Source organism: Haliea sp. E17, assembly GCF_048323675.1.
GTDB lineage: Bacteria > Pseudomonadota > Gammaproteobacteria > Pseudomonadales > Halieaceae > Mangrovimicrobium.
Window position 1 is genome coordinate 1 of the sequence record NZ_JBLWFK010000006.1, and the last position, 57,671, is coordinate 57,671.

Consider the following 57,671-nt stretch of genomic DNA (forward strand, 5'->3'; position numbering starts at 1 on the left):
GCGCGCAGCTTGATCGCGCTGTCGCCGACATAGTAGGCACCCTGGGCACTGGCTTCGGCCAGCGCCTTGAGCGCCGCCGGGCTCGGGCCGTAGGGGTTCTCGTTGGAGTTCAGGCGGGCGATGCCGGGGGCCGGCCCGTAGATGACGTCGGGGCGTACCAGGGTGGAGGCGCCCGCGGCGTGCGCCAGGCGGCCGCTGCTGGCCGCCAGGCCGGCGGCGCCGGCGACGGCGCCGAGGAACAATCTGCGATTCATCGAAAGTGACATGGAATTTTTCCCCTGTAATGGTGTCTTTTTTCGGGCCCCGGTTCACTGCACACTCGATACCAGTGCCAGGTCAACCCGGAAAAGGAACGCCGCTTGCACCAGTCTCCGCAACGCCCCCAGTAGCGAGACCAGATATAGGTCCTCGACACGCCCGAAGTCCTTCCCAAAGGGTGATTTCTTCATTCTTTTTCCTCCCAAAGACCTCCCGGAGGTTCCGCCGACATTCTTTTTGCTTACTGCTTGATCAACTGCGGAGGAATTTTTCTCTCAGGCGGCGGGACAACATGGCCGTGGGGATTGGCCAGCTAGAATAAAGAAGGAAGACAGCATCCAGACCCGGCACCTGCGGACACCACACGGATCACCCAAACGGGTCACGCTCCCTGCCCGGCATCCTCTCGCTACAGAAAAACGCACAAAAATTTCAGAAGCAGTCCCTATCCAAATTACCCGCAATTTATGCGAATACATATGCAAGCCAATAAGGAAGGGTAGAAGCCAGGACGCCAATTACCCTTACTTTCAAGGTGGAAAAGGCGTTTTACAAGACGTCTCGTTTATTTCGACTATCGCCTTCCCCACCTTGAAAAACAACGACTGCAGCGCTCACCGGACGCCGGAATTTTTTTGATTTTCGTCAAAATTTTTTGCGTGATTCAATGGCAGAAACCAGCTGTCACACCCAGCGGCACGCACTGAAAACTTCGCGCAACTTTGGTGCAACAACCTGCACAATGCACGCGTCGCGGACGTTGGACGACTCCTGTCGACCTGCACATTGGCGCAAGACCCCATCCAGTTCCGAAAAAAAAATCACAAATTCGCTGCTCAAATAATAGCATTCAACACGCCGCACATTACTACATTTACCGCGAATAAAGGCCTTTATTTATAGTGTTTTTTCAGAATCCGAAATTGCGAAGACCGGCGACTGGATTATCCGGATTTTCGTACCTCACAGGGCGCAAGGATAAAAAAACAGGATGATTGGCATGATTTCTGTATAAGCAGGCACGGGTCATCTCCCTCCGCATCAGGTTTAGACCAAAGATGACCCATCCGTACCGCTTGCGCTCCAAGCCAAGCACAGCAAACAGACAGTGCAGTCAGCGTTAGCGGCAACGGACCACGGCAATCCTGCTCGAATGTTGGAGGGACATACCTTGATGTTGTGTAAACCTGTATTTGATTTCCGTTCCGCACCCCGCGGTGCATTTTCCTTGTCAATCCTGCCCGCGGCCATACTCCTTGCCAATGCAAGCATCGCCCAGTCGCAAAATTCCGGGGCAGCGCTCGAAGAAGTCGTCGTCGTGGGATCGCAGATCCAGGGCGCCCGCATAACCGGCGCGCTGCCTGTCTCGGTGGTGTCACAGGAAGAAATCCAGGCGGTCAACGCGGTCTCGGGTGACGACCTGTTTCGCTCGCTCCCGGCAGCCGGCGATGTGACGTTCAATGGCACCTACCTCGGCGGCGGCAACTCCAACGCCGCGCGCGGCGACGTCTCTACCGTCAGCCTGCGCGGCCTCGCCCAGGGCAACACCCTGGTGCTCATCAACGGGCGCCGCTCGGTCGTGCACCCCACTTCGCAAACCGACAACCAGACCCCGGTATTCGGCTACAACATCAACGCCATACCGGTGGCGGGCCTGAAACGCGTTGAAATCCTGAAAGATGGCGCCGCCGCCCTTTACGGCACCGATGCGGTTGCCGGCGTGGTAAACAACGTATTGCAGGACGATTTCGTCGGCCTGGAAACCAACTTCCAGTACGGCACTTCCGAAAACGATGAATGGAGTTTCAACACCCTGTTCGGCACCGAACTCGGTGGGGGGCGCGGCAATGCGTCCTTTTACTTCGGCACGGTGCAGCAGGACGAACTGCTGAAGAAGGATCAATCCTACCTCGCCACGGCTGACCTGCGCCCGGAGGTAGCGGGTACCTCCTTCGCCGATGTGTCGGCGTTCAACGGACTCAGCGGCTACAGCGGCTGGGGGCAGTTCAAGGCGCTCAACCCCGACGGCTCCGTCATCAGTGACCCCATCACCTCCAATGGCGTCCCGGTAACCCGCTCCGACGGCAACTTCCAGATCCACCCCGCCAGCGGCAACTGTGCTGCCACTTTGGTCAGTAGCGATACCCTGTGCGTAGACGATTCAATTACCAGCCAGAACCAGGACCTGTATATCGACGACAACAAGGAGCCCGGGTATTCGCAGCTTCCGTCGGTCGAGCGCTACAACTTTTTCTCCTTCGTGAATTATGACCTCACCGACAAGCTGAGTTTCTTTGGCGAACTGGGCTATTACTGGGCCAAGACAGAGGCCATCAGTTCCTCTGGCGCCTCGCTCGGGCACACCCCGATCTTCATTCCCGCGGACAATTACTACAACCCCTTCGGACCGGTGGGTTCTCCCAACCGCCTGGCGGGACTGGAAGGCGTGCCGGACGAGGGCCTGCCCCTGGAGATCGAGGCCTACCGCTACCTCGACACCCCGCCCAGGAAGGTGGAAGTGGAGAACAGCCAATACCGGATCCTGGGTGGTTTGAGGGGCGATATCGGCGCCTGGAACTGGGAGTCCGCCGTGCTCTACAACGAGGCCAACGTCAAGGACTCGCAGGACCACATCAGCAGCCAGCTGATCCAGCAGGCCCTGGCCCTGACCACACCTGACGCCTACAACCCCTTCGCCGGGGGCGACGTCAACAATGTCTCCAACCCGGTCATCGGTACACCCAACCCACAGTCCACTATCGACAGCTTCCTGATTACCGCCGTACGCGAGAACACCACCAGCCTGGCGCTGTGGGACTTCAAGATATCCCGTCCCGACCTGTTCAGCCTCTGGGCCGGCGACGTAGGCGTCTCGACCGGTGTGGAATACCGCAAGGAAACCTACGAGGACGACCGCGACAGCCGCCAGGACACTTCCAGCCCCTACGTCGACATCGTCTTCGGTGGTGTCTACCCCAGCGACCTGATGGGCCACAGCCCCTCCCCCGATGTCGACGGGGACCGCGACGTCATGTCCGCCTACCTGGAATTCTCGGTGCCGGTCATTTCGCCGGAGATGGGCATCCCCCTGGTGCAGGCGATCGACCTGCAGCTCGCCGGCCGCTACGAGGACTACAGCGACGTCGGCACCGTCACCACGCCGAAGATCGCCGGTTCCTGGGATATTGTGGACGGCCTGCGCCTGCGCGGTTCCTGGTCCGAGGGTTTCAAGGCGCCGAACCTCGAGGTGCTGAACATCCCTGTGCTGGCGCGCAGCTATACCCGCACCGACAACGTCAAGTGTGAGGCCGACCTGCAACAGGGCGTGATCAGCGACTTCTCCGAGTGTAACCGCAGCCTCGGCGTGCTCAGCGAACGCGCCGGTAACCCCGATCTCGAGCCCGAGGACTCAACCAGCTACTCCTTCGGTGTCGTGTTCGAACCGACCTTCCTGCCCGAACGGTTCGGCAGCCTGATCTTCACTGTCGACAAGTGGGAAATCGAACAGACCGGTATCGTCGGCGTCCTGAGTGACCAGACTGCGGTCGACCTGGACTACTACTACCGCATGCTGGGCTCCAGCAACCCGAACATCAACCGCCAGCCTGCCAACTCCGTTGAAGTCGACGAGTTTGCCGGGGTGGTCGACGCGTCGGGCAATCCGCTGGCGGCGGCCGGCACCATCGAGTCCGTCAACGCGCTGTTCTTCAACCTGCTGCCGTTGAAAGTCGGCGGGATCGACTTCGGCGTCGTCTGGGACACCAGCCTCGGCAAACTCGGCGACGTGCGCTTCAATTTCAACGGCACCAAGCTGACCGACTACTACAGTGATCCCACCGAACAGGATGCCCTGCTGGCCAGCGCCCAGGCGTCCGGTGTGATCAATGGCGGCGTCAACCTGGAAGGCACTTCGGGTGACCTGATCGGCCAGAACGGTAACCCGGAATTGAAATGGACGCTGACGACGACCTGGGACAAGGGGCCGTTCCAGGTCGGGTTGATGACCAAGTTCACCGATGCGGTCGAGCAGCCCGCAGTCAGGAACTCCGAGGGTAAGGCGTGGAAGGTCGATTCCCAGACCACCTACAACCTCTACGGCCAGTACACCATGGACAACGGCATGAGCTTCAAGATCGGGGCTCGCAACCTGACCGACGAGGATCCGCCCCTGGCGGCTGGCGGCTACATGGGCAATCTTTACCAGCCCTATGGACGCTACGTGTACGCCAGCATCCACAAATCGTTCTTCTGATGGAACAGCACCAGCCCGGCCGCTAGCGGCCGGGCTGGTGCTGGCTGAACCATCCGTACTCCTTCTTTGTTACCTGGCGCGCAACACCCGGTTGCGCGCAATTTCTTGTCTTTGTCGACAGACGCCACAGGAGAATTTTCCATGCGTTCCAGTTTCCACCCGGCCCGGTTGACCGGCAGCTTGCGATCGCACCGCGTGCATCATTTGCTGACCGCGACCACGATGCTGGCTCTCTGCCTGACGCCCTTCAGTACCGCTCGTTCCGCCCCCGAACAACGCACCTTGATCGATGTGGAAATGACCGAGGGCACCAACATGTCTGCCGCCCTGTCACCGGACGGCAAGACCTTTGTCATCGCCCTGCAGGGCGTGCTCTGGTCCCTGCCGGTAACTGGCGGCAAGGCCACCGCCCTGACCCCGGCTTCCATGGACGCCCAGGAACCGGCGTGGTCGCCCGATGGCAGCACCATCGCTTTCTACGCCTTCGCCGATAACGGTTTCAGTGTCTGGACCATGGCGCCCGACGGCAGCGGACTCAAACAGGCCAGCGAGACCACCGAAGATGCCCGCTACCCCAGCTTCAGCCCGGACGGCGACAACCTGCTGTATGCCAGCGATGGCGCCGGGGGCTACAACATACGCTCACTGGCACTGGACAGCGGCGAATACCGGCAACTGACCTTCGCCAGTGAAACCGGCTACGAAATGCCGCCTGCGCCCTACTTCCGGGGTGCCGGCAACGCGGTTTATCCCGCGCTCTCGCCCGACGGCGACAGCATGGCCTTCGTCATCGACGGCAGCGAGGATACGCTGGTCGTCAGGGACAAATCCGCTACAGACACGCACCGGGCGGTGTTCAGCAGCGCCACCCTGGGCGCGCCGCTCTGGACACCCGGAGGCGACGTGCTCTACATCGCCGGTCTTGAGGAGAATGCCGCCTTCCTGGCCCGTGTGCCGCTCGATGGCAGCGCGGCCACAAAGCTGGTGGAGGGTATGGACGTATTCCCCTTCCGACCCAGCCTGGCCGCCGACGGGACGCTTTACTACACCGCGGACGGCGGTATTCACAGCATCACCCCCGAGGGGAAAGCCGGCCGCAACGTACCGTTTTCGGCGACGGTCACCCTCGACCGCACCCCTTACCAGCGCCGCGCTTATGACTTCGACAACCAGGCGCCGCAAAAGGCCCTGGGCATCATCGACCCGGTGCTGTCACCGGACGGTTCATCGCTGGCTTTTGCCGCCCTCGGCGATCTCTGGCTGGCGGAACTCGCCACCGGCACCACCCGCCAGCTGACCGACGACAAATTTGTGGACCTGTCGCCGAGCTGGTCACCCGATGGCAAGCGCATCGCCTTTATATCGGACCGCGGCGGCAAAACGGCAATCTGGGCCCTGGACGTCGCCTCCGGCGAAACCGCGCAACTGGCCGATACCGAGGCGGTGCCCAACAGCCCGGTGTGGTCGCCCGATGGCAAGGAGATCGCCTACCTCGCCGATTCCATGATCGCCATCTTCCTCGGCGGCACCGTCAACGTGCTCGACGTTGCCAGCGGGGCATCCCGGGTGATTTCCGAACCCATCTTCGGTCCCAGCGCCCCCGCCTGGTCGCCGGACGGCAGCACCGTCGCCGTTTATCACCGCCGCCCCATCAGCAGCCGCTTCCGCGAGGGGCACAACGTGATCTACCTGCTCCCCGCTTCCGGTGAAGGCGACAAGCTCATGGTCAGCCCGGTGCCCGGCAAGTCGCTCGGGCGCCGCCAGTTCAACCGGCCCGCGTGGTCGAGCAAGGGCGACATGGTCTATCGCATCGACGGCCAGCTGTGGTCGGTGCACCTGTCTACCGACGGGACCACCGGGACGCCAGTCGAGATCGCCGGCGCTGGCGAGAACCCGAGCTGGTCCGCCGACGCCTCTCACCTCGTCTACCTCGACGGCGCATCGATCAAGCTGTATGACGCCGCCAAAGGCTCCACCCGCAGCCTGGATGTCCAGCCCGAGTGGCAGCGCGCGCTGCCCGCCGGCGCCCTCACCATCCGCGCCGGCAAGCTTTACGACGGCACCGGTGACAGTTACCGGGAAAACGTCGACATCCACGTGAAAAACGGCGTCATCAGCGCTGTGGTGGCAGCCGGCAGCGCGCCGGTCGAAGGTGAACTGATCGACGCCTCGCAGCAGGCGGTGCTCCCCGGCCTGATCGAGGGCCACACCCACCTGACCACCGCCCAGGGGATTGGCCTCGGGGAAACCTACCTGAGCTTCGGTATCACCAGTGTGCGCGAAACCGGGACCGACCCCTACTTCGCCGTGGAACGCCGCGAGGCCGAGGCCTCCGGTCGACGCAACATGCCGCGCATCTTTACCGCGGGCCCGCTCAACGAGGGCGCCAGGGTGTCCTACGGTGTCTCCGACACCGTGGGCAGCGTGGAACGGGCGGAGGACAGCATGCGCCTTTCCGATGAACTCCAGCTGGACATGTACAAGAGCTACGTGCGCCAGGGCTATACGGTGCAGAAACGCGTCATCGAACTGGCCCACGCCAGCGGCATCCCGCTGTCGTCACACGAGCTCTACCCCGCTGTCGCCAACGGGATCGACCAGATGGAACACTTCGGCGCGACCAGCCGCCGCGGTTACTCGCTGAAGACCTCCCGCCTGCACCACGCCTACCAGGACGTGATCGCCCTGATCAGCCAGTCCGGGATGGTGCTGACGCCCACCCTCGCGCTCGAGGCCAGGGGTGACAGCGTGGAAGCCCAACTCGCCACCCTGCGCAAGCTGGCGGCGGCGGGCGCGAAGATCCAGGCGGGCACCGACTCGCCCTTCGTGCCGCACGGCGAAGCCCTGCACCGCGAGCTGGAAATCTACGTGCAGGCCGGCCAGTCACCGGCCTGGGCAATCCGCACCGCCACCAGCGACTCCGCGCGCTACATCGGCGCGGGCGACCAGATCGGCACCATCGCCCCCGGCTACATGGCGGACATCCTCATCGTGGACGGCGATCCCCTCAAGGACATCCTGGCGCTGCGGGAAGTCGATACGGTAATCAAGAGCGGCGCCGTCGCCTGGCGGAAATCGCAATGAAAACGCGCTACGAGGTATAGGCACAATGAAACACCTGAAACTTCACCTGGCCGTCCTGGCCCTGTTCCAGGCGGGCCAGCTGGCTGCAGCCGAGCTGGCCATCACCCGGGCCACGATCTTTCCCGCCACGGGAGAGATGCCCTACTCGGGGACCGTGGTCATCGACGAGGGGCTGATCAGCGCCATCAACCGGGATGGCAGCTACCCGGCGAATACCCCGGTACTGGACGCTGAAAACCTGTCCCTGTTGCCGGGCTTTTTCGACCTGCACACCCACTTCACCCCCCGCGGCTACCCGGCCACCCTGCCGCAGATCGCCCAGGCTTATGTCGCATCCGGCGTCACTACGGTGCTGGATTTTCACCAGGCACCGGAGGCCTTCGCACCGCGCCGCGAGTGGCAGGAAAGCGTCCCCGCGCCGCACATCCGCATGGTGGCGCGCACCAGCACCACCGGCGGCCACGGCGCGGACTGGAGCGACACGACCACCACGAAATGGGTGGATACGCCCTACGCGGCCACCAAAGCCATCGACGAACTGGTGCCCTACCAGCCCGACGCCATCAAGGCGTTCACCGACGGCTGGCGCTACGGCTCCGGTGTCGACAATACCAGCATGAACGAACCGACCCTCGCAGCCCTGGTGGCGGAGGCCCACGCCAATGGCATGCCGGTGCTGTCGCACACCGTTACCGTCGAGCGCGCGGGCATCGCCGCGCGCGCGGGCGTGGATGTGATCGCCCACAGTCTTCTCGACCGGCCGCTGGACGAGGCGACTATCGCGGACATGGCCGCGGCGAAAACCTCCTACGCGCCGACGCTGGCGGTCTATGAGCCGGAAAAGCCGGGGCGCGACGTACCGCCGGAAGTCATGGAAAAGCTCCGGGAACGCTTCCAGGTAGGGTTGGACAACGTCAAGACCCTGTCTGACGCCGGCGTCAATGTGGCCCTCGGTACCGACGCGGGCATGATCGGGACGCCGCACGGCGCCTCGACCCTGCGGGAGATGGAATTGCTGGTGCGCGCCGGCCTGAGCCCCGCGCAGGCGCTGCAGGCCGGCACCCGCAACAGCGCCCTGGCGCTTGGCGTGCTGGACCAGCGCGGCACCATCGAAGTCGGCAAGGCCGCCGACCTGGTGCTGGTCGACGGGGAGCCCTGGAAGGAAATCGGCGCGGTGCGCAATACGGTCTATACCTTTGTCGATGGCCGCAAGGTATTCGGTCCCGGCGCTCCGGCGGCGGTGACCGCCACCGTCATGGAACCGGCACCGGCCGCGACGCTGATCGATGATTTCGAGCGCGCCGACGGACGCACCAGCCTCGACACCCTGCGTACCGGCGCGCCGGACGGCGGCCTGGAGCGCAGCTGGCAGATCATCCAGACCCTGCCAAAAGTGGACGGCGGCAAGGTACTGTTGTTGACCGGGGAGCTGGCCTCCCGGGAACAGGCGCAGATCGGCGTGGTGCTGCCCCTGAGCCAGGGCAGTGTCCAGCCAGTCGATGCCAGTGCCTTTGAGGGCCTGTCGTTCGAACTGCGTGGCGACGGCGGTCCCTACCTGCTGTCGGTCACCACCACCGCGGGCAACTGGACCAGCCCGCTGCAGGCGGACAGTGAGTGGCGCAGCGTCAAGGTGCCGTTCAGCGCGTTGCAGCCCCTCGATCCCGCCCAGTCCCCCTGGTCCAGTGCCGCGTTGATTGACGTCGGCTTCCTGATCCAGCGGCCGGGTTCCAACCAGGAAACCTGGCTCGGACTGGACAACGTCGCCTTCTACTGAAGGACTCTGCTGCGCAACAAAAAAGCCCCCGCATAGCGGTGGCTTTTTTTGCGCCGAACCGTCGCGGACAGCCCGGCGCCCATGCAGCGCAGCTCAATAGGCCAGTGCGGTTGCCTCCCGGCGCATGTCCGCACCGGTGCGCAAAACACCGTTGGACAAGCGCTGGATAATCTGCAGGCTGCCGAAATTGGCCACCCAGCTTTCACTGAGCGTCACCTGCTGCCCCTTGCTGGCAAGTGTTTCCACCACCGGTCCCGGCAGGCGCTGGTCCAGGACGACTTCCGTGCCGGAACCTATGCGGAAGCGCGGCGCCTCGATAGCCTGTTGCGGCGACATGCCGAACACCAGGCTGTTGAGCAGGGCCTGCCCAATAAACTGCGGCTGGCCGGAACCGCCCGGCGTACCGATGGCCATTGCAAACTTGCCTTCGTCATCCGTGACCATGGTCGACATCAGGGTGTGGAAAGGCCGCTTGCCCGGCGCGACCTGGTTAGGGTGCCCCTCCTCCAGTGAAAAGCTCGCGCCGCGGTTGTGCAGCACGATACCGGTACCGGGTACCATCAGGTTGGAGCCGAAACTGCCGAACAGGCTCTGCACCCAGCTCACCGCGTTGCCGTCCTCGTCCACCACCATGAGGTAAACGGTGTCGCCGTCCTCGTTCATCAGCGCACCGCTGTCATCCGGAATGCTGAGGCCGGAGATGTAGTCTCCGCTGGCGCGCTCGCCAATCAGCGCTGCGCGCTGGTTCAGGTAGTCCCGGTCGAGCATGGCTGTAACCGGCACGTCGGCGTAGGCGGGATCGGCCACCCAGCGGTCGCGATCGGCAAAGGCGATACGGGTGATTTCAATCATCTGGTGCAGCAATTCCGCGGAATTCTGTCCCATCGCCGCGACCGGCCGGGTCTCGGCCATGGCCAGCATCTGCAGCAGGACAATCCCCTGGGAATTCGGCCTTACCGTGTAAACCTGTTTGCCGTGAAACGGTATGCTGGCCGGCGTGGTCCACTCCGGTTTGAAGCCGGCGAAATCCGACCGGCGCAGCGGGCTGCCCTCCGCTTCGAGGAAATCGGCGATCTTCGCGCCGAGCTTGCCGCCGTACATGACCCCGGCGCCTTCCTTCGCAATACTGCGCAGGCTCTGCCCCAGGTCGGGATTTTTCACCACGTCACCGGCCTGCAGGGGGCGCTCATTCGGGTAATAGACAGCTTTGCCGGCGGCATTCAGGCGCGGGCCTGCCTGCTCGAGGTCCGCCGCCAGGGTCGTGCTGACCATGAAACCCTCCTCGGCAACGCGGATGGCGGGTTGCAGGGCCTCGCTCAGGCTGATGGTCCCATAGCGGGCCAGGGCCGCCTCCCAGGCGGCGACGGTGCCGGGCACCGTCACCGTGAGCGGACCGGTAAACGGCATGCGCGTGAGGCCCTGTGTCGTGTAGAAGCCGGGCTCCGCCAGCCCCGCCGCGGTACCCGAAGAATTCAGCGCGGTGATGTCGCCGCTCTGGGCCTCGTAAAACAGGGCGAAGGTATCGCCGCCCACGCTGTTCATGTGCGGCCTGACCACCGCCAGCATCGCCGCCATGGAAACCGCGGCATCGACCGCGTTGCCGCCGGCTTTCAGGACCTCGTATCCCACCTGGGACGCCAGTGGGTGTTCAGACACCACGGCTGCGTGCAATCCGCCCACTTCGGGCCGTATTTCCTGCACCAGGACATCCTCGGAGGTACGGACTTCAGCACCAGCGGGAATCGCCGCCAGGGGCAGCCCGGTGGAAACAATGGCCAGCATGGCGGCTAGCCGCGCGACACGGCCGGGGGGCTGGAATTTCATCGTGGTCTTTCTCCTCTTCAGGGTTTGAAACAGTGCGCCGGGAAGGCCTGGCGGCCAATCCCGGCGGCGGTGAGAGTGGCCTGCCTACCAGCCCACGGCGTAGGCCGCGCGCCGGGGATCTGCGCCCGCGGTGACGGTGCCGAGGCTGGCGTTGCGCAAGATCGCCTGTATGCTGCCCAGTGAGTAGGAAGGCGCGAGTTCTATCGCATGCCCCCTCTCCACCAGGCCCTCGAATAGCGCCACCGGGACCCGGTCCTCGATACGCAGGGTGATCTGCGCGCCCGCCTTGTAGAAATTGGGTGCGGCAAAAATACTGAAACGCGGCGCCTCGATCGCTTCCTGCACGCCCATGCCAAAATCCAGCACGTTCACCAGGACCTGGAACTGCGTCTGGCCAATGGTTTCACCCCCGGGCGTTCCGAGGGCCATGACGAACTCGCCGTCCTTCATCACGATGATCGGGGAGTTGTTCAGGATCGGTACCTGGCCGCCGCGGGCGTAGTTGATATCCTCGGGATAGGGCGAGGTGGAACCGATGCGCGTGCCGTTATTGAACGTCAGGCCGGTATTGCCCACCACTACGCCCGTGCCGAAGGCACCGCCGTGGGTGGGCGTCATCGCAACCACGTTGCCGGCCCTGTCGAGGATGGAAAAGCTGGTGGTGCTGCCGGCGAAAGATGGCTCGCGGTTTGCCGCGACCAGGGGATACTCGCCGAGGGACGCGAGGTAGGCCGAGGAACTCTTGTAGCCGGGAGGCTGGCCCGGTTCCGGGAAGGCCATCGTTGTAGCATCCGCCATGAGGGCGCGACGGCTCGCGATGTACTGGTCCGAGAGCAGGCCCTCGATGGGCATCCGGTAGCGTGCCGGGTCGGCCACGTAATGGTAGATATCCGCCTTGGCCAGCTTGATGGCTTCCGCCAGGAGGTGGGTCACCGCCGGGTGATCGTGCCCCAGCGCTGCAAGGTCCGCGTGTTCCACCAGTTTCAGCTGCATGGCCACTTCCAGGCCGCCCCGGGAGCTTGGCGGCGAGGTATAGATGTCATAACCGCGATAGGTGACGTGCACCGGCCGGGTCCACGAAGGCTGGTAGGCTGCGAAATCCTCCAGGCTGAACTCGCCCCCGTTTTCCGCGTAGAAGTCCGCCATCTCCCCGGCGATATCCCCGGTGTAGAAACGGTCGTAGGCTGCCTGCAGGGCGAGTTCCCGCGAAGCGCCATTTTTCAGCGCCGCGGCTTCCGCCGCCACCAGCTTGCGAAAAGTCTCGGCGAGGTCGTTCATGTAGAACTGCTCACCGGGATAGGGAACCCGGCCCGCCGGCAGGAGCATGGCCGCGCTTGTCGGCAATTGCTGGTAGAACTTTTCATCGTAAGCGATCGCCTTGGCGACGGAGGCTTCGAGAGGATGCCCCCCTGCGCCGTAGGCAATGGCCGGGGCCAGCACCTCGGCGAGGCTGAAGGTACCGTACTTCTGCAACATGCTGACCCACCCCCCGAACAGGCCGGGGACCACACCAGCGTGAATGCCCTTGTTGAGCTCTTCAGGCGTGAGGGCCGCCGCGTCCAGCGCCATCGGTGCAGCGCCAGTGGCGTTGAGCGACCAGACCTCGCCGCTCGCCGCGTCGTAGTAGGTGGCAAAACCGTTGCCGCCGGCGCCGGACATCTGCGGGCGAACCACGTTGAGCGTCGCCAGTACCGCCACCGAGGCGTCGATGGCATTTCCCCCATGCATCAGTATTTTCAGGCCCGCCGTGGCGGCCAGTGGATGACCGGCGGTCACCAGCCCGTTGGGCCCCGGGACTTCCGGTCGGTGAATGCTGCGGGAACTGCTCATTTGCAGGGGGTAGGCATTTTCCTGGGCGGCAACCCTGCCGGACAGGCCCAGGCAGGTCGCGGCAATCAGGAATGTGGCAGTAAGAAACGTGGAATAACGCGCGTGGAATAAACTCATCTGCTCCGTCTTGATCTACAGCGGTCGGGGAATACTTGCAACACGCGATATCAGCAAGAACTGAGCCACTTGACTGGAAAATATTCAATTACTGGCAACGGATTACCTGTTTGGGTGAATACTGCTCGCGGGGATGATCGACGATTCTCCCGGTGACGTCGCAATCGCGCCTCAGGGCACCAGCCAGCCACTGCGGAAAAGGGCGAAATGCCGGTAAAAATAGCAGCAAACGGCGTCAGCGAAGATGAATCGCGCCAGCGCAGGTACAGCGGCAAAGTGGATGATTAAACCAGTCGCGCCAACGGCGTGACGGACCGGCTGGTTGTCGCACAAGAACCGCCAGTACAAGTTTGGTGCAAGGCAAAGGCAGGGGGAACGAAAAGCGTGCGAAAGAGCGAGTATCCGCCGCGGGAATTGCCGACCATTTACCGCCCGGTGACCGTGCATGGCGCGAGAGTCCGCCTCGCGCCATGCACGCGGAACACTACGCTCAGAACATGACGCTGAAATCGATGCCGTAAACCCGCTCTTCCATGTAGTTGGCGGTGACTGCGGCAGTCAGGTTGAGCGAGTAGATGGGGTCATCGTTGTCGGTAAGGTTGCGCCCCCACAGCGCGACTTCGCCCTCGAAGTTGCCCAGGCGGATCTGCCTGAGCGCCAGCCGTGAATTGACCATCCAGCCGGCCTCGCTGGATTCGAGGAAACCGTACTCCGGCACCGCCGCCGAACGCGCGGGGTTCGGGTCGAAGCGCATATCGTCGCGCCAGATACCGGTGACGTTGAAGTACAGGTAAGTGTCGTCAAACAGCGGCGCACTCTCGTAGGTTGCGGACAGGTTGCCGTTCCACTCGGGGCTGCGCGCGGGCAGGTAGGTACCGCCGTAGATCGGGACGCCAACCGAGTAGGCGTTTACATCGCTGAAGTCGGTGTATTCGTCGTCCACGTAACCGATTACCAGTCCGAGGGTAAGGCCGTCCAGGGGCAGCGCAGTCAATTCGAGCTCGACGCCCTGGGAATCCTGGTCGCCTCCCAGGGGCACGATCAGCGTACCGTAGCTGGCAAACTCTGCAGCCAGTTCCGGGTCGATGTCCCGGATGGCACTGGCGACGATGGTACCGGAGGACGGGTTCTGCGGATCCTTGTAGGTGACATCGAACAGCGCGATATTGCTGCGCAGGCGGCCGTTGAAGAAGTCCGCCTTCAGGCCCAGTTCGAAGGACAGGGCCTCTTCCTTGTCGAACTCCTGCGGGCCGATCTTGCCGCCGGGCACATAACCCGTCGAGTATTTTCCGTACACCAGGAAATCCTCGGAGAACGCGTAATTGAGGCCTACCAGGTAGGTGCTGTCGGTGCTCTTGTAGTCGAAGGTGCTGTCATTGAAATCCGGTGCTGTGCCATTCCTGACCAGGGTTTCCCGCTCGTCCCGGGTCACGCGGTAGCCGAGGATGACATCGATGTCTTCCGTCACGTGGAATTCGCCCTGCACGTAGGCCGCGTAGGACTTGGTATCCACGAAGTAGCGCGACTCGTTGCCGGGGTCGACGATGTAGCCATTGGGTCCGGGGAAGAACACCTTGTTGCTGACAGTTCCCGCGGTATTGGGCGGGCCCACTTTGTCATTCTGCTCGTAGTAGAGCAGACCGCCGGTCACCGTGACGAAATCCGACTCGAAGTTGAGCTGGGTCTCGTTGCTGAACTGGTCCCCCGCCGACCAGGCATTGGAGCACACCAGGCAGAAGCCGAGGCCACCGCCCAGTTGTACGCCGCTGAGGCCGCTGATATCCGAGGGCTGCCATACCTCTGCCTCCCGGTAGGCGGTGATGTTCTTGAAGGCGAGATCGTCGTTGATCTCCCACAGCGCAACGAGACTGTGTCCGGTGACCTCCTGGTCGCGCTCCACCGAATAGGCGTCCAGCACCTTGTCCGGCCGCTTGGTGGACGGGTAGATCGCGTAGGACAGGACGTCATCGCCGTTCTGCGCCGCCGCAAACAGGGGATCGAGCTGCGAAGTCACGGAACCCAGCACCTGGGCATCCGGGGTACCGGTGTCGGTGCTGTGGTCGTACTTGTAGGTCATCTTGAAGCTGTCGTTGGGCTCGAACGCCAGCGCGATAAACAGGGATTCCGTATCCGTGTCGCGCAGGCGCTCGGGCGAGGTGTCCACCCCGAAGCCGAAGGCGGTGCGATCCCACTTGACCCCCGGCGCCATGTTTTTCACGTCGCCGTCGCGCTCCTCCATGACATAGCTGATGTAGCCGCTGAAGGGACCCCAGGCCGGGGTATCCAGCGTCGTGCGGCTGCGGAAGTGATCGTTCTTGCCGAAACCGAGATCCTGGCGGAAACCGAGCTCGCCATCCGGGTCGCGGGTGGTGATGCTGACGGCGCCGGCGGTGGCGCTGCGCCCGAACAGGGTTCCCTGCGGCCCGCGCAGCACCTCGATACGGGTGATGTCCGGCAACTGGAACATGGTCCCCCGGGCGGAGCCGATATAGACATCGTCGAGGTAGATCGACACCTGCTTGTCGGCCCCGGCCACCAGGCCGGTACTGGTTCGCCCGCGCACCGTGAATTCCGGGATATTGGTGCCACCGGCGGTGGGGCGCACCAGGGCATTGGGCGCCAGGCCGCTGATATCCTCGATGCTGAACACCCGGTTGGCCTCGAGGGTGTCCTCGCTGAGCGCTGTTACCGCGACCGGCACATCCTGGATGCTCTGTGCCCGTTTCTGGGCGGTGACGATGACTTCCTCGAGCGCGGTAGCCTGGCTGTGGGCGTCAACAGCCGCCCAGGGGCCATAGGCGGTCAACAGGACAGAGCCGACAAGCAATGGGGTGGATTTCAGGGCGAAAGGGCGTTTCGCAGTCATTATTATCTCCTGCTTTGTTATCCGGGATGGAATTCTTATAGGGTGCAGTAGCTAAGACAAACAGGGCGCGCGCGGATGCCGGACGCGCAAGGGGCATTGGTGGTTGATGATTTCGCGGGTGTCCGCGGCGGGCACAACCCGGCCGCAGTGCTTCGGGCGTTACAGAAGCAGTTCCCCTGTAGCCTGGTTCCGGTGAGATACGGAAGCACACCGACATAACTGAACTCTTATTATTTTTTTACAGCCTAAACCACCCTCACGGGCGACGCAAGCACCGACCCGGCAGGCGCGGCATGCAGCAAGGAGTGCGCGCCCGGACCGGAGCCCGGGCGGCTAAAGCGGGCGGCCTCAGGCCTCTTCGGTCAGGTCTACTTCAACCAGCGCCTTGCCCTTGGTCTTGCCCGACATCAGCTCACAGAAGGCCTGTGGGGCCTTGGCGATGCCCCGGGTGATATGCTCGGCGACCCTGATATCGCCGGCGGCAATCCATTCTGCCAGCTGCGCCTGGGCCGCGGGCACCTTGTCGTGGTAGGTGAACAGCAGGAAACCCTGCAGGGTGAGTTGCCGCGCCACCACCTCCCAGAGGTTAGTGATCGGGTTGGGGTTCTCGGTGCGGTTGTAGTCGGAGATCATGCCGCAGCAGACGATGCGGCCCTGCACCTTCATCGCCAGCAGCATGGCGTTGAGGATCGGCCCGCCGACGTTGTCGAAATAGATGTCGACGCCCTCCGGCGCCAGTGCCATCACCGCCGCGGTGATATCTCCGGCGGTGTTGTAGTTGACCGCGCCGTCGAAGCCGAACTCATCGACGATCATGTTCGCTTTTTCATCGCTGCCGACAATGCCGATCACCCGGCAGCCGCGCATCCGGGCGATCTGCCCGACCATGCTCCCGGTGGCGCCGGCCGCCGCGCTGACGACGACGGTCTGCCCGGCCTTGATATGGCCGATCTCGTGCAGGCCTACATAGGCGGTGGTACCGGAGCCGCCGAGCGGGCCGACGTAGTAGGACAGGGGTACGCCCTCCTTCGGGTTCAGCTTCTCGAACAGGATGGATTCCACCGAGCAGACGGAGTAATCCTCCCACTGGTTCATGCAGAAGATGACGTCGCCTTCCCGGTAGGCGGGGTCGTTGGACTTGATCACCCGGCCCACGGTAGGGCCGCGCACCACCCCGTTCAGGGGAATCGGCTCGAAGTAATTGGCCTTGCCCTCCAACCAGCCGCGAATAGCGGGTTCGAGGGAGAAATACAGGTTGCGGATCAGGATCTCGCCCTCGCCCGGCTCCGGGATCGGACTTTCGACGTAACCGAAATGCTCCGGCGTGGGATTACCCTGGACATGGCGAAGCAAGGTGATCTGGCGGTTCTGGTTCATGGGAAAATCCTGTTGTTATCAGTTTTTGGCCGGGAAAAACCTGCGTGGAATTGTCGGCGCCTTGATTCGCCCGGCAGGTGCTGTAACAGTCGTCGCTGCCGCGCCGCTCGCCTGCTGTCTCCGCTCGCCGTTATTTGAGGCGAAAGTGCGGACTTACCGGTTTCCCGGGTAAGCAGGAGCAAATTATAGGACGCAAACATAAAAGTCAAACGTGTTTGCTTTTTATTTTATGGTCGGATAACCTGCGCAGCATACAGACACCACTCCAATAAAAAGGTATTGCGATGAAGAAACTCCAGGACAGGGTGGCGCTGGTCACCGGCGGCGCAGACGGCATCGGCGCCGCTGCCTGCGCAGCAATGGCCGGGGCAGGCGCCTCGGTGGTCGTCACCGATATCGACCTGGGTCGCGCCCAGGCCCTCGCCGACAGCCTCGGCAACAACGCCAGTGCGGCGGTCATGGACGTGCGCGAGGAGGACGCCTGGCGCACGGTACTGGGCCAGGTGATGGAGAAGTATGGCCGCCTGGACATCCTGGTCAACAATGCGGGTGGCGCCGGCGCCGGCAATATCGAGGAAATCAGCTTCGACGATTTCCGCCAGTCGATCCGCCTCAACCTCGAAAGCGTGTTTATCGGCTCGAAGCTGGCCATCGAGCTGATGAAGGGCCGCGGTGGCAACATCATCAACGTCTCCTCCATCCACGGTATCCGTGCCGCCGCCCACGCGGCATCCTATACCGCCGCCAAGAGCGGCGTGCGCTACCTGAGCAAGTCGATCGCCCTGCACTGCGCCCAGAACGGCTACGGGATTCGCTGTAACTCGATCCACCCCGGCTACATCCTCACCACCCAGATGCAGGCCTGGGTCGACCGCCAGGACGACCCGGAGGCGATGATGGCGGGACTGGTCGCCCAGCACCCCATCGGCTTCCTCGGCCTGCCCGAGGACATCGGCGCCGGCATCCTGTTCCTGGCCAGCGACGATTCGCGCTTCATGACCGGGACCGAACTGGTGATGGACGGCGGCTTCACCCTGATTTGATCCGGCTTGAAGCGGTGCCGCGGCCGGCGCCCGGGATCGGGTACAGGCCGCGTCAGCCCTGGCCGGAGGGGCATTTCCGCTCAGCGCGCTACTGTGGAACCGCCCACCCGGTGGTAGTTGAATTCGAGTTCAGTGGCCTTGCCACCGCTGCTGCCAGTCAGAACGATGACCGTCATCCGGTCCCTGCCATGGCGCCGAATGGTCAGGCCGTCGAAGAAATAACTGTCTTCCTCCACCCGCACCAGCGGGAATTCAGCGCTTTCAGCACGCTCTTCCCAGCCGACCAGGTCGGGACCGAAATGTTTCAGCCGCAGGACCAGGCTACCCGCTTCTTCCACCAGGGTAATGAACTCGTAAAAGCGCACCCGCTCCCCGGCGGTCAGCCGGAACATGCCCATCATCGCCCCGCCTGCCGGCGCACTGTAGACCTCCTCCGCATCGCCCATTATCGACTCGCCCCGCCAGCTGCCCTGCAACCAGGCGAGGTCGGCGAGCTGGGCAGGCGGGGATGCTGCGCCGGGCGCCAGGTCCAGGGTCTGGCGCTCCTGCGCCCACAGGCAGGCGCTGGCCAGGGCAGCGACCAGCACCAGCGTGTGCGGGGGGAATACGCGTAGATTGATCGACGATTTCATGGTGCATTGACCTCCGCAAGGTCGTGACCTGCCCCCCTGGACGGGAGAAGCCTTGAAACCGGGGAGATGTGTCGAACCGGGTTTGCTAAGCGTAGCAGCCCGCTCCGCAAGTGAAAGGCACGTCGCCAAAGAATTCGAGCCCGGCGGAGGGCTTTGCCTGCCGCCTATTCCATTTACCCGGCCCAGCAAGTACAATTGCCGCCCCTCGAGTACATCGAATTGTCAGGATTTTGCTTATCCGACAGGTACTTGGGAGCACACCACCCGCCCGTAGCTCAGCTGGATAGAGCGCTGCCCTCCGGAGGCAGAGGTCAGAGGTTCGAATCCTCTCGGGCGGGCCATTCAAGACCGGTCTGTTCCGGGTCCATTCTTGGCGCACAGGTGACAGTTCATTCCTGGAGCATAGGTAACACTTTCGGAGCGAAGGGATTCCTCCCCACCGGCTCCACCTTGTTCAACTCCTGATCACCGCGCCGGAGCATCGGCGCGCGCAATACGGCAGCGCAGGCCTCGCAACGGCTGGTCGCCCACGAAGCTGGACAGTTTCGGGTCGTAGGGTGTGATAGCGTTGCCATTGGCTTCCCACACGCCGGACAGGTCGGGACCGGCCCCTCGGTTCGGCTCCCACCAGTACCCCGCCAGATTGATGGTTTCGGGCCGAATCGCGTCCGTCACGGACGCACGCTGCCTGATGGCTCCCTCCGGCCGCGAAATCTCGACCCAGTCGCCATCGGCGATACCGTACGCGGCTGCGGTATCGGGATGAATCTCCACCAGGGGCTCGGGATGGCGCGCCAGCATTTTCCTGGACTGGCGCATCGTGGAACCCATGAATTCGAGCACGCGGCTACCCGTGAGCATCTGCAGGGGGTAGTACGATTCGTCGTCCACGTCGGGCATTGCGTAAGGTGGCCCGGTATATACCGGGCGCGGATCGATGCCGAACCGCCGCAGGAAATCGGGTATCAGTTCCACCTTGCCTGATGCGGTGGCGAAGCCGTGCTCCCGATATTTCCGGAATGTCCGGTTCTGTGGAATATAGTAATTGGATTCGCCTTCCGCCCACTCCCGGTGCGAGCGCCCGCTGGGAGCAAGGAAGCGATCCAGCATCTCTTCCACCTTCTCCGGCCACTCCTGTGGGTCGAGCAGGCGCCGCCCCAGGCCGGCCCAGAGGTCGTAGTCGTCGTGACGCTCGTACCGCGGCTCCACGCACTGCTGCCCGACACTGAAAAAACGCGTGAATCCCCAGCGCATGGACAACTCCGGCCGCTCCAGGAAATCTGCGGCCGGCAGGATATAATCGGCCAGTTGCGCCGTCGGCGTCTGCCAGTGATCCATGACCACCAGCAGTTCGAGTTCGTCGCTGGTAAACGCGTCGTAGGCGAGCCGGGAACCGCCATAGTTCACCATCGGTTCGCCGTTTTGCACGATGAGCGCACGCACGGGGTAGGGATCGCCGTCCAGGATCGCCCGGTAGAGGTGGGGCTGGCTGGTAAACAACATGTACTGCGCGGCGTAGTGCCCGTCCGGCTTCAGCCCGCCCATCGCCTGGCGAAATGCCGCGTAGCCCTGCACCGATGCGATACCGATATCGTCCGCATTCACGTTGTCACGCGTACGCGCAGGATTGTCGATGAGCTGCGTGAAATCGAGCAGGTTCCAGTAGGCCAGGTTTTCGTAGGGCTGGTCGTCGAACGGCTCGCCGCCGGGCACATCCAGGTTGCCGGTAATGGCGCGCAGGATCGCCTGGCAGAGCAACGCGGAACGCGCCGCGCCCTCCCCTATCTGGCTGGTGGAGACACCAAAGGAGAGTCGCGCCGGCGAACTCGTGGCGTACATCCTGGCCGCCGCCACGATCAGTTCGGGCGGGATTCCAGTGATTTCACTGGTGCGTTGCGGGGTCCACTGGGCGGCGATCTGCCGGACCTCGTCGAAGCCCGTGCACCAGTTCTCGACGAACTCCCGGTCGTATAGTTGTTCCTCGATAATCACCCGGATCATGCCCAGGCCGAGAGCGCCATCGGTGCGCGGCTTGACCGCGAGATGCAAGTCGGCGATCTCCGCCGATTTGGTGCGGCGGGGGTCGATGACGATCAGCTTCATCTCGCCGGCTTCCACCGCCTTGCACAGTGGCCGCCAGCCCATCGGGTTGCCTTCTGCGAAGTTGGCTCCCCACATGACGAGGCATTGGGTCACCCCGGGGACGAACGACGAGGTCACCGTGTCCCAGCCGTACATGGCGCACTCGGTGATCATGGAACCGGTGCCGCAATTGCGCCCGCAGTTGATGAAGTTGGGGGTTCCCCACTGGGAAATGAAACGCCAGCCAGCCCAGTCCCTCGCGTGCTGCGTACCGCCCAGCGTGGCCAGCGCTTCCGGGCCTTCACGCTCGCGGATATCGGCGAGTTTGGCGGCGATTTCATCCATCGCCTGTTCCCAGCCGATCTCCTGCCACTTCCCCTCACCGCGCTTGCCGACGCGTTTCAGCACATGGTTGACGCGGTCGGGATGCTGGTGGAGTTCGATCGTCGCGCTGGCCTTGGGGCAGAGCCGCCCGGCGTTCACCGGGTTATCCGGGTCGCCGCCGAAGCGCACTGCCCGCCCGTCCGCGACCTCGACAAGCAATCCGCAATGCGCCGGGCAAAGCCCGCACAGGGTGCGCTTCACGTTACCGCTGAATTTCAACCTGCCGGTATGCTTTTCCTTACTCACTGCAATACTTCATGCGCCGCTTGTGTTATTTGGTTATCGCTTGCGATTGCCTGTCACTATAGACGTTCTCTACGCCTGAAGTCACTGTTCAAGGGAAAAAGGGGTCAGAGCCCTTTTTGCCCTGTATCAGGGCTGAGGCCCAAAAAGCATCCACTTTTCTTGTTGCGGCCGACAGACCAACCCTGCTGCAGCAAGGAATTGCAGCTTTCCACCCCGAGACACAAACAGGCGGTTTCCCTGTGGGCAAGATGGCTTGTGCAGAGTGCCTGGCCAGTATCGTTATGATCAGCTAACTCTGGGAACAGGACCTTCACCCTGTGGCAATTCTGCCGCTGTTGCATGCTCCTGCCGGTTTTCCTCCGGAAACCGTACACACAGCAAGACGAGAACTGTCGTACCCCAGGCAATTGCCGAACACCAGTAAAGCCATTCGGGATACCCCTGTCCCGCGGTAACTGCTGCCAGGCTGGCACCGATTGGGCGGCCAAAGTTGGCAATCGCCATATAGATGGTGAACTGGGTAGCCGCGACTGCGGGCGAACACATGCGCATGCACATGGGTATGGCGGCGATAAAATAGAATACCGCACAGAAATCCATAGCAGCGACGAACACCGCGGCAAACCATGGATCGGCCCAGTGTTCCTTGTTTGAGGCCATGACAACCAGCAGGCAGCAACCCATTGTCGCGCCGAAAATCATGGCCCGCTGTGCGCCCATTCTGCCGACGAGCCATCCGCCCGCGAAGAGGCCAAATATTCCCATGGCCAGCGTCACTTGCGAATAATATGCGGTCCATTCCTCTAAGGCCCAGCCTACGGTCTGGGTAAACAGCACCGGGTGAAAGGCCTCAAACCCGCCGTGTGGGAGCGCGCGTGCAATCATCACCGGGACCAGCAGGAGACTCAGCGGCGCGAAGAGTGCCTTGAACGCATTTTTCAACAGCGGCAGCCATGCCTCGGCATGGATTGCGCGGCTATCAGGGTGTGCCTCGCCACGGCTCCAGGGCAATCGCCTTTCCCCTTCGCGTTCTCTTATCGCTATGCCATAGAGCAGCACTGCTGCTGGTACCGCCGCTGCGGCTAGCATGCCGCCCTGAAACCCGAAGCTGGCAAACAGTTTACCGCCCACAGCGGTGGCACCGGCAATGCCAAGTACTTGCGCACCGTACATGAAGCCCGAGGCGTGCGATCTCTCCTCCTCTGTCATGATGTCAACGACGAGGCTGTCGATACCCACATCCTGGAACGTGACGGCGGCATTGGCGGCAAAGGCGATTGCAGAGAGCAGGACAATGTCGGTGGGAAGCGGAGCGATTGCCGCGCCCAGCAGAAAAGTTCCAACCAGGAGCGACTGTGCGCCAATGATCCATGCGCGCCTGCGCCCCATGGCAAGGAAGGTATACCTGTCGATGAGGAAGCCGTTTACTAACTTGAGCGACCACGGCAGCGTTGCAGAGGCAACGACCCCCGCGATCTGGCCGGTGGTTGCCCCATGCGCAGCCATCCATGCGGGTACGGCATAAAAAAAGATCCCGATGGGGAATCCCTGCGTGAAATAGAAAAGCAGGACTGTAAGCTGGCGCAGATTTTTACTCTGCGTCAGAATCAAGCTCGGCCATACAGCCGTTCCATTTCCCACGATTCCCCCCAGTCCCCAAGTTCAAAACACGTTGCTTTCTTTTTGAGACGAGTCCGGCTCGGTGAGCCTGCTAACAGATACTGTTGATCCCTGGAGCTTCCAGCCCGACCACCCAAATACCCTGCTCGCCACGCTCACCATGCCAGAGACAGTCTTCAACCCTATCACAAGAGCCTATAACAGCGCGTGAAATCAGCTTGGTAATATAGGGGTCAGAGCCCTTTTTGGCACTGGCGGTTCCGGCCGCAGACTGGAGCACGCCAAAGGCCAGTATCCAGGGAACACCATCCGTACCGCGGACGCATGCTTGTCTTCGATCAGTTGTCCCCTGCGCATCAGTATTCTCCCGAGGGGGACTGCCCCTGCTCTCCGGTGGCGCTCTTCCCGTACACCGGCCATTTCGTTATCGATACACCCCGTAGCCTGTGCGTCGGAGCGCGCTAGGACAACAGGGTCGACGCCGGCAGGGGTATTTCCTCCGGCAGGATCGCTGAGAAATAGGCCTCGCTCACTGTGTTTGGAGCGTCCGGCTCGCCGATATAACGGGCGAATTTCTGTCCCTCGTAGGCAGCGGTGGCCCAGGGCCTCGCGCCCAGGGCGTCACCGATGGCGAACAGCTGGGCGACCCGGCCTTCAAGTTCCACGGCCAGTTGTTCCTGTGGCACTCGTCCGGTCGCGAGCACGACCGCATCCACATCGGAGATCCGGCGTTCTTCGCCGGTAAAAACGTCGTAGGCGAGGACCTCGCCATCGCCTATGGATTGCAACCAGGTGCCCGGCGAAAAACGCACCCCGGCGGCGCGCAGGCGTTGCATCACGAATTCGGCCTCCAGCGATTCAAGCAGCCGTACCGAGACAAGCGACACGCTGGCAGTCAGGATTTCCACCTCGGCACCCCGGTCCGCCAGCAGTTCCGCAATGCCCAGGCTCGCATGTGCCCCCTCCCCGTCCAGCAACAGCACCTTGCCGTCGGGCCGGTCGCCGCGCAGCAGGATATCCTCCGGGCGATAAACCAAATCCCGGTCATGGCCCGGTATGTCCGCGTCGCGGAAGGCGCTGTGGCCCGCCCTGCTGTAGAGCGATCCGGTGGCGATGATGACCGCATCGGGTGCGTACTGCAAAACGCTTTGCGCCGTGGCCCCGGTGCCGAGGCAAACCGTAACGCCCAGACGTCGCACCTCCCGCTCCCACCATTCCACCGCCCGGCCCAGAACACCGCGTGAGGGCAGGCTGGCCCACAGTGCGAGTCCGCCACCGAGCGCCTCGCGCGCTTCCAGTAGTACAACCTCATGCCCCTTCAGCGCACTCACCCGCGCCGCCTCGAGCCCGGCCGGTCCGCCGCCGACGACCACGACTTTCGACTTGCGCGCAGCCGGCCGGAACGACTCCGGTCCCCAGAGACGCTCGCGGTATGCCGCAGGGTTGATGGTGCAGCCCTGGGCGCCGTCGGACATCGCTCCGCAACACCAGTTGCAGGCGACACAGGTGCGGCTGCGCGCTTCCTTGCCGGCATAGGCGTTGCTGACCAGCTCCGGCTCGGCAATCAGCGCGCGGGCGGCGCCGACCATATCGCAAACCCCGGCCGCGATCGCCTCCTCGGCGTCCGCCACCGAGGTCACCCGCCCCAGTACGCTAAGGATCGGCACGGCTCCCACCGCCTCGCGCATGGCCTCGACATAGGGCCGGTAGACCTGGGGTGCGACAAAAACAGGCGGAAAGCCGATGCCCGACTGCATGGGCTCGACCGCCACGTCCAGGTCGACGAAGTCGATCAGCCCCGGACCAGCCACGCGCCGCAGGACCTCCTGCGCCTGATCCTGGCCGTAGCCACCGGGCAGCATCTCGTCGCAGTTGAAGCGCATCCCCACGGCCAGTTTGTCGCCGGCGCCCTCCCGGGTCGCCTCCAGTACCTCGAATAGAAATCGCAGGCGGTTTTCGAGACCGCCGCCGTACTCATCGGTGCGGTGATTGAAGTAGGGCGAGATGAAATGCTCGATGATGGCGCCATGTGCCGCGTGGAGTTCGATTCCGTCGAAACCCGCCCGGCGCAGGTTGGCACTGGATTGCCGGTATGCATCGATCACCGAGCGAATATCCTGCCGGGTCATCTGGTGAGTGGAAATAGTGCGATCGTTCCAGGCGTGCTGAACCGTCGAGGCGGAAAGCGACGGCGCCGGGGGGCTCAGGGGTTGCCAGCTTCCAGTGCATCCCCACCAATACCAGAGTTGAGCGAATATCTTGCCGCCCGCGGCATGCACCTCGTCGGCCATGGCCTGGAAGTCGGGAATGTTTTCCTCGGGAAAAGGCGAAGGCTGGTAGATACGGCCACGTTCGTGCACAACGGTACTGGCGATGACCAGGCCGCAGCCCCCGTTTCGGACGCGCGCGGCCTTGTAGTGAGCAAAATCCTGTGAAGGTTTACTGCCCACCGCCAGGGCGGTGCCGTGGGGCGCGAAGTAAAAGCGGTTGGTGATTTCGACTGGCCCCAGTTTTACCGGGCTGAAGACGTGCGGGTATTTATTATGCATGGTATCCGCCTGTAGGCTTGAATGTCTTTATCAGTAGAGGTCCGACAACAGGAAAGGTACTGGTTGCGAGTAGCGGCATGTACATGGACCAGGTTTTTCAAAAGCGGGCTCCGCCAGCCAACACGAAACAACCTATCGCCCCTCCTGCTTCGCTAAACTCTGCGTCAACCCGGCGAACCGCGAAACAATCGTCTGGAACTCCTCGGGGGAAATATCAACCAGTTCCACTACCCGACCGTAAAGCATCACGGTGGGCACATTGCGGCCACCCAGTTCCTCCTGCGTGCGCTGCAGGCAATACAGGACTGCCCGCTCCTTGCGGGTCAGACCGTCCCGCACATCGGGGATATCGTCAATTTCCTTCTGCTCACCCATCATCGACTCTGCGGCAGGGCCATTTTTTATCAAACCAGACTAGCAGCTTCATTTTATTACTTCGAGAAAAGGTGTCAGCGCCCATTTTTTCTTTTGAAGAACGATTCCTTCTAGCCAAAGCAGCAAGTGACTTTCCGTCCACTGATGGCCAAATGGCATAAGGGATCAACCTTGTCCCCGAAGTCCAGCCGCGTAAGATTAAGCGCTCGCGAATAACAACAAGGTGACAACAATGCCGCTGAAAAGACGAACCTTCCTCAACAACCTGGGTACCACCACACTGGCGGGCGGCCTGCCGCTCAGCCTCAGTGCCCCACTGTTTGCCAAAGCCCCCACCTACTCCGACCTCAGCGGCGGCCTGGCCCCGGAAAAGGACTACGCCCTGTTCGAGAAGCCGGACAACCCGGAAATGCGCGAGGGGGTGTCGATGTGGATGTTCGAGGACAGCGGCGCCTTCGGCTTTCCGCGCATGGGCATCGAGGTGGTCGCCGGCCGCTGGGGCGACAACCGCTTCAACTGCAATTTCGCCCTGCCGCAGGGCCGCGTGCTGACGGGCGCGGGCTATGGGGCGGTGCCCACGCCCATCGATGCGCAGGGCAAGCCCACCATCATCGGCGCCGGCCCGGTGACCTTCCAGTGCCTGGAGCCCTTCAAGCGCTGGAAGATCGTCTACGAAGGCAGCGCGCTGGACGGCACGGTGGAACAGCAGATCAGCGGCGCCTTCAACAAGGGCGAGAAGCAGACCCCGGTGCGCCTGGAGGCGGAGATGACCATGGTCACCCCCGCCTGGGTGCAGGAGTTCTCCGCGGACACCGATAAAATGAGCAAGGAAGAGGCGGAGAACGCCGAAGCCATGGGCCTGGGTTACCGCTACGAGCACCACTTCCGCGCCACCGGCACCCTCTCCATCGACGGCGGCAGCCGCGACTTCTCTGCCACCGGGCTGCGCATTCACCGCCAGAGCATCCGTCGGCTGGAGGGTTTCTACGGGCATTGCTGGCTGTCCGCCCTGTTCCCCGACGACAGCGCCTTCGGCATGCTGGTCTACCCGCCGGCCCAGGGCAGCGACGAGTACAGCTACAACGATGCGGTGATCTACAGGAACGGCCGCCAGTACCCGGCGCGGGTTATCAAGGCGCCGCTCCTCAGCGACACCGTGCCGGAGGGCGAACTGCTGGAAATCGAACTGGAATCGGAACTGGGCACCCACCGCATCAGCGGCAGGACGACCCTGAGCACTTTCAAGGCGAACCAGCCGGAGTTGCAGGGCCTGGTCCTGCAGCAGGCCGGGGCGCTGTATACCTGGGGAGACCAGCAGGCCTACGGCATGGTGGAACGGTCCTACAACCCCGAGAAGGACGGCCACCGCTAGCGCTTGCCCGCGATCATGGCGTACTCACCGCCGGGCGACGGCTGGTACAGGACGGCGGCGGAAATCGCCCGCACGGCAGAGCTGCGCGGCAAGCGGGTCGTGCTGACCGGCGCGACCTCCGGCCTCGGCGCGGAGACCGCCCGGGCGCTGGCTCTCGCCGGTGCGGACATCGTGCTCGGCGTGCGCAGGCTGGCGGCGGGTGAGGCGCTGGCGGCCGAGATCGCGGCCACAGCGGCAGGTGAGATCAGGGCGCTGCGGCTGGACCTGTCGGACCTGGCTTCCGTCGAGGAGTTCGCTCGCCGGATCGACGGACCGGTGGATGTGCTGATTGCCAACGCAGGTGTGTCCAAGACCCCGGACGCCCACCTGCCCAACGGACTGGACGTGCGCTTCGCCACCAATCATCTCGGGCACTTCCATCTCGCCCACCTGTTGCTGCCACGGTTGGCGCAACGCGGAGCCCGCATCGTGGTCCTGAGCTCCGCTGCCCACAAGGGTATGCCGGTGCACCTCGACGACCTGCAGTGGATCCGGCGTCCACACTTCGATGGCGCCGCCTACGCCGAATCCAAGAGCGCCAATATCCTTTTCGCCCAGGAGGCCAACCGGCGCTGGGCGGATCGCGGGATTTTCACCAACGCGGTGCTGCCCGGCTCGGCCCTCACCGGCCTGCAGCGCTATCACGGCGACGCCCTGAAACGCCGTATCGGCTTTATCAACGAGGACGGTTCCGTCAATGCCATGGTGAAAACCACCGCCCAGGCGGCGGCCACTGCGGTCTGGGCGGCGACAGCACCGGAGCTGGAGGGCATCGGCGGCTGGGTGCTGGAGGATTGCGGCAGGGCCAACATCGCGGGCGAAGACACCCACCCCTGGTGCGGCTTCGACCCTGCCGTCGCCGCCCCGGAGACTGCGGCGAAGCTCTGGCAGCACTCCCTCGCCCTGGTCACACAGCTGCGACCAGCGACGCAATAAGGCTATATTCACGCCAGTGCACGGACACGGAAGCCCCGGATGATATGACCAGATCGAATATGCATTGCCGGTTGCCTCGCCGCGCGAGGGCGCTAGTATTGGACAAAATACGATCTACCGCCTGCCCGGGATCCCGGTCCCCCGCTATACCGGGCCGCCACGGCGACCTTGCCCGCAGGCTGTGCCGAAAATAATAAGACGGAGCGACGGTGCTTACCAAGAACCACCTGACAGTCGAAAACGAGCGGTCTCTCGCCATCGGCAAGGTCACGCTGATCAGCCGCGACTGGCGCGGCCCGGTGGATACCACCGGTTGCTGCCGCACCCATCACCTGCAACTCTCACTGCTGCCGGGCATGGAGCATTCCCGGGCGACCTTCGTCAACGCCTGGCAAGACGAGCGCTATGAACCGATGGGCCAGCTGTTCCTGATACCGGCGGGGCAGACCATCCGCGCCATGACTGACTGCAAGCAGCAGCGCTCGATCGTCTGCCACCTGCGGCCCGAAGCGATCGCCGACTGGTTTTCCCGCGATCTCGAGTGGACCGACTCGCGGCTCAAGTCCGCGCTGGACATCCACAACCCGCGCATCCGCGCCCTCATGCTGCAGGTGGGCGAGGAACTCGGCCGGCCGGGCTTTGCCAGCGACGCCATGATCGAGCTCCTGCTCACCCAGATGCTGATCGAGCTGTACCGCCACCTGGATGTGCGCGAGGACGACACACGCCAGGGCGGCCTGTCGGCGGCTCACCTCAACGTGATCGAAGAACGCATGCTGGACAGCGCACAGCCACCCTCGCTCACGGAACTCGCCGGGCTCTGCGGCATATCCGTGCGCCACCTGACCCGCGCCTTCCGCGCCAGCCGCGGCAAAACCGTCGGCACCTACATCGCGGAACACCGCATCAGGCAGGCCAAGCAATTGCTCGCGGCGGGCTGGAGCGTCAAGGCCACCGCCTACGAAGTGGGCTTTTCCGCGCCGTCCAATTTCACCGCCGCGTTTACCCGCGCCACTGGCGAATCACCTCGGGCATTCCGCACCCGGCACGCCCGGCATTGAGGCAGGCAGGTCCGCCATGCCTTTTCCCTGCAATTCCAGGACTACGCCACCCCTGCCCCCGGCACGGGAAAGGCCGGGCTAGCGCCAGTACCGCCAGCACATCCGAAAGCCCCGTAAACAACGATAAAAAACGGTGACAATAATGACTCGCAAAACCACCTCTAGCGGTTTCAACCAGACAGCCTGCTCGCGCGCGGTGCGCGGCGTCCTCCTACCGACCTGCGCCACGGCCCTGTTCGCCAGTTCACTCGCCGGCATTGTGCCTGCGGCACAGGCGCAGACCGAACTGGCGCTGGAAGAAGTGGTGGTAACGGCACGCCGCCGGGAGGAATCGCTGCAGGACGTGCCGCTGGCGGTGACCTCCCTGAGCAGCGATTTCCTGCAGGTACAGAACATCAGCTCGATCGAGGACCTCGGTGTACATGTCCCCACCTTCCGGGTTACCACCGCGTCCGCCGGTACCAACACGCCGCTGGTGGCGGTGCGCGGGCAGCGGCCGGTGGAGGTCCTGCTGACCCTCGACCCGGCGGTGCCACTGTATTTCGCCGACGTGGTGCTCACCCCCACCCACGGCACCAACCTCGCCATCTACGACCTGCAGAATGTACAGGTGTTGAAGGGCCCCCAGGGCACCCTGTTCGGCCGCAACAGCACCGGCGGCGCCGTGCTGCTGACGCCGCAGGCGCCCTCGGATGAATTCGGCGGCTACGCCGAGGTGAAAGTGGGCAACTACAACCTGCTGCAACTGGAGGGTGCGGTGGACGTACCCGCCGGGGAGAACCTGCGCTTCCGCCTCGCCGGCCGCTCAGTGGACCGCGACGGCTACCAGGACAACGTCGCCGACAACGCCCTGCGCTGCAAACAGTGCTACTGGGACGAGGACTCCTGGGGCCTGCGCCTGACCATGGACTTCACCCCCGGTGATCGCTTCTACAACTCCACCATCATCTCCTACGACGAAAACGACATGGTGCCGCGGGTCAACCCGCTCGCCGCCTACAACCGCACCGGCCAGCTGCCGGGGCTCTACGAGTTGATCCACAACGGCGGTCTCGGCGCGCTCAACCCGATACTGCCGGTATTCGGCCTGCCCACGATTCCCGACCAGCCGCTGATCGACGAGGCGCTCGCCCGCCAGCAGGCCCGCGATGACTGGCAGAAAATCGAATCCGACTACGCCGCGCGGGAAATGCTGGAAAACACCATGATCATCAACACCACGGAGTTCGAGATCAGCGACGACATCAGCATCAAGAACATCTTCGGCTACCGCGACCTGGATTTCTTCTTCGGCCGCGACACCGACGGCACCGCCCTGCCGATCTTCGGCGCCATCACCTCCAAAACCAGCGATATCACCACCGACATCAGCGGCCAGGATGTCAAGTCGGAACAGTTGAGCAACGAACTGCAACTGATCGGCAGTTCCTTCGACGACGACCTCGAATGGCTGGTCGGTGTCTACTGGCTGGAAATGGACGCCAGCCAGCGTTTCGAAACCTACAACCTGGGCCCCAATCCGCAGTGGCCCGACGCGGACCTCGGCTACATCGCCAGTGTGGTCGACCCGGTGCTCGGTTTCCCGCTGTCGCAGATCTGGGGCCTGGCGCTGAACGGCCTGCCCGCGGCGGAGGACTTCTCCACCGTCAACACGGCCTGGTCGGTCTTCGGCGAGGGCAACTATCACCTGAACGAACAATGGACGTTCACCCTCGGCCTGCGCCAGACCTGGGACAACCGCGAATTCACCAACCGCAGGAAGACCTATGACGGCACCCAGTGCGTGGTCACCGACAAGAACGACCAGCCGCTGCCGCTGGACCAGTGCAAGCGGACGGTTTCCGAGGACTACTCCAAGCTGACCTGGCGGGCGGTCGCCAGCTACACCCCGAGCGCCCACCAGCTGGTCTATGGCAGCGTCTCCACCGGCTACCGCGCCGGCGGCTTCAACGCCCGCGGCACCAACAACCTGACCCTGGAACCCTTCGACGCGGAAACCGTGCTCAACTACGAAGTCGGCTACAAGGGCGACTGGCAGCTGGGCGACGTGGCCATCCGCACCAACCTCGCCCTGTTCTGGCAGGAATACGACGATATCCAGAAGACCCAGGACCAGACGGTCGACGGCGAGTTTTTCACCACCATCATCAACGCCGCCGAAGCCGAGATCAAAGGCGGGGAACTGGAGCTCACCGTGCTGCCCCTGGACAACCTGCTGCTGTCCCTGGCCTACAGCTACGTGGACGCCGGCTACAAGGAGTGGCTGCTGCCGACGGTGGTCGGCGCCAATCCGGACGGGTCACCTATCGTGGATGATTACGACAACTCCGGCGCGGACTTCACCTACATCCCGAAGAACTCGGTGTCCGGACAGGTGCAGTACACCCTGCCGCTCAACCCCGATATCGGTGACGTCTCGCTGACGCTGTCCGGCTACTGGAACGACAAATCCACCTCCAACGACGAATACCCGCGCTGGGAGACCTTCGGCTGGACCGAGTCCGACCTCGCCAACGCGCTGGCCACGGCCAAGGTGGAGATGGACCCGATCTGGAACGTCAACCTGCGTTGGAGCAACATCCTCGGCAGCAACCTCAGCGGCTCGCTGTGGTCGATGAACCTCACCGATGAAGACAACGCCCTCAGCGGCACCAGCGTCCCGCGCCAGCTCGGCCTGATCACCACCAGTTGGGGCGCGCCGCGCACCTACGGCGCCACGCTGCGTTACGAGTTCTAGATATTTCGGGGACAGCTGACGCGACCCCCGGACCGCGGTCCGGCGCTTCAGCGACGACGCGGAAGCCGCCAAAGGGGTCTGGCAGCAGAAATCCTGTCACCGCAGCATTGTCTCCAGGGCTTTCCCTGGAGACCCTTTTGGGCGAAAGGGGTAAAGAATACCGGCGCCCTGGCTGGAGCCGGGCGCCGGCCCTGTGCTATCGTGGTGACAGCTTTCCAACCTGTGGCATCCAGAACCTTATGCGGCAACCCGAAACCGGCTCAAGGGCAATGTGGCTTGGACTGCTGCTTGCTGCATTCCCGGTACTGCTGTGGCGGCTGTTGGATTTCGCGCAGGAAGCGGTAGAGGGATTCAAGATCACCCGGGGTGGACTCGAAATCTGGGGCACCAAAGCCGAACTGATCGAGCTGGCAATTATTGCTGGCAGCCTCGCTCTTGTGGTCAAGGCCGCAGTCAGCCTCATACACCTTCGTTCACACACCCCTCCCGAATAGCACGCTATTTTTTCGCCCCGGGCAGGAAACTGCCGACAGGACATTTATCAATGTCCCTTTCCCGCCGACTGGGTAGCGTTGCAATCAGGCGTAATCCGTTGCGGTTTGCAGTACCCCGAGTGCTATTCCGGCCCGCCGGAATGAGCGTTCGTGCGGCTCATACCGCGTGTATCACCCTGAAATCGACATATACCCACAAGGATAGAAGCTATGCACAGGCGAATCACAACCGCTGGCATTCTTGCCCTGACCACAGGCCTGGGCGCCTGCCAGCAGACCACGCCCCCGACGACAGGCACGGACCTCAACGGCAATGGCCGTATCGAGCCCTACGAGAATACCGCCCTCGACCCACAGGCGCGCAGCGAGGACCTGATCGGGCGCCTTGGCATCGAGCAGAAAATCGACCTGGTCATGGGCACCGGCTTTTCCAATACCATGGGCGGCTCGAGCAAGGTGCCGGGCGCTGCCGGATCAACCGCGCCGCTGCCGGATTTCGGCATTCCCTCGATTGAACTCACCGACGGCCCCGCCGGCGTGCGCATCAACCCGCAGCGGGACAACGATCCCAACGACTACTACGCAACGGCATTCCCCATCGCCACCACCCTGGCATCGACCTGGAACCCGGAACTGGTGGCCGCCGTGGGCGCAGCCATGGGCAACGAAGTAAAAGAGTACGGGACCGACATCCTGCTCGCGCCGGGCATGAATATCCAGCTCAACCCGCGCGGCGGCCGCAACTACGAGTACCTCTCCGAAGACCCCCTGCTCAGCGGCAAAATGGCCGCGGCCATCGTCAAGGGCGTACAGAGCCAGGGCGTGGGCGCGACGGTAAAGCACTTTGTCGCCAACAACCTGGAAACCAGCCGCATGGTGCTGAATGCCGAGGTCGACGAGCAGGCCCTGCGCGAGATCTATCTCCGCGGTTTCCAGATCGCCATCAAGGAGAGCCAGCCCTGGGCGGTCATGACCTCCTATAACAAGCTCAATGGCACCTACACCTCCCAGGACCCGGTGCTGCTGAAGCAAATTTTAAGGCACGAATGGGGCTTCGGCGGCCTGGTCATGTCCGACTGGCTGTCCGGCGACGACTCGGTCGCGCAACTGCAGGCCGGGAACGACCTGATCATGCCCGGGCGCCCGGAGAACCGCGAGGAAATCATCCGCGGCCTCGCCGACGGCAGCCTCACCGAGGCCGACCTGGACCACAACCTGCGCCGGATTCTGCCGACGGTATTCAAGGCGCCCTCGGCCAATGGCTACCCCTATACCAACCGGCCCGAGCTGAAGGCCAACGCGGCGACCGCACGCCAGGCCGCGGCGGAAGGCGTGGTACTGCTGAAAAACCGGGACGCCACCCTGCCCCTGAAAAACATCGGCAAGGTCGCCGTGTTCGGCAACACCTCCTACGATTTCATTTCCGGCGGCACTGGCAGCGGCGATGTGAACGAGGCCTATACCGTGTCCCTGGTGGAGGCCCTCGCCAGCAACGACATCGCCATCGAGCCAGGCCTGCAGCAGCAGTACCTGGCCTACGCCATTGACGCCAAAGCAAAGCAACCGAAACGCACCAGCTTTTTCCAGTTTGTGCCGCCGATCGCGGAAATGCCGGTCAGCCCGGAGCAGGCCGCGCAGCTGGCCCGCTCCCAGGACATGGCGCTGATTACCATCGGGCGCAACTCCGGCGAATTCCAGGATCGGCCGGTCGAGGGTGATTTCTACCTGACCGAGACTGAGCAGGCCGCTATCGCAACGGTGAGTGAAGCCTTCCACAGCGCAGGCAAAAAGGTGGTGCTGGTGCTGAATATCGGCAACGTGGTGGAAACCCGATCCTGGCAGGACAAGGTCGACGCCATCGTCCTGCCCTGGCAGGGCGGCCAGGAAGCGGGCAATGCTGTGGTCGACGTACTGACCGGCAAGGTGAATCCCTCGGGCCGACTGTCGGTTACCTTCCCTGTTCGCTACGAGCAGATTCCCTCCGCGGAGACTTTCCCCGGTGAAGTGCTGGACCCGGCAATCGTGCAGAACCCCTACTTCGGCGGCCTGCCCAACGGCCAGCGTTCGCAACTGCAGTACATTGAAAGTATCTATGTCGGCTATCGCTACTTCGACAGCTTCGACCAGCCCGTGGCCTTCCCCTTCGGTTTCGGCCTGTCCTACACCGATTTCGCCATCAGCGAAGCCGGCATGCAGGAAACCGCTGAAGGGCATTTCGAGGTGGCGGTGACGGTGACCAACCGGGGCAGCGTGGCCGGCAAGCAGGTGCTGCAGCTCTACAGCTCCGCACCCAGTGGCAAGCTGCCCAAGGCTGAGCGCGCGCTGGTCGCGTTCGGCAAGACCCGCCAGCTGGCCCCGGGCGAGAGCCAGGCGCTGACACTGAGCTTTACCCTTGCGGACCTCGCCTCCTTCGATACGGCGCGCCACCAGTGGGTCGCGGAGGCCGGCGACTACAGCCTCGCGCTGGCGGCTTCATCGCGTGACAGCCTTTGGCAGACCCGCCTGGTCGTAGACCACGAAACCCTGCTCTCACCGGTCTTGACAGCCCTGCCGCCCAGCACCGCATTCAAGGTGATCACGCCCTGACGGAAAAGGGGGCACGGAATTGCCTCCGGCCTGAGGTGCCAGACACTTCGGCTGGACGCAAACCCCCGCAGACAGGCAAAAAAAATCCCCGGCCCTGCAACAGGGCCGGGGATTGATCCGGGATGACCCGGCAGTAATTACTTCAGCAGGTCGTTGAGCGCATCAAGGCGCACATTCCAGACATCCTTGCGCGCCTCAGTGACATCCGGGTTGAACTGCATGGTGTACTCCCCCGCGGATTCAGGCCACTGCGGCAGGCCCTCGCCATTGGGGTTACCGTTGGTCGCAAAGTTTACCCAGTAGCTCATGACCTGTTCGGACACTTCCAGCTGCCGCGCGTCCGGCTCCTTCGGTTCCATGTGGTCACCGGTGAAGTTGCCGAAGGTGTAGGGCATGTCGCTGGCGTGGAAGGCGCCGTAGACCTTCTCGCCGTTCAGCTCGCCGGGTTTGGACATGGCGCCAGGCATCGCGAAGCGATAGTTGTAGACCTTTTGCCCCTGGGCCTCGTGCGCCAGGGTCAGCGCCCGGTTGACGCCGTGGAATACGTAATCGCTGTACATGTAGGTGTCGCGTTTGGCTTCGTCGCCATAGTACGTGGTCATCGACTCGACCATGTCCATGGTCAGCTTCGAACTGGCCAGCAGGGCGCCGCGAATCGCCTCGGGCGGGCCCATGGTGAATTCGGAATCGGTGGCGCCAATGATCATCGGCACAGCGGCAGCGCGGCCGGACGCGAAAGATTGTCCCAGGTCTTCGGTGATCACCTGGCCATCGACCGCGAAGGAGATAAACCCGCCAAAGTCAGTCGCGGCGACAATCTGCTCGGCGCCCAGGGCGCGCAGGTCCGCAAGCGTTGCTTCAGGATTACCGGCCCGCTCGGCGATGCCCTGCCCGACTGACTCGACCACGACATCCTCCGCCGCGGCCAGCGAGGCCACCCGCGGCTGGCGCCCGCGGCCATAACCGGACTGGGCGATCGCGCCACTGAACAGTCCCTTCGCTGCCGGGGAACCCGCCAGGGCGTAGACCGACGCGCCGCCGGCGGATTCGCCGAAGATGGTCACCCGCTGCGGGTCGCCACCGAAGGCCGCAATGTTGGCCTGTACCCACTTGAGCGCGGCAATCTGGTCCATCAGGCCGTAGTTAAAGAGCCTGCCTTCATCCGCGTTTTCAGCGGAGAGCTCCGGGTGGGCGAAGAAGCCGAAGCTGCCCAGCCGGTAGTTGAAGGCGACCACCACCGCGCCGTGGGCCGCAAGCTTACCGCCGTAGTTGACCGGCCGCGATCCGGAACCGGACACCAGCCCGCCGCCGTGAATCCACACCATCACCGGCAGCTTCGCGTCGGCGCTCGCCGGGCGGTAGATGTTGAGGTAGAGGCAGTCCTCGTTTTCCGGCTGGGTGAAGGCTTCCTTCTGCTGGAAGCCATTCTCCATCACCGGCCGCTGCCAGCAGCGATTGCCGTAAGTGTCGGCCACCAGCAGGCTGTCGCGCGCTGCGGGGGCCTGCGGGGCGCGCCAGCGCAGGTCGCCCACCGGCGGCGCCGCGTAGGGAATGCCCTTGAATTCAATCAGCCCATCCTGGCTGATGCCCTGGACCTCACCTTCGGTCGTGGCGACCTGCACGAAAGACGCCGGGGCCGGCACCGCCGCTTCCACGGCAGTGGTCTCCACTTCGGTCGTTATCCGGGGCTTGTCCTGGCCTTTGCAGCCCTGCAGGGCTACAAATCCGCTAAATGCAATGAGTACGGGCAACTTGAACAGCAGTTTCACCGATGGTTCTCCCTGGAAAAGGTTAAAGGATCAGCCTGTAGGCGTGTCCCCCGGCAGTGCGGGGGCCGGAGTACCTGCGCAGCGTGGGAATAAAAAGCACTACAACAGGCGAAACGAAAAAAGTCACCGGGCGATCGTAATCGCCGCGGTGACAGGCAGGACTGGATATCAGAAGGTGTACTTGGCTTCAACGCCGTAGGTTCTCGGCTGGGCGAGACCGTAGACAATGCCGGAGTGGTTACCAAAGTAGGCAAATGAGGCGTCAAACGCGAAGTAGTCGTACGACGTGGTGTAGCTGTCGTTGTCGAATACGTTGTCCACGTAGGCCTGCAGCTGCAGGTTGCCGAAGGTGACCCCGCCACGCAGGTTCACGCGCTGGATGTCATCGGTCTTGAGGAAGTTCGCCGGGTTGGACCACATGCCGGACTTGTAGATGTAGTCGGCGCGGGCGAACCAGGGCTGGGCACCTTCAAAGGGCAGGACGCCGTCATACTGGACGCCGATGTTACCGGAGTACTCGGAGACACCGGGCTGCTCCTGGCCGGAGAAGTCGCTGATGCCGGTCAGGGAGGTCAGCTGGGCGTTGTTGAACGACTTGATGTCGGAACCGGTGTAGGCGGCGGCCACATTGACATTGATATTGTCGGTTGCAGACCAGTAGGCTTCCAGTTCGAGACCATAGAGGTCGACCTCACCGGTGTTGCCCACGCCGGAGAACGATGTCGCTGTTTCACCACCGGGCTCGACCACAACGATATTGATCCGGTTGATCTGCTTCTTCCAGTTGGCATAGTAGGCCGCTACAGCGTAGTTCAGAGTGCCGCCGAACAGGGAACCCTTGGCGCCCAGCTCGTAGTTCTGCACTTCCTCAGGATCGACGGTCAGGGTGATACCCGCTTCCGCGGCCAGTTCCTGCAGGTAATCGCTCTGCGAGAGCAGCCCCAGGTTGAAGGCAGAGGGGTTCACACCCTCGGAATAGGAGCCGTAGACCATCAGGTCGTCGGATACCTCGTAGTCCAGGATGAAACGGGGCAGGAAGTTGGTGAACTCCTTCGACAGGATCTTCTTGCCGGAAACATCCAGCGCAGTCAGGGTATCTTCCTGGTAGCGGCCTTCGATGCTGGCGGTGAGGGCGTCGGTGATTTCGTAGCTCGCACCGAAGAACAGGCCCAGGGTTTCCGCCTGGTTTTCCCCGCTGGGAGTTACCGAATCCGGCGCCGGCAGGAAAGACAGGAGCGTGGTCAGGGTGCTTTCGGTGCTCGCATCCAGGTAACTCGCACCCACAGTACCGCGGAACTTGCCGCCTTCATCGTAGTTCAGGCGCAGTTCCTGGGAGAAATCGTCCTGCTTTCTCTCGACCAGGAAGCCATAGTTGAAAGCGTCGCTGCCGTAGTGGTCGATATCGTTGAGGAGGATCCACTCTTCCTGGTTGTAGCCGGTCAGCGAAGACACGGAGAAACCGCTGTCGCCGAGATCCCAGTCCACGGTGACATGGCCGTGCCGGTACTGGCGATGCATACCGTAGTCATCGAGCATGTCGGTGTCGGTCAGGCGGTTGGTGGACTTTTTCAGCAGCGCCTTGACGTCGTCAGTGGCCTTGGTGTTGTAGCTGAGCGGGTCGGCCTTGTCCTTCGGGGTGCCGCAGAAGTAGGGGTTGCCGTTGAGCTCACAGTTGGGCTGGCCGTGTACCAGTAGGTTGCCGTAGAAATCGGAGATGTCGACAGCGGATTCGAACGCAGATGCCGCCGGACCGTCTTCGTCGTCGGACAGGAAACCGAAGGCCTTGATGGTGAGGTTGTCAGTGGGCGTCAACTCGATGTACAGGTTACCCATGGTGGTTTCCTGGTCGCCGAGGGTGCCACCATCGACAAAGTGGTTATCCCAGGCGCCTTCCTTCGAGTACTGCTCAGCGGAGGCGCGGAATTTGAGCACGTCCTCGATCAGCGGTCCTTCGACCTCACCACGCATGCGGTAGTACTCGTACTTGCCGAGGGTCAGGTCGATCGACCCGCCCCATTCGTCGGCAGGTGTCCGGTTGACGATATTGATCGCACCGGCGAAGGTGTTCCGGCCGAAGTAGGCGCTCTGTGGCCCGCGCAGGATTTCCACGCGCTCCGGGGTGCCGATAGAGGAAATCGCGGTGGTGGAAGAGACCGGCACGCCGTCGATGAACATGGAAACGGTGGTTTCCACTCCGCTGCTGGGTGAGAAACCGCGCAGGGTGAACGTCTGCACCGTACGGTCGGTCTTGCCGCTGAAGTTGTCCGAGACGACAAAACCCGGCGTGGTATCCGCCAGGTCGGCAATGGCCACGAGGCCGCGTTTCTCGATATCGTCGGCGGAAACCGCGGATACCGCCACTGGAATGTCCGCGAGTTTCTCTTCCCGTTTCCGGGCAGTAACCACAATTTCCTCGATCGCGCTCTGCGCGTATACCGGCGCTGCGCTGCTGAAGGCAAATACCGAAGCCAGCGCCCCCAGGGTGCCGGGCACTATCTTAACTACTGGTTTACGTAACATTTCAGGATAACCCCCAATTCGATTTTCAATGCACTCTGAGTGACTCGCGAACGCCGTCAACGAGCCCAGTTCTTCTTGCGGTTTGGCTGGTCTTCTTCACAGTCTGGCTGCCTTGCTCGAGACCTTAACACTAATGTTATATTATTAGTACATTATATTTTTATGGCAGGCAAGTGGTTTTTCTGCGCAATCTCCCGGCGATTCAGGGCCGGTGTTCTCCCCGCCGCCCGAATCGCGCCTATAATTGACCCCAGTTGCCCACCCCCGCAGGAATCGTGGAAACGCCAACGCCGTATGACAAGCCCTGACCAGAACGCCTCCGGGAGCGCCGGATGAGCAGCAGCCGACTCCCCGCCCGCATTGGCACTTTCCGGCAACTGGAAATCCTGATGGCGATCGCCGAATCCGGCGGTATCGCCGCAGCGGCTGACAGGCTGCACCTCAGCCAGCCCACGGTTTCCATGCAGATGAAAAAGCTCGCCGACAATATCGGGGCACCGCTCTACGACCTGTCCGGGCGCCGCCTGGCACTCACCCACGCCGGCGAACTGGTGCTGCAGCACGCCCGGGAGATCTTCGACTGCACCGACCGACTGGAGATGGCCCTGGACCAGCTGCGCGGCATGCACAAGGGCCGCCTGAGCATTGGCATTGTCAGCTCGGCGGAGTACTTCGCGCCGCATCTGCTCGGCCCGTTCTACCGGCGCTACCCCTCCATCGAAGTCGCCTTCAATGTCGGTAACCGCGAAGAACTCTCCGCTCGGCTGAAGAACAATCTGGATGACCTCTATATTTTCGGCTTCCCGCCGACCGATACCGACGTCGAACTCACCGAACTTGGCGAGAACCACCTGGTGGTCATCGCGCCCAAAGGTCACCCCCTGGCCACGCGGCAACGGCTGCGCTGGGAAGACATTGCGGATGAGCTGTTTATCGTCCGTGAGGAAGGCGCCGGAACCCGGATCGCCGTGGAGCATCACCTCCAGCGGCTCGGCTACTCCCTGCGCCACCAGCTGACCATCGCCAGCAACGAGGGCATCAAGCACGCAGTGCTGGCGCGCATGGGCCTGGCCATCGTACCCAGCCTGTGCCTGGACGAGGGCGACCAGCGGGAGCTGGTGCAACTGCCGGTGGCCGGTTTTCCCCTGCTCGACCACTGGAACCTGGTATTTCGCCGGGGCAAGACCTTTTCGGTGGTCGCGGAGACCTGTCGCCAGTATTTGCTCGACGAGGGCCGGGCCATGTACCGCGAGGCGACATTGTACTGGGAACAGCACCAGCGACCCAAGCTTCCCACCCGCTGAGCGGAGTGCACAGCCACAAAAAAAAGGGGGGCCGAAGCCCCCACTGGATTGTGCATGGCGTCCGCCGCAGCGAACGCGCCAGACCCGACTCAGCTGTAGTAGGGGTCTTTCATCGGCCCGACCGACCGCGAGCGAACCGGCTGCAGCGGCACCGGCGCCTGGGTGTGCGGGTAGTCCGGGCCCCAGTTGACCGGGTCGCCCTTCATTTCCATGGAGCCGTTCTCGGTGTACCAGTCGACGAGGTCGCCGTCACAGCGCAGCAGCCAGACAGTGCCTTCGGGGCCCGCGGTAAAGTCGCCGTGGCGCACCAGTGCCGGACGGAAGAAGTAGACACCGGGCCACTGCTCGCCGAAGTTGAAGTCGAAGGACCCCTCCAGGGTATAGGCCTCCTCGAACACGGGGTGGTGGGCCAGGGGGTGTTCGCGCCAGTTCGGCTTGGCCTTGATCAGGCGGGTGTAGAAGCCGGTCTTCGGGTCGCGGTAGAGGAGCTTGATAAACAGGCCGGGCACCGGAGTGCCGCCGAGGTCGAAACGCATGGGACTGCCCTGCTCGACGTCGATCCACTCCATCTCGTCGGTGCGCTTGATGACCAGTTCGCAGCCTTCAACCACGTCGTCGGCGTCCTTGTCCGAGGGGATGAAGGTCCAGTCGCCGTATTCGCGGAACAGCAGGATTTCGGTATCGGCCTTTACTTCCAGCGCCGGGCACAGCACGCCTTTGGGGGTACACCAGTAACCGCCCTCACCGAGGATTTCGTCGCCGATTTTTACTTCGCCCTTGAGCACATACCACTCGGTCTGGGCCACGTGCACGCCGGAGGGGCGGCTCCAGTCGGTGTCGAAGTGCACTTTCAGCGAAGCAGATCCGTCTTCCTCGTCGTAGCTGAGGTTGCGCTGGCGGGCGGTGCCGGTCGCGCCCATGAGTTCCGCGGGGTGGAAGATAAGGTCTTTCTCGTCGATCATTTCAACGTGGGGTCGCATGCTGCCTCCTGAATCGTGGCCTGGCGATGAACAGTGCAGCCAGACTACCGCGGAACACTAAATAGATTAAAATAGATTTTATTTATCTTTTATATAGATTTTTATCTATATATCAAATCCAGCCCGCCGGAATCACCGGAGCGTTTTCCCGGCATGATATTTGTCAATGTGAAAGCCGCGAGTCCGTTTATAGAATCGGTAAACCGCGACGCGAACCCGCGATCCCGCAGGGTGTTCAAGGCCCGCCGGCATCGCCCGACAAGGAGCACCGCTATGCTCAATTGCTTTCAGCAGGCACCCCATGGAATGCTGCCCGAGACCACCCACGACGAGGCCTCCCGGCAGGAATTCGCCAAGAGCCTGAAGGGCTTCATCCAGGCGCAGCTGCTGCCGGGCCTGGAACCCGTCTACCAGAAGCGGGTGGCGAAGAATTTCGAGCGCGAAAACGGCAGGGCGCCGGAGAACCGCCACGACATCCGCAAGGCGATGGTCAGGGACCCCTACTTCCAGCTCTACGCCTCGATCAACCGGATCGCCCAGGAACTGCTCTGGGAGTCCACCAACGTCAGTATCGAGCGCCAGCTGCCGGAGCTGATTGAAAAGGCCCGCGCCTATTCGGCCGCTTCCTCCGCTGAACTGGACATCCCCGGGGGCTTCGAGCCGCCGCGCTACGTCAGCGCACTGGATATCCACTGCATGCCCGGGGGCTACTGCGCCGAGGTCACCACCGATGACGTCGCCGCCGGTGTGCTTTACGATCGCGGTGTCTACCTCTACACCATGGGCTACACCGGCCCCAACAACGATGACATGGGTCGCTCGGTGTGTAATTACCTGAAGCGCAACATGCCCGACTTCAAGCCGCGCCGCATCCTCGACATGGGCTGCACCGTGGGCCACTCCACCCTGCCCTACCGGGAGTACTTCCCCGAGGCGGAGATCTGGGGTATCGACGTCGGCGCGCCAGTGGTGCGCTACGCCCACGCCCGCGCCGAGGCCATGGGCAAGCCGGTCAACTTCGCCCAGATGAACGCCGAGGAAACCCGCTTCGAAGACGGCTATTTCGACCTGGTGGTCAGCCACATCCTGCTGCACGAGACCAGTGGCAAGGCCATGCCGCGCATCTTCAACGAGTGCGAGCGCCTGCTGGCCCCGGGCGGCCTGATGATCCACGCCGACCTGCCGCCCTTCGACCTGATGGACCCCTTTACCCAGTTCATCCTCGACAACGAAACCTGGTACAACAACGAACCCTTCTGGGGCGCCATGCGCGACATGGACCAGATCGAACTGGCGGAAAAGGCCGGCTTCCCCCGCGAGCAGGTGCGCTTCGACACCGCGCCGATGGCAGTCATGGAGTTCAACGCCCAGTCCGCCGGCTACGACGCCGCGTCCACCGGCGAGGTCGCCGACCGCGACTTTACCGCGGGCGAATTCGCGCCCGGCGGCGGCTGGGAAGTTCTCATCGCCCACAAACCCCAACGCAAGCACGAGGCCGCATGATGTCCGAGACAACCGACAACCGCCCCCACGTGATCAAGGACTCGCGCGGCAAGCGCCCGGCGTTCTACGCCGCCGAGGGCCTCGACAACCTCACCTCCATGGTCATGGTACTGGCCAGCGAACTGACCGTACTGCGGGACCGCCTGGACGCCGCCGAACGCGTGGCCAAAGCCAACGGCATCGACCTGGCCGCCGGCATCGACGCGCTGGAACTGGACGAGGACGCACTGCGCAGCCGCGAAAGCTGGCGCCAGGGTTTCTTCGACCGCCTGTTCTACCTGGCGCGCAAGGAGGCCAACGAGGCCGCCAATGCCGAAACCCGGGAGAGCTACGACCAGACCATCGAGGATATCGCGGTCAAGTAAGCCGCGCGCCGGGCCCGGCAGCGGCCCGGCAATTCCAGAACCACCTTGCCGATATATTCCGGAGCACCATGAGCTACCAGCATCTCCAGCAGATCACCGCCCCCACCCCCGGCAGCGAGCTCGCCAGGGCACTTCTCACCACTGCCGGGGAACGCCAGCTGTTCATCAACGGCGAGTACACGCCGGGAAGTAGCGGGGAATATATCGACACCTGCGACCCGGCCACCGGCCAGGTCCTGGCCCGGATCAGCAACGCCAGTGCCGCGGACATCGACCGCGCCGTGGCCGCCGCCCGCAATGCCCTCAGCGGTCCCTGGGCGAGCATGACACCGATCGAGCGCAGCACCCTGCTGATTCGCATCGCGGAAAAAATCGAGGCCCACATCGACGAACTCGCCGAGCTCGAAATTCTCGACCAGGGCAAGGCCTGGGCGGTGGCCCGCTGGGCGGAAATCCCCGCCGCCGCCAACCAGTTCCGCTACTTCGCCGGCCAGGCCATGAGCATCGAGGGGCGCACCATTACCACCTCGGTGAACTACCAGCCCCAGGGCAAGCAGGTGCAGGCCTGGACGGTGCGCGAGCCGGTGGGCGTGGTGGCGGCGATCACCCCGTGGAATTCACCGCTGGTGCTCACCGCGATGAAACTGGCCCCGGCCTTCGCCGCCGGCTGCAGCGTGGTGCTGAAGCCCGCCGAACTGACCTCCCTCAGCGCGCTGCGCCTGTGTGAGCTGATCCACGAAGCGGGACTGCCCGCGGGTGTCCTCAACGTCATCACCGGCGACGGCCGCACTGCGGGCGCAGCGCTGGCGGCGCATCCCGGCGTCGACAAGGTCGCTTTCACCGGCTCGACCGCCACCGGCCGGGCGGTGCTCGCCGCCAGCGGCTCGAACCTGAAGCGCGTCACCCTGGAACTGGGCGGCAAGTCGCCGGCGATCGTATTGCCCGACGCCGAGCTCGACATCACCATTCCCGGCGTCGCCAACGGCATCTTCTTTAACGGCGGCCAGGTTTGCGTGGCCAACTCCCGGGCCTATATCCACCGTTCCATCTTCGACCAGGTCGTCGAGGGCATCGCCGACTACGGCCGCAACATGCAGCTGGGGCACGGCCTCGACCAGGCCACCCAGATGGGACCGCTGGTATCGAAGGCACAGGCCGACCGGGTGCTGTCCTTTATCGACGGTGCAAAACGCGACGGCGCCTCGGTCCTGTGTGGCGGTGAACAGCTGGGCCCCAACGGCACTTTCATCACGCCGACGGTGATCACCGGCACCCGCAACGACATGCCGGTGCACTGCGACGAGGTCTTCGGCCCGGTACTGGTAGCCGAACCCTACGACGACATCGACGAGGCCATCGCCTGGGCCAACGACAGCGAGTACGGCCTCGCCGGCAGCCTGTGGACCCGGGACCTGTCCAGCGCCCAGCGCCTGTCGCGGGCGGTGAAGGCCGGTACGGTCTGGATCAACACCCACTCGATGTTCGACGCCTCCCTGCCCATCGGCGGCATGAAACAGTCCGGCTATGGGCGCGAAAGCGGCCAGCTGGCGATGGACAACTACCTCGAGTGGAAGACCATCTGCGCCGTGGTATAAACCGCGCCCGAACAAAAAAACCCGGTCGGGAAATTCCCGACCGGGTTTTTTATTACCGATCCGTCACCGGCCAGGCTTTCGGCGAAGTGCCTACCAGGCGACTTCCTCGCCCAGCAGGTTGATAAAGCGGCCGCTATCGTCCGGGCCGAGGCCGGCGATCACCTGCAGCTGCCGGCTGACGCTCTCCACTACCGGCCACTGGGCGTCAGCGCCGCCAAGATCTGTCTGCGTCCAGCCCGGGGCCATGGAAACCACGCTGATACCCTGCCCGGCCAGGTCGTGGGAAAGCCCCCTGGTCACCATATTCAGGGCCGCCTTGCTGCTGCGATAGGCGTAGCTCTGTCCCTGGGTATTGTTGGCGATGGAGCCGAGGTCGGAGGACATCATCACCACCAGCGGCTGTGCGGCGAGCTGCAGCTGCGGCGCCAGGGCCATGGTGATACGAAAGGGCGCGATGGTATTGATGCGGAAAATCTCCTCCCACAGCGCGTAATCCATCCCCACCACCGACTGGGCCGCGGCATCCGTCGCCCAGCTGCCGCCGTACATGCCGGCATTGTTGACCAGTACATCGATCGGTTCGCCCGCCAGCGCCTGCGCCAGCGCGGCCACCGAGTCGGCGCTGCCGGCTTCCAGGGCGCAAATGCGCAACTGCCCGGGATGTGCCGACTGCAACACCGCCAGCGCGTCGGCCTGTTCGGGCGCACGCGCCGTGGCGATCACCTGCTGCCCCCCTGCGAGCAGCTGGCGTACGTACTCCAGGCCGATACCGCGATTGGCACCGGTAATCATCCAGGTCGCCATGTTCTGTCACTCCTTTTTGATAGGCAAAAAAAAGCCCGGGCATGGAGACCCGGGCAAACATGCAGTTAACTTAACTGCCCTGGTATATGTTCCTCGTGGCACTGCAGGTACCACTCGGCAATTTCCTCGCGGGTCGCCCACCACACGCCGGGCAGCGACTTGGCGTGCTCGATAAACTCACGCAGCGCGCGCACCCGGTAGGCACGACCGGATACATGCGGGTGCAGGCCGACGTTCATGATGCGGGCCTGGGTTTCACCTTCCCGGTAGAGGGTGTCGAGCTCCTCGATCAGGATGTCGCGGTACTCGTCGGTGGTGTGGTTGCGCCGGGTGATGATGGTGAAGTCGTTGATCTCGTTCGAATAGGGAACCGAGACGATCGGGCCCTTGTCGGTGCGGATCATGAAGGGTTGGTCGTCGTTCATGATGTCGCAGTAGAACTTGAACCCTTCCTCCGCCAGGATCGCGGGCGTATTCAGGGTGCCGCGCAGGGAAGACGACAGCCAGCCCATGGGCCGGCGGCCGACGTGCTCCTCGTACATGGCGATGGAGCGGGAAATGACCTCGCGCTCGCGAGCCTCGTCGTGGGCGAAGTCCGTCAGCAATTCACCCTGCTCGTAGTTGTGCGCCAGCAGTTCCCAGCCGCGGTCCAGGCAGGCCTGGACCATGGCGTTACGGCGCTCGAAGGTCACCGCGTTGGTGGTGCAGCTGGCCTTGACCCCGAGCTCGTCGAACAGGTCATAGAGGCGCCAGATGCCCACGCGCTGGCCGTATTCCCGCCAGCTGTAGTTGGGGTAGTCGGGAATGTTGCCCGGCAGCGTGTTGGGCAGGATCGCCGGTCCGCCCGCGTAGTAGGGCTGATCGTAATCCTTGACCAGGTCCCAGGTTTCGAGGTTGAAGGTGAGGATCAGGGCGACGCGCTTGCCGTCGGGCCAGCGCAGCTGGCCCCGTTCGGGCATGGGTACATAATCGTACTGCATGGATCAGTGCTCCTCGAGGAGGCGACCGAAACCGGACATGCGATCGGGGATGCCGTAGGCGCGCAGCGCGTGCCAGTAGGTCGCGGTGTTGATCGCGATCACCGGCTTGCCCAGTTCCAGTTCCAGTTGCGCGGCCTGTTTCACCATCGACAGGTTGGTGCCCACCTGGATGATCGCCTCGACCTCGTCACCGTCGATTTCCGCTACCGCCTCGCGCACCATGGTCGGTGTGGTTTCCGCGATCGCGGTCCAGCTCGGACGGCGCAGGGGCACGTCGCGGACAGTCTCGTAGCCGTGGTCGCTGAGGAAGTTTTTCACCTCGGTGTTGGCCACCGGGAAGTAGGGCGACAGGAAGGAGACCTTCTTGAAGTTGCCCAGGGCCTTGAGCGCGGCAACCACGGACTCGGAGCCGGTGGAGATCCGCAGGCCGGACACTTCCTCGATGTTCTGCTTCCACTTCGCCGCGCCCTCGGCGCCGCCGTAGAAAGTCACCGCCGACATGCCCATGACCAGGTAGTCGGGGGCGCAGGTCAGCACGCCCTTCACCGCGTCCACGGTGCAGCGATCGATTTCCAGCGTGCCCTGCATGAAGGACTCGTCGGAAATCGCCTGGGCGTTCTGGATGATGATGCGGCTGTAGTGGTTGGTGACGCCCACCGGGCGCATGTCATCGAAATCGGGCTGAACGATCGTGTTGGTCGAGGGGCCAAGCACGCCAAATTTTGCACGGTAACCGAGGGCATCAGGCATTTTCCAATCTCCTAGTTTGCGGTCCTGGATTCTTCCAGGCTGGTGTACATCGCCTGGCGACGCAGGAACGCGCGGCGGCGTTCGGGGTCGTCACGGGTTTCTTTCATTTCCTGCAGGCGCAGGGCGTGATTTTCCTCCGGGCTGTGCTCCAGCAGTTTCTTGTTCTGCATGGTCTGGGCCTGGATAAAGCGGTGGGTGACCGGACGGCGTTCAGCGTCAAATGCCTCGAAACGCGCGTCGTCGTGCCCCTTGTCGAGGTTTGCCTTGATCTTGTCGCACAGGCACCAGGCATCGTGGATGCCGCTGTTCATGCCGAAGCCGCCGAGGGGGTTGTTGAGGTGGGCGGCGTCGCCCACCAGGCCGACGCGGCCGTGGTCGAAGCGGGTCGCCACCCGCTGGTGTACGCGATAGATGGTGCGGTGCTCGGTCTCCACGTCTTCCCGGCCGATCAGGTCGCGGAACACCTGGTTTTTCTTCTCGTCCGAGCGCAGCCACTCATCCGGCTGGTCTTCCTTCGCCGGCACCAGGATGCGCCAGACGCTGGGCACCCGCAGCAGCACCATCCACTCCTTCGGATCGGAGACATAATTCACGTAGGCCAGGTTGTCGATGTAATCGCGCAACTCCACCTTGGTGGAGAGGGTCAGGAAACGTTCGGGATAGGTGAAACCGTCGAACTGTACGCCCAGCCATTTGCGGATGATGGAGTTGCCGCCGTCGGCTGCGACCAGGTATTTGGCACGCACTTTCTCGATGGAGAAGGGGCCTTCCAGCGCGACCTCGACGCCCTCGTCATCCTGGGTAAAGGCCACCACGCGCTGGTTGAAACGCACCTCGGCGTGGGGATGGTCTTCCAGCGCGTTGGCCATCATGTTGGCCAGCACGTACTGCTCGCATTGCAGGCGGTAGGGAAAGCGGGTTTCGTCGGCCAGTTCGGAGAGGTCGAAGGAAACCAGTTCACCGCTCTCGCGCTCGCGGAAATGGTATTCCGGGGCTTTCAGGCCTTTCTCGATGAGTTTATCCGCCATGCCCAGTTCATCCAGCATTTCCAGCGTGGGCGGGTGGAAAGTCGATGCGCGCAGGTCGAGGGCGCAGTCAGGGCCCGCCTCCACCAGCAGCACGTCGATGCCCATACTCGCCAACCGGTACGCCGCCACGGTACCCACGGGGCCCGCTCCGGCGACAATGACCTGGGGGTTTTTCATAACGTTTTCACCCTGAGAAATGTCGATAAAATCCGTCTCCAGTACGCCGAGTTGACCAGAGGTACGCAGACGGCGCTGAGTCCGGAGACAGCACCGTCGTACCCGCTGTCGCAGGTCGTTTCAGTGCAAGCTGGGGTCAGTTTAGAAAGACGCCGGCGCGGTCGACCATGACATTCGTCAACTCCGCGGCGAAATTCATCAAAGGTGATTCTCCAGCCTTCCATACCAGCCCTCCTCGGTTTACGTGGCAAGCAGACAGGCGCTATTACTCGGGCTTGCGCGCCTTTTTGTAATCGATAACGTCGAGGCGAGGCTCTTTCCAGGACTCGAAATCGAAAATTTCCGGGACGCGCTTCTCAATACCCTTCAACACACCCGAAGGCAGGTCGTCCAGCGTGCGGTACTTGGTGCCATAAGCCCTGCCGTAGGTCCTCCCGGCGTGACCTCCCAGGCCCAGCCAGGGGTGCCAGCTGCCGAGGTTCTGGAACTGCAGGAACGCGGGCGCCATGCTCAGGGAGGGGTCGAGGATATCGCTGACTTCCGCCGCTGCGACCAGCAGTGAATCCCAGTAACGGGTGGTGCCGGAAGAGCTTTTTGGCCACTCCTTCGGGTCGAAGGGGTTGGGCATGGCCATGTGGGCGGCTGTGGGCACGAACAACTTGTCGCCCATGACCTCCATGCGCAGCACTTCGGGACTCAACTCCGCCACACCGCCGGTGATGACCCCATCGGGACCGATCTCCACTTTCAGCGGCCCGCCGATAAAATCCCACACCTTGCGTTTCTCGCCAGTGACCGGGTTTTCCCAGACATCCAGCACCTCGTCGGTATCGAACTTGCAGTACACGCCGCATTCCGCGCCGACGCTGAGGTAGTTGCCGTTGGGCAGGGGCTTCCAGCGGGTGATGTTGAGGTTGTTCATGGTGAAGAACGGCACGAGGTTGCCATCGTGCAGGTAGCCGTAGAGGTGCAGGCGGTAAAAGGTGTAGACCAACTCTTCCTCTATCGAGCCCAGGGTCTTGGCCCTCACCTTTGCCCGCAGGGCAGGGTCTTCCAGGTCGAGTCTTCCCGCCGGCGTTTCCGCGGCCGAAAGTGCGCCGGAATGACCCAGCCCGGCAGCGGCCAGCGCCGCAACACCCAGGCCGGAGCCGAGCACAGCCCTTCGGCTGATGGTTTCCGAATCTTTCATAGCGACAGAACTCCAGTAAATTCCTGATTGGGGCGAATCCGGACCGCGGCAAGTGCAACTGCCACGGTCCGGTTCAGGTGGACTACACCTCGATCAGAAGCGGTAGTTCATGGTCACGCCGAACTGGCGCGGATTGGGCATAGCCGCTTCCACTGCGGAGAGCTGGAAGTAGTAGGGGTCGGCCGCGCTGTCGCCCTGGGAGCGGGCCCACTCCAGGGTGTCGTCGTCGAACAGGTTGTTGACGAAAACGGTGACATCCCAGGACTCGGTGAGCACTCCGCCGCGCAGGTGCGCCAGGGTCTGCGGATCGATCCAGGAGATATTGGCCAGCGAGGTGTAGCGCTTGTCGATATAGGTCGCATCGAGGCGGACGAACCAGTCAAGACCATTGGCGAACTGGTCGTCGTACTGCACGTAGGCAGCGGCCTGGGTCTCGGGTACCTGCGAGAACTTCTGGCCCTCGGCGTTTTCCTTGCCGAACACGATCTGCATCTGGCGGTCGTTCAGGGACTTGGTAATTTCCGAGTCCGCGTAGGAGAAGCTGCCGCCAACGGTCAGGTTCGACGTGATGCTGTAGGCGCCGTCGATCTCGATACCGGTGGTCTCGCTATCGCCGCCGGCCATCGGCACTGCGTTGAACACTTCACCGTCCGGCGCCGCGTTGAGCTCGATCACGCCGTCGCCATTCAGGTCGACCTGCATGCCGCCGAGCACCTGGCGGTCCGTCCACTCGAGGAAGTACACGGAGGTGTTCAGGTACCAGCGACCATCTGCGCTGCGGTGCTTCCAGCCCATCTCGTAGTTCTTCACCATTGCTTCCGGCGCCGACTCGGAAATGCCGTATTCACGCGCCACCGCCTGTTCTTCCGGGGTCAGCTCGAAATACACCGAGTAGCCCTGGGTGGGCTGGTTGCCCTCGGCGTAGTTGAGGTAGAAGTTGTTCTCCTCGTTCATCGACCACAACAGCAGCGCGCGCGGCAGGGTTGACTTGGTCTCGATGGCGAATTCGCCGGACGAATCCACCCCGCTGGTGATCTTGTCGGTCTGGCGACGCGCCTCGATGCTCAGGTTGAGATTCTCGGTAATGTCGAACCCGATACTGCCGAAAATGGAGTCGGTTTCGGTGTTGTTCTTCTGCAGCGCAAGCGGACCGAAGGGACCACCCGCGGATGGGCCGAACTCGGTACCGTAGATGAAGCCGCCACCGGTATTGAAATCTGCGTCGAGCCGGGCAACACCCACCATCCACTGCAGGCGGTCATCGCCAGGCGAGGCCAGGCGCAGTTCATAGGTTTCCTGCTTCTGTTCGTTGATGCTGTAGGACTGGTAACGATCAGTCGGGGTGCGCTCGAAGTCCTGCAGGTTGTCGATCGACTGCTCCTGGGTACTCACGGTGCCGGTCAGGCTGTAGCCGTCGAGGAAGAACCAGTCCATATTCGCGGAGAGCAGTTCGTGCTTCAGTTTCAGCTTGTGCTGGGTGAAGGGCAACAGTGACTCGGAGGCTTCGGGAACCTTTGAGTTGAGGGCCAGCGAATCGCTGTCCGGGGTTTTCAGGCCGCCGCAGTAGAACATGCTCGCCTGCTCCAGGGTCATTCCCGCGGGCAAGCCATAGAGCGAACGGTCCGGGGGCGGATTGACGAAGGGGCCGCAGTTGAAGTCCGTGTAGCGGGCAATCAACTGGGTTGCCGCCGGAGTATCCTCGTCGTCGCGCTTGCTGTAGCGCACCTTGAATGACAGGTCATCAGTCGGGGTAAAGGCGACCGTGCCGGAATAGTAGCGCTGCTCGGTGCCGCCGAGGTCACTGCCATCCAGCTGGTTCTCGTAGAAACCGTCGAATTCACGGCCATCGAAGGTGACCCGTGCGGCCAGCATGTCCTCGATGATCGGCCCCTCGACCGAACCATAGAGGCGGTAGTCGTTATCGGTGGCCATGGTGCTGCCAACCTTGCCCTTGAATTCATTGCCGGGGGTGGTGGTGATCATGCTGATGGCGCCGCCGAAGGTGGCGCGACCGAAGAGTGCCGACTGCGGTCCCTTGATCACCTCAACCCGCTGGATGTCCTCGACACCGATACCCGCGGGGCTGCCAATATAGGGTACGTTGTCGATGAAAACGGTCACCAGGTCGCGACGGTTATCGCCAGTGGCAGAGGTCTGGGCCATACCGCGGACCGAAAAATCGCTGTTGGCTCGCGAGGTGCCGCCATTGAAACTCAGGCCCGGGGTGAATTTGGTCAGGTCGGCCATGTTTTCGATGCCGCGCTCGGAAATCGCGTCGGCACTGAACGCCTGTATAGACAGTGGGGTATCCTGAATGGATTCATCCCGTTTACGCGCGGTTACAACGATCTCTTCGATACCGCCGCTTGCAGTTTTTCCCGTCGCAGAATCCTGAGCAACAACCGGCATCGCAGAGGCAATGGCGGCTGCCAGCAAAAGTCGCTGAGGCTTGAATGGTGTTGGCATAGCGTGGCTCCCCTTGGAATATCGCTATCAGTGGCTTTTCAATGGTGTGTTCTAACGGGCGCAAACACTATTAATAACTAATGATATATAAATGTATCTTTATGACTATATAATCCCCTCGCCAGACCGCAGATGTCAACGCTTTTCCGCGCTCCGGGGGAAGAGGCTGGACAGCGGCGCTGCCGGTCCGGCGGACAGGCAATACTCAGGGGAAGCGGGGAATATGCGCGCCCGTTCAGGCGCGCTCGAAACCCCTGGGAAGTCCCGCTGCGGGCGTGAAGCCGTAAATCTCCACATCGGGCATCGCCGCGGCGAGAAAGTCCCGGGCGCGCATCAGCGCCTCGAAGTCGATACCGGTTTTCATACCCATCGCCTCCACCAGGAATACCAGGTCCTCGGTGACAATGTTGCCGGAAGCGCCCGGGGCAAAGGGGCAGCCGCCAATACCGCCCATGGAGGCATCCACTGTAGTGATGCCCATATCCAGCGCCGCCAGCGCATTGGCGAGACCCTGGCCGCGGGTGTTGTGCAGGTGCACGCCATTCAGGCGGTCCCGGCCCACGGCATCCCAGACTTTCTTCACCAGCCGTCGCAGCTGGGCCGGGTTGGCATAGCCGGTGGTATCGGAAAGTCCCACCTCCGCACAACCCGCTTCGATGGCCGCCACCGCGAGTCGCACCACCAACTCCTCCGATACCGGCCCTTCGAGGGTGCAACCGAAGGCGGTGGACAGACCCACTTCGAAGTGAGGGCGCTGTTCCGCGGGCTGCTGCGCCACCAGGCTGGCGATCGCGGCAATTTCCTCCAGCATCTGGGCGTGGTTGCGGCGCACGTTCTTCAGGCTGTGGGTCTCGCTGACCGACAGCGGGATACTGATCTTGTGGGCACCGGCACGAACGGCATTCTCGGCGCCGCGCAGGTTGGGCACCAGCACCGCCACATCGAGACCGGGAATGGTCCGTGCGTGCGCGACGATTTCCGCGGTGTCTGCCATCTGCGGCAGTACACTGGGAGGCACGAACGAGCCCACTTCAATCTCCCGCAACCCGGCGGCGGCCAGCAGGCTGATCCACTCGCACTTGGCCTGGGTGGGCATGACCTGCGCGAGGCTCTGCAGTCCGTCCCGCGGCCCTACCTCACTCACCAGAATATCGACTTGCTCCATTGCGTCCTGTTTCCTCTATGTCTACGACCGGCAACCGGCCTCGAAACGAAAAGTGATCCGCACTTCCCACAAACACTAATGTTATATTATTATATTTTTTAAGTTTGTGCAGGACCGGTTTTCCGGTACGCGAAATTCAATCACCCGACAGGACATCCGGCAGACAGACTATGACGATCCAGCAAGCCCTCCCCCTCCAGAATATCAAGGTAGTAGAGCTCAGCCACATGGTCATGGGCCCCGCCACCGGGGTCATCCTCGCCGACCTCGGCGCCGAGGTGATCAAGGTCGAACCGCTCAAGGGCGACAACACCCGGCGCCTCAAGGGCTCCGGTGCCGGCTACTTCCCGATGTACAACCGCAACAAGCGCAGCCTCTGCCTGGACCTCAAGTCGGAGGGTGGCTTGCAGGTAGTGAAGGATCTCATCGCCCAGGCGGACGTGGTCATCGAGAATTTCCGTCCCGGCGCGTTGCAGAGTATGGGCCTGGACTACGCAACCCTGTCCCAGTCCCACCCCGGGCTGATCTACTGCTCGCTGAAGGGCTTCCTCAGCGGCCCCTATGAACACCGCACCGCCCTCGACGAAGTCGCGCAGATGATGGGCGGCCTGGCCTACATGACCGGCCTGCCGGATCGCCCGATGCGGGCGGGCTCCTCGGTGATCGACATCACCGGCGCCATGTTCGGCGTCATCGGCATCCTCGCGGCACTGGAGGAACGCCACCACACCGGCAAGGGCAAGGAGATCACCAGCGCCCTTTACGAAACCACCGCCTTCATGGTCGGCCAGCACATGGCCCAGTGCGCGGTGACCGGCGAGGCGCCGCCGCCCATGTCCATTCGCCGCTCCGCCTGGGGTGTGTACGACATCTTCGAAACCGCCGACGACGACAAGGTTTTCGTGGCGGTGGTCAGCGATACCCAGTGGCGCCTGTTCTGCGAGGCTTTCGACCTGCAGGAATTTGCCAGCGACGTCTCCCTCGCGGCAAACAGCGGCCGTTTCGAGCAACGCGATCGCATCATCCCCGCAATCAGCGCGGTCTTCAGCCAGCTGTCCAAGGCCGACCTGATGGCCAAACTGGACACCACCGGCCTGCCCTACGCGCCCATCAACCGCCCCCAGGACCTGTTCGACGACCCCCAGCTGAATGCCGACGGCCTGCTGCATGTCACCCTGCCGGATGGCGCGCAGGTAAAACTGCCGGCGCTGCCCATCGAGATGGGCGGCAACAAATTCGGCCTGCGCTACAATCCGCCGGTCGAAGCGAGCGAGACCCGCTCCACCCTGCACGCGGCGGGTTTCAGCGATGCAGACATCGACCAGCTGGTAGCGGACGGCGTCCTGCGCGACGAGCCCTGATTACGCCCCGCCAGCCAACTCACCATCACGGGAGGCACCATGAGCCGGACACTGACAAAATTCACGGGATGGCTGCTGCTCGGCCTGGCCCTGACCCTGGGCGCGCTGCAGGCCGGGGCCCAGGAAGGCGCCCACCAGCGGGTGCTGGAGGTCGACGGTCGCGAGGTCAGTGTCTGGACCTGGCAACCAGCCACACTGCCCGCTCGCGGCATCATCCTGTTCTCTCATGGCGCCGCGTCCGCCCCCTGGAAATATGCGCCGCTGCTCAGCCGCTGGCTGGCAGCGGGCTATGAAGTGCGCGCCCCCCTGCACGTGGATTCGACCGACCACCCCCAGCAGAAGGATTACCCCGGGATGGCCAGCTGGGGAGCGCGACTGGAGGACATGCGCGCACTTTCACAGGAACTCGGCGACACCCCGTATATCGCCGCCGGCCACAGCTACGGCGCCCTGCTGGCGCTGACCCTGGGTGGCGCCGAAGCCAGCGTGCCGGAGGGATTGCAGGGGCCACTGGCCGATCCCGCGGTCTCGGTGGTGCTTGCCTTCTCACCGCCGCCCGCCCTGCCCGGGCTGATTTCAAAGGAAGGCTACGCCACACTGGCGCGCCCGGCGCTGATCCAGACCGGCACCCGGGACATCCCCATGGGAACCGAAAGCGGCTGGGAACCACATCTGGATTCCTTCGAGGCGGCCGCCGCCGGCGGCAATCGCTATGGCCTGGTGCTGGAAGGCGTGGACCACTATTTCGGCGGCGCCATCTGCCGCCCCGAGCTCGAGGGACCGAAGCAACTGGCGCAACTGGAAATCGCCGCAGACATTTCCCTGCTGGTGATTCACGCCTATGCGGAACACGATGAAGCAGCGCAGGCGGAACTGCAGCAAGCGCTCGCCGCATCGGGCGACACCGTGCTGATGCAAAAATAGTTCGCGAAAACTGCGCTAAAAAAAGGGGCGGGAGCTCGGCCTCCCGCCCCTTTTTCTATCGCCCGGGGTCAGTCCAGAGCAAACTCGATAATTGCGCGGGCCCAGGCCTCGGGCTGCTCGAAGGGACTGAGCGCGCCGGCGTCGCGGATGATCACCGCACTGCCCTGCACCGTGTATTGCGCCGCGGCATCCATCAGTTCCTGCTTGAACAGCATGTCGTGTTCGGCGCCAACCACCAGGGTGGGACATTGCACCGCCGACAACCAGGCGGATTTCGACATCCAGCGCAGCACGGCAAAGTGCGCGTCGTAGGGACGCAGCCTTGCGGCCTGGCCGATGACGAAAGGCAGGAAGCGGGTCTGCGCGACAGCGGTCGGTGCCAGCGCCTTGTAGCGGCCCCAGGCCTCGAACAGGAACTCGCCGTCCTCGTCCATCGGCAATTCCCGCGACATCGGCTTGTCCTCCAGCGCGGCGAGGAACGCACTGATGTGTTCGGCGGAGAGCAGCATTTCACAGGAGACGATGGCCTTGCGTACCCGCTCGGGTGCGGTAAGTGCGATCGAGGTCGCCAGCGCGCCGCCGGAATGATTGCCGCAGACGATAGCGCTCTCGAGACCCAGCGCGTCCATGAGCTGCAGGGTAGTCGCGGTGAAGTCCTCCATCTCGTATTCGCGATCAGGATTGAAGGAATTGCCGTGTCCCGGCATATCCGGCGCGTATACGCTAAAGTGTTCGCTCAGCAGGGGTATCGCCCCGGCCCACTCATCCGCGCACAGCGGCGCCTGGTGAAACAGCATCAGTGCGGGGCCCTGACCCGCGGTCACGTAGTGCACCTGCCCCGCGGGCAAATCGACATAGGCTTTCTTCATAAGACTCTTCCTGGTGAGGGCAGGACTTGACCTGCAATGATAGCGCAGCGGAGCCATCCACAGAGGGCGACATCAGGGTCACCGCAACGAGCCGCAGAAACGACTTCGCAACTTAGATTGATTGATATAATATTATGTCTTTTAAGGGAGCAAGTAAACGACGGGAAAAACCTCCGTCCAGAACGAGGCAAACCATGGCAGAAAATCACATACAGAATTCAGCTGGTGACACAACGCGCATTCCCGCCGTTGCCAGCGCCACCCGGGAATTCCTCCAGCAGGCGCACAAGCTGCTGATCAACGGCCGCTGGGTCGACGGCGCGGCCGGGGAAACCCTGGAGACCAGGGATCCTGCGAGCGGCGCAATCCTCGCCCGCGTCGCCA

37 protein-coding genes, 1 tRNA gene and 1 pseudogene (1 of these 39 running past the window's edge) are annotated in these 57,671 nt (G+C 63.1%); 18 read left to right on the top strand and 21 right to left on the bottom strand.

Going from position 1 to position 57,671, the window contains the following annotated elements; genetic code table 11:
* Positions 1 to 254: pseudogene (locus ACNKU3_RS16135) on the bottom strand (histidinol-phosphate aminotransferase family protein); the annotation flags it as partial.
* Positions 255 to 1,486: 1,232 nt separating this feature from the next.
* Between ACNKU3_RS16135 and ACNKU3_RS16140 the strand changes: the two are divergent.
* The 3 genes from ACNKU3_RS16140 (at position 1,487) to ACNKU3_RS16150 (ending at position 9,368) form a co-directional block, all read left to right on the top strand.
* Positions 1,487 to 4,510 (top strand): TonB-dependent receptor domain-containing protein, encoded by a 3,024-nt coding sequence (locus ACNKU3_RS16140; RefSeq protein ID WP_418260566.1) that lies wholly within the window; start codon positions 1,487 to 1,489, stop codon positions 4,508 to 4,510.
* Positions 4,511 to 4,651: 141 nt separating this feature from the next.
* On the top strand, positions 4,652 to 7,594 hold the full coding sequence (locus ACNKU3_RS16145; protein ID WP_418260568.1) for an amidohydrolase family protein: 2,943 nt from the start codon (positions 4,652 to 4,654) through the stop codon (positions 7,592 to 7,594).
* A gap of 25 nt (positions 7,595 to 7,619) precedes the next feature.
* Complete coding sequence (locus ACNKU3_RS16150; protein WP_418260570.1) at positions 7,620 to 9,368, top strand: CIA30 family protein; 1,749 nt, start codon at positions 7,620 to 7,622, stop codon at positions 9,366 to 9,368.
* 93 nt (positions 9,369 to 9,461) lie between these two features.
* Here ACNKU3_RS16150 and ggt read toward each other — a convergent pair whose 3' ends face one another.
* From ggt to ACNKU3_RS16170, 4 genes are all read right to left on the bottom strand, one after another.
* Positions 9,462 to 11,192 carry a gamma-glutamyltransferase gene (gene ggt / locus ACNKU3_RS16155; protein WP_418260571.1) on the bottom strand — a complete coding sequence of 577 codons (1,731 nt, stop codon included), beginning with the start codon at positions 11,190 to 11,192 and terminating at the stop codon, positions 9,462 to 9,464.
* An 84-nt stretch (positions 11,193 to 11,276) separates the two neighbouring features.
* Complete coding sequence (locus tag ACNKU3_RS16160; RefSeq protein WP_418260572.1) at positions 11,277 to 13,139, bottom strand: gamma-glutamyltransferase family protein; 1,863 nt, start codon at positions 13,137 to 13,139, stop codon at positions 11,277 to 11,279.
* A gap of 490 nt (positions 13,140 to 13,629) precedes the next feature.
* The gene (locus tag ACNKU3_RS16165) at positions 13,630 to 16,005 is read right to left on the bottom strand and encodes a TonB-dependent receptor (RefSeq protein WP_418260574.1); all 2,376 of its coding nucleotides are present in this window, start codon (positions 16,003 to 16,005) and stop codon (positions 13,630 to 13,632) included.
* 348 nt (positions 16,006 to 16,353) lie between these two features.
* Positions 16,354 to 17,382: an NADP-dependent oxidoreductase gene (locus ACNKU3_RS16170; protein ID WP_418260575.1), complete on the bottom strand. Its 1,029-nt coding sequence runs from the start codon at positions 17,380 to 17,382 to the stop codon at positions 16,354 to 16,356.
* Positions 17,383 to 17,666: 284 nt separating this feature from the next.
* On the opposite strand from ACNKU3_RS16170, the gene ACNKU3_RS16175 reads away from it, so the two are divergent.
* Positions 17,667 to 18,425, top strand: a complete 759-nt coding sequence (locus tag ACNKU3_RS16175; RefSeq protein WP_418260576.1) for an SDR family oxidoreductase — start codon at positions 17,667 to 17,669, stop codon at positions 18,423 to 18,425.
* Between the two features lie 80 nt (positions 18,426 to 18,505).
* On the opposite strand, the gene ACNKU3_RS16180 is transcribed toward ACNKU3_RS16175, so the two are convergent.
* Complete coding sequence (locus tag ACNKU3_RS16180; RefSeq protein WP_418260577.1) at positions 18,506 to 19,057, bottom strand: DUF6265 family protein; 552 nt, start codon at positions 19,055 to 19,057, stop codon at positions 18,506 to 18,508.
* Between the two features lie 264 nt (positions 19,058 to 19,321).
* On the opposite strand from ACNKU3_RS16180, the gene ACNKU3_RS16185 reads away from it, so the two are divergent.
* Positions 19,322 to 19,398 (top strand) — tRNA-Arg (locus tag ACNKU3_RS16185).
* Positions 19,399 to 19,522: 124 nt separating this feature from the next.
* Here the strand turns inward: ACNKU3_RS16185 and ACNKU3_RS16190 are convergent.
* The 4 genes from ACNKU3_RS16190 to ACNKU3_RS16205 all read right to left on the bottom strand — a co-directional run bounded on the left by ACNKU3_RS16190 (position 19,523) and on the right by ACNKU3_RS16205 (position 26,313).
* A complete protein-coding gene (locus tag ACNKU3_RS16190) occupies positions 19,523 to 21,769 on the bottom strand; it encodes a molybdopterin-containing oxidoreductase family protein (protein ID WP_418260579.1) in 2,247 nt (748 codons plus the stop codon).
* Between the two features lie 285 nt (positions 21,770 to 22,054).
* Positions 22,055 to 23,380, bottom strand: coding sequence for an MFS transporter (locus ACNKU3_RS16195; RefSeq protein ID WP_418260580.1), 1,326 nt, complete (start codon positions 23,378 to 23,380; stop codon positions 22,055 to 22,057).
* A gap of 470 nt (positions 23,381 to 23,850) precedes the next feature.
* Positions 23,851 to 25,938, bottom strand: coding sequence for an FAD-dependent oxidoreductase (locus ACNKU3_RS16200; RefSeq protein ID WP_418260581.1), 2,088 nt, complete (start codon positions 25,936 to 25,938; stop codon positions 23,851 to 23,853).
* Between the two features lie 132 nt (positions 25,939 to 26,070).
* Entirely contained in the window at positions 26,071 to 26,313 is a 243-nt protein-coding gene (locus ACNKU3_RS16205) for a hypothetical protein (RefSeq protein ID WP_418260583.1), read from the bottom strand.
* A gap of 232 nt (positions 26,314 to 26,545) precedes the next feature.
* Here ACNKU3_RS16205 and ACNKU3_RS16210 point away from each other — a divergent pair, with 232 nt between their 5' ends.
* The 6 genes from ACNKU3_RS16210 to ACNKU3_RS16235 all read left to right on the top strand — a co-directional run bounded on the left by ACNKU3_RS16210 (position 26,546) and on the right by ACNKU3_RS16235 (position 35,538).
* Complete coding sequence (locus ACNKU3_RS16210; RefSeq protein WP_418260584.1) at positions 26,546 to 27,685, top strand: hypothetical protein; 1,140 nt, start codon at positions 26,546 to 26,548, stop codon at positions 27,683 to 27,685.
* Positions 27,686 to 27,700: 15 nt separating this feature from the next.
* Complete coding sequence (locus ACNKU3_RS16215; protein WP_418260585.1) at positions 27,701 to 28,660, top strand: SDR family NAD(P)-dependent oxidoreductase; 960 nt, start codon at positions 27,701 to 27,703, stop codon at positions 28,658 to 28,660.
* Between the two features lie 209 nt (positions 28,661 to 28,869).
* Entirely contained in the window at positions 28,870 to 29,721 is an 852-nt protein-coding gene (locus ACNKU3_RS16220) for a helix-turn-helix transcriptional regulator (protein WP_418260586.1), read from the top strand.
* Positions 29,722 to 29,863: 142 nt separating this feature from the next.
* Complete coding sequence (locus tag ACNKU3_RS16225; RefSeq protein WP_418260587.1) at positions 29,864 to 32,458, top strand: TonB-dependent receptor; 2,595 nt, start codon at positions 29,864 to 29,866, stop codon at positions 32,456 to 32,458.
* 137 nt (positions 32,459 to 32,595) lie between these two features.
* Positions 32,596 to 32,952 carry a hypothetical protein gene (locus tag ACNKU3_RS16230; protein WP_418260588.1) on the top strand — a complete coding sequence of 119 codons (357 nt, stop codon included), beginning with the start codon at positions 32,596 to 32,598 and terminating at the stop codon, positions 32,950 to 32,952.
* A gap of 210 nt (positions 32,953 to 33,162) precedes the next feature.
* Positions 33,163 to 35,538 (top strand): glycoside hydrolase family 3 C-terminal domain-containing protein, encoded by a 2,376-nt coding sequence (locus ACNKU3_RS16235; RefSeq protein ID WP_418260589.1) that lies wholly within the window; start codon positions 33,163 to 33,165, stop codon positions 35,536 to 35,538.
* Positions 35,539 to 35,675: 137 nt separating this feature from the next.
* Here the strand turns inward: ACNKU3_RS16235 and ACNKU3_RS16240 are convergent, their stop codons facing one another.
* Both ACNKU3_RS16240 and ACNKU3_RS16245 read right to left on the bottom strand, forming a co-directional pair.
* Positions 35,676 to 37,307, bottom strand: coding sequence for a carboxylesterase/lipase family protein (locus tag ACNKU3_RS16240; RefSeq protein ID WP_418260590.1), 1,632 nt, complete (start codon positions 37,305 to 37,307; stop codon positions 35,676 to 35,678).
* Between the two features lie 168 nt (positions 37,308 to 37,475).
* Complete coding sequence (locus ACNKU3_RS16245) at positions 37,476 to 39,827, bottom strand: TonB-dependent receptor (RefSeq protein WP_418260591.1); 2,352 nt, start codon at positions 39,825 to 39,827, stop codon at positions 37,476 to 37,478.
* A 332-nt stretch (positions 39,828 to 40,159) separates the two neighbouring features.
* On the opposite strand from ACNKU3_RS16245, the gene ACNKU3_RS16250 reads away from it, so the two are divergent.
* Positions 40,160 to 41,131, top strand: coding sequence for a LysR family transcriptional regulator (locus tag ACNKU3_RS16250; protein ID WP_418260592.1), 972 nt, complete (start codon positions 40,160 to 40,162; stop codon positions 41,129 to 41,131).
* Positions 41,132 to 41,220: 89 nt separating this feature from the next.
* On the opposite strand, the gene ACNKU3_RS16255 is transcribed toward ACNKU3_RS16250, so the two are convergent.
* The gene (locus ACNKU3_RS16255; RefSeq protein WP_418260593.1) at positions 41,221 to 42,111 is read right to left on the bottom strand and encodes a DUF4437 domain-containing protein; all 891 of its coding nucleotides are present in this window, start codon (positions 42,109 to 42,111) and stop codon (positions 41,221 to 41,223) included.
* A gap of 273 nt (positions 42,112 to 42,384) precedes the next feature.
* On the opposite strand from ACNKU3_RS16255, the gene ACNKU3_RS16260 reads away from it, so the two are divergent.
* The 3 genes from ACNKU3_RS16260 to ACNKU3_RS16270 all read left to right on the top strand — a co-directional run bounded on the left by ACNKU3_RS16260 (position 42,385) and on the right by ACNKU3_RS16270 (position 45,574).
* Positions 42,385 to 43,614: a class I SAM-dependent methyltransferase gene (locus ACNKU3_RS16260; RefSeq protein ID WP_418260594.1), complete on the top strand. Its 1,230-nt coding sequence runs from the start codon at positions 42,385 to 42,387 to the stop codon at positions 43,612 to 43,614.
* On the top strand, positions 43,611 to 43,979 hold the full coding sequence (locus tag ACNKU3_RS16265) for a hypothetical protein (RefSeq protein ID WP_418260595.1): 369 nt from the start codon (positions 43,611 to 43,613) through the stop codon (positions 43,977 to 43,979). Before ACNKU3_RS16260 ends, ACNKU3_RS16265 begins: the two co-directional genes overlap by 4 nt.
* A 68-nt stretch (positions 43,980 to 44,047) precedes the next feature.
* Positions 44,048 to 45,574, top strand: a complete 1,527-nt coding sequence (locus ACNKU3_RS16270) for an aldehyde dehydrogenase family protein (RefSeq protein ID WP_418260597.1) — start codon at positions 44,048 to 44,050, stop codon at positions 45,572 to 45,574.
* A gap of 90 nt (positions 45,575 to 45,664) precedes the next feature.
* Here the strand turns inward: ACNKU3_RS16270 and ACNKU3_RS16275 are convergent, their stop codons facing one another.
* The 7 genes from ACNKU3_RS16275 to ACNKU3_RS16305 all read right to left on the bottom strand — a co-directional run bounded on the left by ACNKU3_RS16275 (position 45,665) and on the right by ACNKU3_RS16305 (position 54,133).
* Positions 45,665 to 46,378 (bottom strand): SDR family oxidoreductase, encoded by a 714-nt coding sequence (locus ACNKU3_RS16275; protein ID WP_418260598.1) that lies wholly within the window; start codon positions 46,376 to 46,378, stop codon positions 45,665 to 45,667.
* 65 nt (positions 46,379 to 46,443) lie between these two features.
* On the bottom strand, positions 46,444 to 47,358 hold the full coding sequence (locus ACNKU3_RS16280; RefSeq protein ID WP_418260599.1) for a hypothetical protein: 915 nt from the start codon (positions 47,356 to 47,358) through the stop codon (positions 46,444 to 46,446).
* Positions 47,359 to 47,361: 3 nt separating this feature from the next.
* Positions 47,362 to 48,108, bottom strand: coding sequence for an Asp/Glu racemase (locus ACNKU3_RS16285; RefSeq protein WP_418260600.1), 747 nt, complete (start codon positions 48,106 to 48,108; stop codon positions 47,362 to 47,364).
* 11 nt (positions 48,109 to 48,119) lie between these two features.
* Complete coding sequence (locus tag ACNKU3_RS16290) at positions 48,120 to 49,313, bottom strand: FAD-dependent oxidoreductase (RefSeq protein WP_418260601.1); 1,194 nt, start codon at positions 49,311 to 49,313, stop codon at positions 48,120 to 48,122.
* 265 nt (positions 49,314 to 49,578) lie between these two features.
* Entirely contained in the window at positions 49,579 to 50,502 is a 924-nt protein-coding gene (locus ACNKU3_RS16295) for a DUF1838 family protein (RefSeq protein ID WP_418260602.1), read from the bottom strand.
* A 93-nt stretch (positions 50,503 to 50,595) separates the two neighbouring features.
* Positions 50,596 to 52,968: a TonB-dependent receptor gene (locus ACNKU3_RS16300; RefSeq protein ID WP_418260603.1), complete on the bottom strand. Its 2,373-nt coding sequence runs from the start codon at positions 52,966 to 52,968 to the stop codon at positions 50,596 to 50,598.
* Between the two features lie 235 nt (positions 52,969 to 53,203).
* Complete coding sequence (locus ACNKU3_RS16305; protein ID WP_418260604.1) at positions 53,204 to 54,133, bottom strand: hydroxymethylglutaryl-CoA lyase; 930 nt, start codon at positions 54,131 to 54,133, stop codon at positions 53,204 to 53,206.
* Between the two features lie 170 nt (positions 54,134 to 54,303).
* Here ACNKU3_RS16305 and ACNKU3_RS16310 point away from each other — a divergent pair, with 170 nt between their 5' ends.
* The gene (locus tag ACNKU3_RS16310) at positions 54,304 to 55,494 is read left to right on the top strand and encodes a CaiB/BaiF CoA transferase family protein (RefSeq protein WP_418260605.1); all 1,191 of its coding nucleotides are present in this window, start codon (positions 54,304 to 54,306) and stop codon (positions 55,492 to 55,494) included.
* A gap of 39 nt (positions 55,495 to 55,533) precedes the next feature.
* Positions 55,534 to 56,418 (top strand): alpha/beta hydrolase family protein, encoded by an 885-nt coding sequence (locus tag ACNKU3_RS16315; protein WP_418260606.1) that lies wholly within the window; start codon positions 55,534 to 55,536, stop codon positions 56,416 to 56,418.
* A gap of 68 nt (positions 56,419 to 56,486) precedes the next feature.
* Here ACNKU3_RS16315 and ACNKU3_RS16320 read toward each other — a convergent pair whose 3' ends face one another.
* Complete coding sequence (locus tag ACNKU3_RS16320) at positions 56,487 to 57,287, bottom strand: alpha/beta fold hydrolase (RefSeq protein ID WP_418260607.1); 801 nt, start codon at positions 57,285 to 57,287, stop codon at positions 56,487 to 56,489.
* 194 nt (positions 57,288 to 57,481) lie between these two features.
* On the opposite strand from ACNKU3_RS16320, the gene ACNKU3_RS16325 reads away from it, so the two are divergent.
* Positions 57,482 to 57,671, top strand: the beginning of a protein-coding gene (locus tag ACNKU3_RS16325) for an aldehyde dehydrogenase family protein (RefSeq protein WP_418260608.1). The gene runs 1,343 nt beyond the window's last position; the window shows 190 of its 1,533 coding nt (coding positions 1–190); the start codon lies at positions 57,482 to 57,484; its stop codon lies off the right edge, out of view.

Bases quoted from the DNA above. Each gene is read 5' to 3' on its own strand.
- ACNKU3_RS16145 (WP_418260568.1), top strand. From the start codon at position 4,652: ATGCGTTCCAGTTTCCACCCGGCCCGGTTGACCGGCAGCTTGCGATCG.
- ACNKU3_RS16150 (WP_418260570.1), top strand. From the start codon at position 7,620: ATGAAACACCTGAAACTTCACCTGGCCGTCCTGGCCCTGTTCCAGGCG.
- ggt (WP_418260571.1), bottom strand. From the start codon at position 11,192: ATGAAATTCCAGCCCCCCGGCCGTGTCGCGCGGCTAGCCGCCATGCTG.
- ACNKU3_RS16160 (WP_418260572.1), bottom strand. From the start codon at position 13,139: ATGAGTTTATTCCACGCGCGTTATTCCACGTTTCTTACTGCCACATTC.
- ACNKU3_RS16165 (WP_418260574.1), bottom strand. From the start codon at position 16,005: ATGACTGCGAAACGCCCTTTCGCCCTGAAATCCACCCCATTGCTTGTC.
- ACNKU3_RS16170 (WP_418260575.1), bottom strand. From the start codon at position 17,382: ATGAACCAGAACCGCCAGATCACCTTGCTTCGCCATGTCCAGGGTAAT.
- ACNKU3_RS16175 (WP_418260576.1), top strand. From the start codon at position 17,667: ATGAAGAAACTCCAGGACAGGGTGGCGCTGGTCACCGGCGGCGCAGAC.
- ACNKU3_RS16180 (WP_418260577.1), bottom strand. From the start codon at position 19,057: ATGAAATCGTCGATCAATCTACGCGTATTCCCCCCGCACACGCTGGTG.
- ACNKU3_RS16200 (WP_418260581.1), bottom strand. From the start codon at position 25,938: ATGCATAATAAATACCCGCACGTCTTCAGCCCGGTAAAACTGGGGCCA.
- ACNKU3_RS16205 (WP_418260583.1), bottom strand. From the start codon at position 26,313: ATGGGTGAGCAGAAGGAAATTGACGATATCCCCGATGTGCGGGACGGT.
- ACNKU3_RS16210 (WP_418260584.1), top strand. From the start codon at position 26,546: ATGCCGCTGAAAAGACGAACCTTCCTCAACAACCTGGGTACCACCACA.
- ACNKU3_RS16215 (WP_418260585.1), top strand. From the start codon at position 27,701: ATGGCGTACTCACCGCCGGGCGACGGCTGGTACAGGACGGCGGCGGAA.
- ACNKU3_RS16225 (WP_418260587.1), top strand. From the start codon at position 29,864: ATGACTCGCAAAACCACCTCTAGCGGTTTCAACCAGACAGCCTGCTCG.
- ACNKU3_RS16235 (WP_418260589.1), top strand. From the start codon at position 33,163: ATGCACAGGCGAATCACAACCGCTGGCATTCTTGCCCTGACCACAGGC.
- ACNKU3_RS16245 (WP_418260591.1), bottom strand. From the start codon at position 39,827: ATGTTACGTAAACCAGTAGTTAAGATAGTGCCCGGCACCCTGGGGGCG.
- ACNKU3_RS16250 (WP_418260592.1), top strand. From the start codon at position 40,160: ATGAGCAGCAGCCGACTCCCCGCCCGCATTGGCACTTTCCGGCAACTG.
- ACNKU3_RS16255 (WP_418260593.1), bottom strand. From the start codon at position 42,111: ATGCGACCCCACGTTGAAATGATCGACGAGAAAGACCTTATCTTCCAC.
- ACNKU3_RS16260 (WP_418260594.1), top strand. From the start codon at position 42,385: ATGCTCAATTGCTTTCAGCAGGCACCCCATGGAATGCTGCCCGAGACC.
- ACNKU3_RS16265 (WP_418260595.1), top strand. From the start codon at position 43,611: ATGATGTCCGAGACAACCGACAACCGCCCCCACGTGATCAAGGACTCG.
- ACNKU3_RS16270 (WP_418260597.1), top strand. From the start codon at position 44,048: ATGAGCTACCAGCATCTCCAGCAGATCACCGCCCCCACCCCCGGCAGC.
- ACNKU3_RS16275 (WP_418260598.1), bottom strand. From the start codon at position 46,378: ATGGCGACCTGGATGATTACCGGTGCCAATCGCGGTATCGGCCTGGAG.
- ACNKU3_RS16280 (WP_418260599.1), bottom strand. From the start codon at position 47,358: ATGCAGTACGATTATGTACCCATGCCCGAACGGGGCCAGCTGCGCTGG.
- ACNKU3_RS16285 (WP_418260600.1), bottom strand. From the start codon at position 48,108: ATGCCTGATGCCCTCGGTTACCGTGCAAAATTTGGCGTGCTTGGCCCC.
- ACNKU3_RS16290 (WP_418260601.1), bottom strand. From the start codon at position 49,313: ATGAAAAACCCCCAGGTCATTGTCGCCGGAGCGGGCCCCGTGGGTACC.
- ACNKU3_RS16295 (WP_418260602.1), bottom strand. From the start codon at position 50,502: ATGAAAGATTCGGAAACCATCAGCCGAAGGGCTGTGCTCGGCTCCGGC.
- ACNKU3_RS16300 (WP_418260603.1), bottom strand. From the start codon at position 52,968: ATGCCAACACCATTCAAGCCTCAGCGACTTTTGCTGGCAGCCGCCATT.
- ACNKU3_RS16305 (WP_418260604.1), bottom strand. From the start codon at position 54,133: ATGGAGCAAGTCGATATTCTGGTGAGTGAGGTAGGGCCGCGGGACGGA.
- ACNKU3_RS16310 (WP_418260605.1), top strand. From the start codon at position 54,304: ATGACGATCCAGCAAGCCCTCCCCCTCCAGAATATCAAGGTAGTAGAG.
- ACNKU3_RS16315 (WP_418260606.1), top strand. From the start codon at position 55,534: ATGAGCCGGACACTGACAAAATTCACGGGATGGCTGCTGCTCGGCCTG.
- ACNKU3_RS16320 (WP_418260607.1), bottom strand. From the start codon at position 57,287: ATGAAGAAAGCCTATGTCGATTTGCCCGCGGGGCAGGTGCACTACGTG.